50 protein-coding genes and 2 pseudogenes (2 of these 52 running past the window's edge) are annotated in these 57,671 nt (G+C 66.1%); 10 read left to right on the top strand and 42 right to left on the bottom strand.

Annotated features, from left to right (window positions below; genetic code table 11):
* Positions 1–1,113 carry the 5' portion of a molecular chaperone DnaJ gene (dnaJ, locus tag QF047_RS08980; RefSeq protein WP_307275807.1) on the bottom strand. 15 nt of this gene lie to the left of the window's left edge, so the window shows 1,113 of its 1,128 coding nt (coding positions 1–1,113); the start codon lies at positions 1,111–1,113; its stop codon lies beyond the left edge, outside the window.
* Positions 1,114–1,195: 82 nt separating this feature from the next.
* Positions 1,196–2,209, bottom strand: coding sequence for a heat-inducible transcriptional repressor HrcA (gene hrcA, locus QF047_RS08975; RefSeq protein WP_306633595.1), 1,014 nt, complete (start codon positions 2,207–2,209; stop codon positions 1,196–1,198).
* A 175-nt stretch (positions 2,210–2,384) separates the two neighbouring features.
* On the opposite strand from hrcA, the gene QF047_RS08970 reads away from it, so the two are divergent.
* Together QF047_RS08970 and QF047_RS08965 are read left to right on the top strand one after the other, a co-directional pair.
* A complete protein-coding gene (locus QF047_RS08970) occupies positions 2,385–3,239 on the top strand; it encodes a DUF3097 domain-containing protein (RefSeq protein WP_307275804.1) in 855 nt (284 codons plus the stop codon).
* 187 nt (positions 3,240–3,426) lie between these two features.
* On the top strand, positions 3,427–3,846 hold the full coding sequence (locus QF047_RS08965; protein WP_306633598.1) for a DUF4870 domain-containing protein: 420 nt from the start codon (positions 3,427–3,429) through the stop codon (positions 3,844–3,846).
* A gap of 175 nt (positions 3,847–4,021) precedes the next feature.
* On the opposite strand, the gene hemW is transcribed toward QF047_RS08965, so the two are convergent.
* Together hemW and lepA are read right to left on the bottom strand one after the other, a co-directional pair.
* Positions 4,022–5,251, bottom strand: coding sequence for a radical SAM family heme chaperone HemW (hemW, locus tag QF047_RS08960; protein WP_307275801.1), 1,230 nt, complete (start codon positions 5,249–5,251; stop codon positions 4,022–4,024).
* A 36-nt stretch (positions 5,252–5,287) separates the two neighbouring features.
* Complete coding sequence (gene lepA / locus QF047_RS08955; RefSeq protein ID WP_307275799.1) at positions 5,288–7,141, bottom strand: translation elongation factor 4; 1,854 nt, start codon at positions 7,139–7,141, stop codon at positions 5,288–5,290.
* Between the two features lie 172 nt (positions 7,142–7,313).
* Between lepA and QF047_RS08950 the strand changes: the two genes are divergently transcribed.
* Both QF047_RS08950 and rpsT read left to right on the top strand, forming a co-directional pair.
* A complete protein-coding gene (locus tag QF047_RS08950; protein ID WP_307275797.1) occupies positions 7,314–7,889 on the top strand; it encodes a type II toxin-antitoxin system PemK/MazF family toxin in 576 nt (191 codons plus the stop codon).
* 172 nt (positions 7,890–8,061) lie between these two features.
* Positions 8,062–8,322 carry a 30S ribosomal protein S20 gene (gene rpsT / locus QF047_RS08945; RefSeq protein WP_011692086.1) on the top strand — a complete coding sequence of 87 codons (261 nt, stop codon included), beginning with the start codon at positions 8,062–8,064 and terminating at the stop codon, positions 8,320–8,322.
* Between the two features lie 92 nt (positions 8,323–8,414).
* On the opposite strand, the gene QF047_RS08940 is transcribed toward rpsT, so the two are convergent.
* The 8 genes from QF047_RS08940 to leuS all read right to left on the bottom strand — a co-directional run bounded on the left by QF047_RS08940 (position 8,415) and on the right by leuS (position 18,528).
* Positions 8,415–9,176, bottom strand: a complete 762-nt coding sequence (locus QF047_RS08940; RefSeq protein ID WP_307275793.1) for a VOC family protein — start codon at positions 9,174–9,176, stop codon at positions 8,415–8,417.
* Between the two features lie 40 nt (positions 9,177–9,216).
* Complete coding sequence (holA, locus tag QF047_RS08935; protein WP_306633605.1) at positions 9,217–10,233, bottom strand: DNA polymerase III subunit delta; 1,017 nt, start codon at positions 10,231–10,233, stop codon at positions 9,217–9,219.
* A complete protein-coding gene (locus QF047_RS08930; RefSeq protein WP_307275789.1) occupies positions 10,167–12,260 on the bottom strand; it encodes a ComEC/Rec2 family competence protein in 2,094 nt (697 codons plus the stop codon). The genes holA and QF047_RS08930 overlap by 67 nt, the downstream gene beginning before the upstream one ends.
* Before the next feature lie 44 nt (positions 12,261–12,304).
* Entirely contained in the window at positions 12,305–13,219 is a 915-nt protein-coding gene (locus QF047_RS08925) for a ComEA family DNA-binding protein (protein ID WP_307275786.1), read from the bottom strand.
* 535 nt (positions 13,220–13,754) lie between these two features.
* A complete protein-coding gene (locus tag QF047_RS08920) occupies positions 13,755–14,441 on the bottom strand; it encodes a hypothetical protein (protein WP_307275784.1) in 687 nt (228 codons plus the stop codon).
* Entirely contained in the window at positions 14,438–14,716 is a 279-nt protein-coding gene (locus QF047_RS08915; protein ID WP_307275782.1) for a hypothetical protein, read from the bottom strand. The genes QF047_RS08920 and QF047_RS08915 overlap by 4 nt, the downstream gene beginning before the upstream one ends.
* 225 nt (positions 14,717–14,941) lie before the next feature.
* Positions 14,942–15,946: a DegV family protein gene (locus tag QF047_RS08910; protein WP_307275779.1), complete on the bottom strand. Its 1,005-nt coding sequence runs from the start codon at positions 15,944–15,946 to the stop codon at positions 14,942–14,944.
* A 53-nt stretch (positions 15,947–15,999) separates the two neighbouring features.
* Positions 16,000–18,528, bottom strand: coding sequence for a leucine--tRNA ligase (gene leuS, locus QF047_RS08905; RefSeq protein WP_306633722.1), 2,529 nt, complete (start codon positions 18,526–18,528; stop codon positions 16,000–16,002).
* 292 nt (positions 18,529–18,820) lie between these two features.
* Here leuS and QF047_RS08900 point away from each other — a divergent pair, with 292 nt between their 5' ends.
* Positions 18,821–21,121: a PEP/pyruvate-binding domain-containing protein gene (locus QF047_RS08900; RefSeq protein ID WP_307275775.1), complete on the top strand. Its 2,301-nt coding sequence runs from the start codon at positions 18,821–18,823 to the stop codon at positions 21,119–21,121.
* Positions 21,122–21,222: 101 nt separating this feature from the next.
* Here QF047_RS08900 and glpK read toward each other — a convergent pair whose 3' ends face one another.
* From glpK to QF047_RS08885, 3 genes are all read right to left on the bottom strand, one after another.
* The gene (gene glpK / locus QF047_RS08895; RefSeq protein ID WP_306633726.1) at positions 21,223–22,737 is read right to left on the bottom strand and encodes a glycerol kinase GlpK; all 1,515 of its coding nucleotides are present in this window, start codon (positions 22,735–22,737) and stop codon (positions 21,223–21,225) included.
* Between the two features lie 33 nt (positions 22,738–22,770).
* On the bottom strand, positions 22,771–23,541 hold the full coding sequence (locus QF047_RS08890; RefSeq protein ID WP_307275773.1) for an MIP/aquaporin family protein: 771 nt from the start codon (positions 23,539–23,541) through the stop codon (positions 22,771–22,773).
* Positions 23,542–23,631: 90 nt separating this feature from the next.
* Entirely contained in the window at positions 23,632–25,467 is a 1,836-nt protein-coding gene (locus QF047_RS08885; protein WP_307275770.1) for a glycerol-3-phosphate dehydrogenase/oxidase, read from the bottom strand.
* A 167-nt stretch (positions 25,468–25,634) separates the two neighbouring features.
* On the opposite strand from QF047_RS08885, the gene QF047_RS08880 reads away from it, so the two are divergent.
* Genes QF047_RS08880 through QF047_RS08865 form a run of 4 tightly spaced genes read left to right on the top strand, consistent with a single transcriptional unit; the run spans position 25,635 to position 29,457 of the window.
* A complete protein-coding gene (locus QF047_RS08880; RefSeq protein WP_373427067.1) occupies positions 25,635–26,567 on the top strand; it encodes a sugar-binding transcriptional regulator in 933 nt (310 codons plus the stop codon).
* Positions 26,568–26,577: 10 nt separating this feature from the next.
* Entirely contained in the window at positions 26,578–27,447 is an 870-nt protein-coding gene (locus QF047_RS08875) for an aldo/keto reductase (RefSeq protein ID WP_307275765.1), read from the top strand.
* Positions 27,448–27,454: 7 nt separating this feature from the next.
* On the top strand, positions 27,455–28,384 hold the full coding sequence (locus QF047_RS08870; protein ID WP_307275763.1) for an alpha/beta fold hydrolase: 930 nt from the start codon (positions 27,455–27,457) through the stop codon (positions 28,382–28,384).
* On the top strand, positions 28,381–29,457 hold the full coding sequence (locus tag QF047_RS08865; RefSeq protein ID WP_306633735.1) for a glycosyltransferase family 1 protein: 1,077 nt from the start codon (positions 28,381–28,383) through the stop codon (positions 29,455–29,457). The genes QF047_RS08870 and QF047_RS08865 overlap by 4 nt, the downstream gene beginning before the upstream one ends.
* A 29-nt stretch (positions 29,458–29,486) precedes the next feature.
* Here the strand turns inward: QF047_RS08865 and QF047_RS08860 are convergent, their stop codons facing one another.
* The 13 genes from QF047_RS08860 to pyrR all read right to left on the bottom strand — a co-directional run bounded on the left by QF047_RS08860 (position 29,487) and on the right by pyrR (position 44,639).
* Entirely contained in the window at positions 29,487–31,568 is a 2,082-nt protein-coding gene (locus tag QF047_RS08860) for a primosomal protein N' (RefSeq protein WP_373427757.1), read from the bottom strand.
* A 157-nt stretch (positions 31,569–31,725) separates the two neighbouring features.
* Positions 31,726–32,961 carry a methionine adenosyltransferase gene (gene metK / locus QF047_RS08855; RefSeq protein ID WP_306633737.1) on the bottom strand — a complete coding sequence of 412 codons (1,236 nt, stop codon included), beginning with the start codon at positions 32,959–32,961 and terminating at the stop codon, positions 31,726–31,728.
* Between the two features lie 87 nt (positions 32,962–33,048).
* Positions 33,049–34,290 carry a bifunctional phosphopantothenoylcysteine decarboxylase/phosphopantothenate--cysteine ligase CoaBC gene (gene coaBC, locus QF047_RS08850; protein WP_307275758.1) on the bottom strand — a complete coding sequence of 414 codons (1,242 nt, stop codon included), beginning with the start codon at positions 34,288–34,290 and terminating at the stop codon, positions 33,049–33,051.
* Between the two features lie 34 nt (positions 34,291–34,324).
* Positions 34,325–34,585: a DNA-directed RNA polymerase subunit omega gene (rpoZ, locus tag QF047_RS08845; protein WP_003800778.1), complete on the bottom strand. Its 261-nt coding sequence runs from the start codon at positions 34,583–34,585 to the stop codon at positions 34,325–34,327.
* Positions 34,586–34,600: 15 nt separating this feature from the next.
* Positions 34,601–35,197 carry a guanylate kinase gene (gene gmk, locus QF047_RS08840; protein WP_306633740.1) on the bottom strand — a complete coding sequence of 199 codons (597 nt, stop codon included), beginning with the start codon at positions 35,195–35,197 and terminating at the stop codon, positions 34,601–34,603.
* Positions 35,198–35,245: 48 nt separating this feature from the next.
* Positions 35,246–35,563 (bottom strand): integration host factor, actinobacterial type, encoded by a 318-nt coding sequence (mihF, locus tag QF047_RS08835; protein WP_306633741.1) that lies wholly within the window; start codon positions 35,561–35,563, stop codon positions 35,246–35,248.
* Between the two features lie 131 nt (positions 35,564–35,694).
* Positions 35,695–36,573 (bottom strand): orotidine-5'-phosphate decarboxylase, encoded by an 879-nt coding sequence (gene pyrF, locus QF047_RS08830; protein WP_307275752.1) that lies wholly within the window; start codon positions 36,571–36,573, stop codon positions 35,695–35,697.
* Complete coding sequence (gene carB / locus QF047_RS08825; RefSeq protein ID WP_306633744.1) at positions 36,566–39,880, bottom strand: carbamoyl-phosphate synthase large subunit; 3,315 nt, start codon at positions 39,878–39,880, stop codon at positions 36,566–36,568. The genes pyrF and carB overlap by 8 nt, the downstream gene beginning before the upstream one ends.
* On the bottom strand, positions 39,880–41,160 hold the full coding sequence (gene carA, locus QF047_RS08820; RefSeq protein WP_307275748.1) for a glutamine-hydrolyzing carbamoyl-phosphate synthase small subunit: 1,281 nt from the start codon (positions 41,158–41,160) through the stop codon (positions 39,880–39,882). The genes carB and carA overlap by 1 nt, the downstream gene beginning before the upstream one ends.
* Positions 41,161–41,165: 5 nt before the next feature.
* On the bottom strand, positions 41,166–41,687 hold the full coding sequence (locus QF047_RS08815) for a hypothetical protein (RefSeq protein ID WP_307275746.1): 522 nt from the start codon (positions 41,685–41,687) through the stop codon (positions 41,166–41,168).
* Positions 41,687–43,033, bottom strand: coding sequence for a dihydroorotase (locus tag QF047_RS08810; protein WP_307275744.1), 1,347 nt, complete (start codon positions 43,031–43,033; stop codon positions 41,687–41,689). The genes QF047_RS08815 and QF047_RS08810 overlap by 1 nt, the downstream gene beginning before the upstream one ends.
* A complete protein-coding gene (locus QF047_RS08805; RefSeq protein ID WP_307275742.1) occupies positions 43,033–44,055 on the bottom strand; it encodes an aspartate carbamoyltransferase catalytic subunit in 1,023 nt (340 codons plus the stop codon). Before QF047_RS08805 ends, QF047_RS08810 begins: the two co-directional genes overlap by 1 nt.
* The gene (gene pyrR / locus QF047_RS08800; protein ID WP_306633751.1) at positions 44,052–44,639 is read right to left on the bottom strand and encodes a bifunctional pyr operon transcriptional regulator/uracil phosphoribosyltransferase PyrR; all 588 of its coding nucleotides are present in this window, start codon (positions 44,637–44,639) and stop codon (positions 44,052–44,054) included. The genes QF047_RS08805 and pyrR overlap by 4 nt, the downstream gene beginning before the upstream one ends.
* A gap of 178 nt (positions 44,640–44,817) precedes the next feature.
* Between pyrR and QF047_RS08795 the strand changes: the two genes are divergently transcribed.
* Positions 44,818–46,098 (top strand): PrsW family intramembrane metalloprotease, encoded by a 1,281-nt coding sequence (locus QF047_RS08795; RefSeq protein WP_373427756.1) that lies wholly within the window; start codon positions 44,818–44,820, stop codon positions 46,096–46,098.
* A gap of 41 nt (positions 46,099–46,139) precedes the next feature.
* Here the strand turns inward: QF047_RS08795 and QF047_RS08790 are convergent, their stop codons facing one another.
* The 14 genes and pseudogenes from QF047_RS08790 to QF047_RS08725 all read right to left on the bottom strand — a co-directional run.
* A complete protein-coding gene (locus QF047_RS08790; RefSeq protein WP_307275737.1) occupies positions 46,140–46,961 on the bottom strand; it encodes a triose-phosphate isomerase family protein in 822 nt (273 codons plus the stop codon).
* A 9-nt stretch (positions 46,962–46,970) separates the two neighbouring features.
* A complete protein-coding gene (locus tag QF047_RS08785; protein WP_306633754.1) occupies positions 46,971–48,323 on the bottom strand; it encodes an MFS transporter in 1,353 nt (450 codons plus the stop codon).
* A 46-nt stretch (positions 48,324–48,369) separates the two neighbouring features.
* The gene (locus QF047_RS08780) at positions 48,370–48,534 is read right to left on the bottom strand and encodes a hypothetical protein (RefSeq protein WP_307275732.1); all 165 of its coding nucleotides are present in this window, start codon (positions 48,532–48,534) and stop codon (positions 48,370–48,372) included.
* A 12-nt stretch (positions 48,535–48,546) separates the two neighbouring features.
* A complete protein-coding gene (locus QF047_RS08775) occupies positions 48,547–49,314 on the bottom strand; it encodes an SDR family NAD(P)-dependent oxidoreductase (protein WP_307275730.1) in 768 nt (255 codons plus the stop codon).
* Between the two features lie 28 nt (positions 49,315–49,342).
* Positions 49,343–50,335, bottom strand: a complete 993-nt coding sequence (locus tag QF047_RS08770) for a 3-hydroxyacyl-CoA dehydrogenase family protein (RefSeq protein ID WP_307275727.1) — start codon at positions 50,333–50,335, stop codon at positions 49,343–49,345.
* A gap of 2 nt (positions 50,336–50,337) precedes the next feature.
* The gene (locus QF047_RS08765; protein WP_307275725.1) at positions 50,338–50,820 is read right to left on the bottom strand and encodes a ribose-5-phosphate isomerase; all 483 of its coding nucleotides are present in this window, start codon (positions 50,818–50,820) and stop codon (positions 50,338–50,340) included.
* Positions 50,817–52,574 carry a dihydroxyacetone kinase subunit DhaL gene (gene dhaL, locus QF047_RS08760; protein WP_307275717.1) on the bottom strand — a complete coding sequence of 586 codons (1,758 nt, stop codon included), beginning with the start codon at positions 52,572–52,574 and terminating at the stop codon, positions 50,817–50,819. The genes QF047_RS08765 and dhaL overlap by 4 nt, the downstream gene beginning before the upstream one ends.
* Before the next feature lie 59 nt (positions 52,575–52,633).
* Entirely contained in the window at positions 52,634–53,638 is a 1,005-nt protein-coding gene (locus QF047_RS08755) for a sugar phosphate isomerase/epimerase (protein ID WP_306639063.1), read from the bottom strand.
* Between the two features lie 149 nt (positions 53,639–53,787).
* Positions 53,788–54,517, bottom strand: a pseudogene (locus tag QF047_RS08750) (GntR family transcriptional regulator).
* Between the two features lie 137 nt (positions 54,518–54,654).
* Entirely contained in the window at positions 54,655–55,065 is a 411-nt protein-coding gene (gene nusB, locus QF047_RS08745; RefSeq protein ID WP_079596206.1) for a transcription antitermination factor NusB, read from the bottom strand.
* Complete coding sequence (efp, locus tag QF047_RS08740; RefSeq protein WP_142037103.1) at positions 55,065–55,628, bottom strand: elongation factor P; 564 nt, start codon at positions 55,626–55,628, stop codon at positions 55,065–55,067. Before efp ends, nusB begins: the two co-directional genes overlap by 1 nt.
* Before the next feature lie 172 nt (positions 55,629–55,800).
* Positions 55,801–56,320: pseudogene (locus tag QF047_RS08735) on the bottom strand (tetratricopeptide repeat protein).
* Positions 56,320–57,411 (bottom strand): 3-dehydroquinate synthase, encoded by a 1,092-nt coding sequence (aroB, locus tag QF047_RS08730; RefSeq protein WP_306633774.1) that lies wholly within the window; start codon positions 57,409–57,411, stop codon positions 56,320–56,322. The pseudogene QF047_RS08735 and the gene aroB overlap by 1 nt, the downstream one beginning before the upstream one ends.
* Positions 57,408–57,671: the 3' portion of a shikimate kinase gene (locus tag QF047_RS08725; RefSeq protein WP_307275712.1), read on the bottom strand. It continues 303 nt past the right edge of the window; only the last 264 of its 567 coding nucleotides appear in the window; its start codon lies beyond the right edge, outside the window; its stop codon occupies positions 57,408–57,410. The genes aroB and QF047_RS08725 overlap by 4 nt, the downstream gene beginning before the upstream one ends.

Raw genomic sequence — 57,671 nt, 5'->3', positions numbered from 1 at the left:
CCGGTCCCGGAGCTTGGCGAACATACCGCCGCTGGCGGCGAGCTTGCCCTCCGTGATCTGTTCGCCACGAAGCTTGGCGAGCTGGCGGAGGAGGTCCTCCTGCGCCCCGTCCAGCTTCGCCGGAGTCTCCACCTGCAGGTGGACCTTCAGGTCGCCACGGCCGTAACCGCGCAGGTGGGTCACACCCAGCCCCCGCAAGGTGATGATCTCGCCTGACTGGGTTCCTGCCTTCACGTCGATCTCCTGTGAACCGTCGAAGGTTTCCAGCGTGACATCGGTTCCCAGGGCAGCTGCCGTCATGGGGATGTTCAGGGTGGCGTGCAGGTCGTCGCCTTCCCTGACATAGGTGGCATCGTTGTTGACGCGGATTTCAACGTACAGGTCACCTGCGGGGCCGCCGGCAGGACCGGCTTCGCCCTGGCCTGTGAGCTGGATGCGCGTACCGGTCGCGACGCCGGCGGGAACCTTGATGGTCAGCGAACGCCGGCTGCGGATGCGGCCCTGCCCGTTGCACTCGTTGCAGGGGTCCTTGATGACGGTTCCGAAGCCTTCGCAGGTGCCGCACGGGGCGGCCGTCATGACCTGGCCCAGGATGGACCGGACCGCGCGCTGGACCTGCCCGCTGCCGCCGCAGATATCGCAGCGCTCCGGGTGTGTGCCAGGCCGGCAGCATGAGCCGTCGCAGGTGGGGCAGACCACTGCGGTATCCACTTCAAGCTTCTTGTTGACGCCGAACACGGCGTCGCGGAGCTCGATCCGGACGCTGATGAGTGCGTCCTGGCCGCGCCGGACACGCGATGCAGGGCCGGAGGAACCACCGGCCCCGAAGAACGTGTCGAAAATGTCCTGGAACGCGAAGCCCTGGCCGGCGTAAGCCCCGCCGCCGAAGCCGTTGTCCGTGCCGTTCTCGTTGCCGGTGGTGTCATACACCCGGCGCTTCTGGGGATCAGAGAGCACTTCGTAGGCGTGGGTCACGGCCTTGAACCGGTCCGCAACGTCCTCCCCGGGATTTACGTCCGGGTGGAGGGTGCGGGCCAGCTTGCGGTAGGCCTTCTTAATCTCTTCTCCGGTAGCGTCCGGTGAGACTCCAAGGACTTCGTAGTGGCTGCTCAAAGTTCGTATCTCTTCCTTGTTGTTCTGCCTGCAGTTGTGCTGCGGGCACTACTGTTCGTGCCTGGGCGCTGAACGGTGCGGGTCAGGGTCCCAAAATCCGTGACAGGTACCGGGCCACGGCCCTGACCGCTGCCATGGTGGTGGGATAGTCCATCCTGGTGGGGCCCAGCACGCCGATTTTCGCGACACTGTCGGGCCCATACCCCGTGGCGACTACCGAGGCCTCCGCCAGTCCGTCGTAGGGGTTCTCGCGGCCGATGCTGACGGCCACCCCCCGGTGGTCCTGTGCCATCTCGCTCAGGAGCCGCAGCATCACCACCTGTTCCTCCAGCGCCTCCAGGACAGGGCCGATGCTGAGCGGAAAATCCACGTTGGAACGGGCAAGGTTTGCCGTCCCTGCCATGACCATCCGGTCCTCCCGGCTGCTGTGGGCCAGGGCTTCCAATCCATGGGCCAGCGCCTGGGCCGCCTGCCGCTGTGCGGGAGCAACGCCGGACACCACTGCGGGCAGCGACTGCGCCAGCTGGCTCAGTGCCGTTCCGGCGAGGGAGCCCAGGAAACGGGCGCGCAGCGTGGCGATGGCGTCGTCGCCCAGGTCCTGCCCGACGTCGATGACCCGCTGCTCCACCTTGCCGCTGTTGGCGATCAGCACCACCAGCACCTTCCGTGGTGCAAGGAGGACAAATTCGATGTGCCGGACCACGGCGCGGTTGAGATGCGGATATTGGACGACTGCCACCTGGTTTGTCAGCTGGGACAGCAGCCGGACCGTGCGGTCCAGGACGTCGTCGAGATCGTCAGCGCCTTCCAGCAGGGACTGGATGGCCCGCCGTTCGGCCTGGGACAGCGGCTTCACCGCGGAAATCTGGTCCACGAAGAGCCGGTAGCCCTTGTCTGTGGGGATGCGGCCCGCGCTGGTGTGGGGAGCAGTGATCAGCCCTTCGTCCTCCAGTGCGGCCATGTCGTTGCGAATGGTGGCGCTGGAGACACCAAGATGGTGCCGTTCCACCAGGGCTTTGGACCCGACAGGCTCGCGGGAGTGGACGTAGTCCTCCACGATGGCCCGCAGTACTTCCAGCTTGCGCGGCTCGCTCACTCTCCACCTCCATCCAGGGTTCAGGGCAGCCGTTCCGCCCGCACCGTGGCTCGCAGGGGTTAGCACTCGGCATGCCTAAGTGCTAACAGTCTATTATGACTCGCCCCGTTGTTAGCATTGGTACCGCTCCGGGCGAAATTCCGGGCCAGCATCCAGCACGAAGCGGAGTTAATCCATGCAATACCAGAACTGGGGAGCCCAGGACCTGAGCGCGCCCGCACGGACGCAACTGCCTGAAGTGCCGGTAGAGCGAGGAATGGTGCTGGAGGAGGTCCAGTCCGGCTGGGTTGGCGCAGTGACCCGGGTGGAAAAATCGGGCGGCATGCATGTGGTGGCGTTGGAGGACCGCAGGGGCAAGTCCCGGTCCTTCCGGCTGGGCTTCGGTTTCCTCCTGGAAGGCCAGGCGATCCGGCTGATGCCGCCCGTTCCGAAGCAGGCCCAGGGCAGTGGTCCGGCCGCCGGCAGGACCGCCTCGGGTTCGGTCCGGGTGGCCGGGCAACGGGCACAGGTGGCCAAGGCGAGCCGCATCTGGGTGGAGGGAAAGCACGACGCCGAACTGGTGGAGAAGGTATGGGGTGACGACCTCCGGGTGGAGGGCATCGTCGTCGAACCCCTGCACGGCATTGATGACCTGGCGGCGGCCGTGGCCGTTTTCAGGCCCGGTCCGGGGCGGCGCCTCGGAGTCCTCGTGGACCATCTGGTGCCCGATTCGAAGGAGTCGCGCATTGCCGACGCCGTGATGGCCTCCCCGGGCGCGGCGGGAAATGTCCTGATAGTGGGCCACCCTTACGTTGACGTCTGGCAGGCGATCCGGCCGGCCGTCCTGGGCATCGCGAAGTGGCCCGATGTGCCCCGCGGGCAGGACTGGAAGACCGGCATCCTCAAGGCGTTCGGCTGGCCGCACGCCACCAAGGAAGATATCGGGCTGGGCTGGCAGAAACTGCTGGGCGCCGTGCGCACCTACGCGGACCTGGAGGCGTCGCTCCTGGGCAGGGTGGAGGAAGTGATCGACTTCCTCACCGTTCCCTGAGCTGACAAGGGTCCCAACCCGCGCCCGTCTGGCGGTTTCATGGGGCCTCGTTGCCGGGGACAGCGGAAAGGGCGGGCGCGGACGCCTGCACCAAGTATTCTTGGTACTGCGGTATCTGCCGATGGCAGGGCCGCAGCAGATACCGGCATTCTTAGTCAGCACCATTGCACTTTCGAAGGAACAGACTGTGGCAGAAAACGCACGTGATCACAGGGACAGCCAGGGCGGCCAGGGCCGTTCGGAGTACCATGGCGTCCCGGCGAATGCGCTGCCCCTGACGGCCAGCGAGGACAGGCAGTGGGCCACGCTCTCGCACTTCGGCGGGATCCTGGGCTGTGTTCCTGCGCTCCTGATCTTCCTGATCTTCCGCGACCGCGGCCCCTTCACCGCCCAGGAATCCAAGGAAGCGCTGAACTTCAGCCTGCCGCCCACCATCGCTGCCGTCGTGGCCAACATCCTGGTGTTTGTGCCTGTGGTGGGCAACATCTTTGCCGTGCTCGCCACGCTGATCTGGATTGCCCTGACCTGCTTCTCCGTGGCGGCCGGCATCCATGTGAACCGCGGGCAGCCGCACCGGTACCAGTACAACCTCCGCTGGATCAAGTAGTCCCCACCGGCGGCGGGGCTAGCCGACGCCGGGCTGCCGAGCCTCGCCGCGCACACCGCTCCGAGCAACCGGCCGCACGTCACGCTTGCCGCCGGCAACGAACTGTTCCTTGATACCGGGACGCCGGATCTGAAGCGACCCCGTCAGGGCCTGCTTCAAGGCCGGGGTTGGACGATCAGTCCGGAAGGACCCTGCGGACCACCGCATCGGCCAGCAACCTGCCTTTGAGGGTGAGGACAAGCCGCCCCCGGAACGCTGCCGCCGGCTCCACCAGGCCGTCCGCGATCAGGCCGGCCACCTCATGCCTGCCGTCTGCACCGAGCGTGGACACTGCCAGCCCGGAGTGCAGCCGTGCCTCAAGCATCACCCGCTCCACGTTCCGGGTTTCCGGGTCCAGCGTTTCCCGGCCTGCAGCAGGCGAGAGACCCTGGGCCAGGCGGCCGGCGTAGGCCGTGGGGTGCTTGACGTTCCACCAGCGGACGCCGCCTACGTGGGAGTGCGCACCGGGCCCGATCCCCCACCAGTCATCGCCGCGCCAGTAGGCGAGGTTATGGCGGCAGGCCTGCTCCGGCGTGCGGGCCCAGTTGCTGACCTCGTACCAGCCCAGGCCGGCTTCGGTGATCAACTGGTCGGCAAGCTCATACTTGTCGGCGTGGTCATCGTCATCAATGCCAGGGACTTCACCACGGCGGATCTGGGCCGCGAGTTTGGTACCGTCCTCCACAATCAGGGCGTAGGCACTGATGTGGTCGGGCTCGTAGGACAGGGCGGTTTCCAGGGAGTGGCGCCAGTCCGCGAGGGACTCCCCCGGTGTTCCGTAAATCAGGTCCAGGCTCACGGCCAGCCCGGCTTCCCGTGCCCAGCGGACTACTTGGGGAACGCGGCTTGGGGTGTGCGTACGGTCCAGGACTTTGAGGACATGCGGGACGGCGGACTGCATGCCGAAGGAGACGCGGGTAAATCCTGCGTCCTTCAGGACCGCGAGGGATTCCGGGGTGACGGAGTCCGGGTTCGCTTCCGTGGTGACCTCGGCGCCGTCGTCAATGCCCCACTGCTCGATGGCCGTCCGCAGGATCACGGCAAGGTCTTCCGCGGGAAGCAGCGTGGGCGTGCCCCCGCCGAAGAACACCGTGCTCATCTTGCGGGGAGGAAGGCCCGACGCCGAGAGGACCTTCGCTGCCATCGTCACCTCGGATGCAGCGGTGCCAGCGTAGGCGTCCTGGGACGCCCCGCCGCCCAATTCTGTAGCCGTATAGGTGTTGAAATCGCAGTAGCCGCAGCGCACCGCGCAGAACGGAATGTGAACATACAGGCCGAACGCCCGTTCCGCCGAACCCTCCACTGCCTGGGCGGGCAGCAGACCGTCCGACGGCGCCGGGTCGCCGAGGGGAAGAGTGCTAGGCATTGCTGGGGCCTCCGGTGTTGCCGGACGCAGTGATCACTACTTCTTGGCCTTGTCCTTGGATTCGTCGGTGGTGAGGGCGGCGATGAAAGCTTCCTGGGGGACCTCGACGCGGCCCACCATCTTCATGCGCTTCTTGCCTTCCTTCTGCTTCTCCAGCAGTTTGCGCTTACGGGAGATGTCACCGCCGTAGCACTTGGCCAGGACGTCCTTGCGGATGGCGCGGATGCTTTCGCGGGCGATGATCCTGGAGCCGATGGCGGCCTGGATGGGCACCTCGAACTGCTGCCGTGGAATAAGCTCGCGCAGCTTGGTTGTCATCATGACGCCGTAGGAGTAAGCCTTGTCGCGGTGGGTGATGGCGGAGAAGGCATCCACCTGCTCACCCTGGAGCATGATGTCCACCTTCACGAGGTCGGCAACCTGCTCGCCGTCGGCCTTCCAGTCCAGGGAACCATAGCCACGGGTCTTGGACTTGAGGATGTCGAAGAAGTCGAACACGATCTCGGCCAGGGGTAGGCGGTAGCGGATTTCCACCCGGTCCTCGGACAGGTAGTCCATGCCGCCCATCACACCGCGGCGGCTCTGGCAGAGTTCCATGATGGCGCCGACGAATTCGTTCGGGGCCAGGATGGTGGCGGACACCATGGGTTCGCGGACCTCGGAGATCTTGCCCGAGGGGTATTCGCTGGGGTTGGTCACATGGACCACCTTCTTGTCCTCCAGCGTGACCTCGTACTCCACGTTGGGGGCGGTGGAGATCAGGTCCAGGTTGTATTCACGTTCGAGCCGCTCGCGGGTGATTTCCAGGTGGAGCAGTCCGAGGAAGCCTACGCGGAAGCCGAAGCCCAGCGCAGCGGAAGTCTCAGGCTCATAGACCAGCGCGGCATCGTTGAGCATCAGCTTTTCCAGTGCATCGCGCAGCACCGGGTAGTCGGTCCCGTCCAGCGGATACAGGCCGGAGAAGACCATTGGCTTGGCATCGGCGTAGCCCGGGAGCGAATCCACGGCCGGCTTGGCGAGGTTGGTGACGGTATCGCCGACCTTGGAAAGGCGGACGTCCTTCACCCCGGTAATGAGGTAGCCCACTTCGCCAACACCCAGGCCCTTGGACGGCGTGGGCTCCGGGGAGCTCACCCCGATCTCGAGGAGTTCATGGGTTGCCCGGGTGGACATCATCTGGATGCGTTCCCGGGGATGCAGCATGCCATCCACCACGCGGACGTAGGTGACCACGCCGCGGTAGGTGTCATAGACAGAGTCGAAGATCATGGCACGGGCGGGGGCGTTCGCGTCGCCCACTGGGGCCGGCAGATCGCGGACGATTTTGTCCAGCAGGGCTTCAACGCCCATGCCGGTCTTGCCCGAGACCCGCAGTACGTCCTCCGGGTCCCCGCCGATGAGGCTCGCCAGTTCCGCCGCATATTTCTCCGGTTGGGCCGCCGGGAGGTCGATCTTGTTCAGGACCGGGATGATGGTGAGGTTGTTTTCCATCGCCAGGTACAGGTTGGCGAGGGTCTGGGCCTCGATACCCTGTGCTGCGTCGACCAGGAGGATTGCTCCTTCGCAGGCCGCGAGCGAGCGGGAGACCTCGTAGGTGAAATCCACGTGGCCGGGGGTGTCGATCATGTTCAGTGCGTAACTGGTGCCCTCGAGTTCCCAGGGCATGCGGACAGCCTGGGACTTGATGGTGATGCCGCGCTCACGTTCGATGTCCATGCGATCCAGGTACTGGGCCTTCATGTCGCGGGACTGAACGACGCCGGTGAACTGCAGCATGCGGTCGGCCAGAGTGGACTTGCCGTGGTCAATATGCGCGATAATGCAGAAGTTCCGAATGATGGCCGGATCTGTCGCGGCGGGCACCGGGGCGGTGCGGGCCATGGGAGACACGCAGGGTCCTTACTGTTGGCATTCACGCGGCTTCGCGAGGGCACAACGTAGGCCCTTGCGGTCGGCCGCACATCTTGGAACCTCCAGTGTCCCACGTCCGGGCCCCTGTCACCGCATTCGGCGGCGGCTTGGAGCCCGCCGCCGGAAAGCACGCCGGGGATAGGGTTGCGGAATGGCAATCAACCTTCACTCCCTGGGAAACGCCGTCAAAGCCGGCCTGCGCCTGCTACACGGGGCGGGCACCGGCAATGGGACTGCGGCGCAAACCGGGCGCCCTGGGCTGGGCCGTTCCATCCCCGGCGGCAGGGACCGAAACGGACGGGACCCGGCTGGCCAGTACCAGGGCCATCAGTACCCGGAAGATTACAGCGGACGCCTACGTCCCCGTTATGCGCCGCAGCCGGACGGCGAACCGGACCCGGGTGAGGTGGTGTGGGCATGGGTCCCCTACGAGGAGGACTTCACCCGCGGCAAGGACCGCCCGGTGCTCGTCGTGGGCCGCGACGGCGGCTACCTTCTGGGACTGATGCTCACCAGCAAAGACCGGGTGCCGGCGTCGGCGGTGTCCCGGGACTATTTGGACCTCGGCGCCGGGGCCTGGGACCGGCAGGGCCGGCCGAGTGAAGCCCGGCTGGACCGCATCCTGCAGTTGCGCCCGGACAGCATCCGCCGGGAAGGCGCCGTGCTGGACCGTGAGCGCTTTGAAAAGGTGGCGGCGGGACTGCGCCGGCGACACGGCTGGAGCTAGGTCCCCCCCAAATGGCCAGCCATGCGCCTGACCTGCTATTCTTTATAGCTGTGTGTCCGTGCAGGTCGACGGCCACTGATGGTTGGCCGCCATAGGTATCCCCACGCCGCTCAGTCAATGGCCAATCTGAAAGCCCTCTAGACCATTTCCGCATTAAAAAGAGAGTTCACACGTGGCGAATATCAAGTCCCAGAAGAAGCGCATCCTCACCAACGAGAAGGCACGCCTGCGCAACAACGCAGTCAAGTCCGAGCTGAAGACGGCCATCCGCGCCGTCAACACCGCCGTTGAGTCCACGGACAAGGATGCAGCTGCTGCTGCCCTGGTTGCTGCCAGCCGCAAGCTGGACAAGGCTGTTAGCAAGGGTGTCCTGCACAAGAACAACGCAGCGAACCGCAAGTCGGCGATCTCCAAGAAGGTCAACGCACTGTAAGGTTTCCAGTTCGCTTGAACTGATGGTTGTGGCCGGTACCGTTTGGTGCCGGCCACACATCTTTAACATCGTCCTCGCCCCAAGTGGCTGAGTCAGCCCGGGCTGAGGACGCAGAAATCATTGCCTTCCGGGTCGGCAAGACACACCCACGGCACATTGCCCTGGCCGAGGTCGACGTCGGTGGCACCCAGGCCCCGCAGCCGGTCCACCTCTGCTGAGTGATCATCACCGGGGTACGGCATCAGGTCCAGATGGACACGACCCCACTCGGTCTCCAATGGCGGGGTGCTGTGGAACTCAAGACACGGCCCCACCCCCTTGGCGGACCGGAGCCTCGCAGAGTCGTCGTTCACCTCATGCAGGGTCCAGTCCGTCGCCCCGCCCCAGAACCGGGCCATCGCCCGCGGATCCCTGCAGCTGACCACCACCGCCGCGATGGGTCCGGTGTCCCGATAGATTGACCGGGGCCCCAGCACGCGGAACAGGTTGCCCTCCGGATCCGCCAGAACCGTCCACGCCACATGGCCAACACTGTCCCTGCGTGTATCACCCTTGCCTAGGTCGGCGGGCGTCGCACCGAGCTGCAGGAGGTGCGCCACCAGTTCGGCATGATGGGCCCGGGAGGTGGTGTTCAGATCGAGGTGCGCGCGGTACCGCACTGTCTCGGGGTCCGGGACGGTGACCACATCGACGCAGACAGCCGCGGGGTCCGGCCAGGCAAAGTCCAGGGGTTCCACATTGGTCACACCGGGCCCTTCGCTGGATACGCCCCAGCCCAGCGCATCCGCCCAAAACCGGCCAAGCGCCGAGTCATCGCCAGCTTTGAAATTCACTTGAACAAGTCGCAGCGCCATACCGCCGACCCTATACCGAAGTGCTGTCCCGGTTGCCGAGCTACCTTCCTTGCACGGACATCGCGATGATTCTCACCGCTTGTTCCACCGCATAAACGGGGTCCCGGGCCAGTCCTTTGACCTGGGCGTCAGCCTCGGCGGTTGCCTGGATGGAGCGCACGAGGCCTTCCGGCGTCCACCGCCGGACATCGCGCTGTGCCTGTTCAACCAGCCACGGCTGCATCCCGAGCTCTGCCGCGATCTGTGCCGACGAGCCGGAAGCGCCAGCCACCCGCGCCACGGTCCGAAGCTTGGCCGCCAGCGCGGCAACCAGCGGAACGGGATCTGCTCCCGTCGCCAGTGCGTGGCGAAGGGTGGAGAGCGCCAGCGGGCCGTTTCCTGCCATGGCGGCATCGGCCACCTTGAAGGCTGTGGCTTCGATCCGGCCGCCGTAGTAGCGGTCGACGATGTCGGTGGTAACCGTCGTTCCGGCGTCGGCGATGAGCTGGCTGCAGGCCGCGGCCAGTTCGGAAAGATTCGCCCCGACGGCATTGACCAGCGCCTGCACGGCGTCCGGTTCGATCCGCCGCCCGCCGGCCTTGAATTCGGACGCCACAAAAGCCACTTTGTCCGCGTCCTTTTTCAGGGGCTGGCAGTCCACGACGGGCCAGCCACCCTTTTTAACTGCGTCGAGCAGTTTCTTGCCCCGGGCTCCCCCGCCGTGGCGCAGTACCAGGACAGCATCCGGCTCCGGGTGGCCAAGGTAGGCTAACGCGTCAGCCAGGAAAGCGTCGTTCATCGCTTCCACGGCCTCGACCTCGATGAGCTTGCTTTCGCCAAAGAGGGAGGGGCTGACCTGCATCAGCAAAGTCCCGGCTTCGTAGGAAGAGGCATTGATGCGGCTGACTTCGACGTCAGGGGACGCCGCCCGCACCTGGGCGCGGACACGGTCCATGGCCCTGATGCCCAGGTACTCTTCAGGCCCGCCCACCAGGACGACGCCGGCGGGGGTTACGTCCCGCCAGGTGGGGCCATTCGACGCCGGCGAACGGGTTGCACGCTTCTGCGCAGCGGCCATCGGGGCTTCCTTCCGGAAATTTTGGTGGAGTATCCCAGCCTGCCATGTCCCGCGGCCCGGTCCAAGCCGGCACTGCGCCTTTGCGGCAATCCCCGTCCGCGCCCGGGCCTTGGCTCCCCATGAAGTTGCCGCGGCGCCTGGGCCGCGTATCTTTCCAGTAGTCCGATCAAGGCAATGGTCTGCAGGTGGGCAGCCATGACCAAGCGGAGAAGCCGGTATGGGCGGGCTGCTGCCCAGACAGCTCCGAACGTCAGCACGGACAGGAACAGCATGCTCAGCAGTCCCGGGACGCCTTCCGGCCACGGCAGGGCCGCGCCAGGAAGCTGAGCCGCAAATCGAGCCGTCGCTGCAACTGCTGCGCTGAAGGTACCCGCCACCGCGATCAGGACGGTTCCTGCCCACGGGATGAGCACCACCAGGGGAACGGCAGCGGTTCCCAGCAGCGTCACTGGCGCCACAAGGGGCGATGCCATGACGTTGGCCAGCAGCGAGTAGGTGGAAAACTGCGGTTGAAGCACCACCGTCACGGGTCCGCAGAGCAGTTGCGCGGACAAGGGAACTGCAATGGCCGCCGCTGCCCAGCGCGGTATCGCTGACGGCGTCCAGTCAATGATTCGCCGGCCAAGGACGATAATCCCCAGCGTGGCCAGAACGGACAGGAGGAAACCGAAACTCGACCCCAGCCCCGGGTCAATGAGCAGCAGGCCGATCACGGCAAGGCAGAGGAAGCTCAGTCCCCGTCCGGTCCGCCCACTGGCCAGCGACGCCACCGCTACGGCTCCCATCAGGGCTGCCCGGAGCACGCTCGCGTCCGGACCCACCAGCAGGACAAACAGTCCAAGGCCGGCCAGGGCGAGTGCTGCCGCAGGCACCCGGGGCAGGTGGAACCGCCGGCAGGCGAGCAGGAGTGCGCCGAGCACCAGGCTGCAGTTGGCCCCGCTGACGGCGGTCAAGTGGGTCATGCCCACGCTTCTCATTGCGGTCTCCAGGCCCTCGTCTAACACGCTGGTGTCCCCGGTGACCATCCCGGGAAGAAGTCCCCGCGGATCGGGGGCGAGGAACGCCGCAGCGGCCACAAACCGTTCCCGCAGTTCCTTGGCTGACTCCTGAAGGACCGGAGAATCCGTGGGCCTTCCTGGTCCCGACGATGCAGTCAGCATCCCGGCTTCCTCCCTTCCGGGATCTGCGGGCCGGAGTTTCCCGGTGGCACGTACCAGCTGTCCCGGCACGACGGCTCCCCAGGCGCCGCCGCCCGTCACCAGCAGTTGGGCCCTGGTGCGTAGCAGGACTCCTCCTGTGCTGACGTCCCGGGTCCAGACAGCCACCGACCAGCGCGGAGGTGTACCCGCCTGGTTCGGCGGATTCAAGGCTCGGGGCGCTCCTGCCACCTCCACCACGGCCACCACCGACTTGCCTGACGAGATGGCAGCCGCCAGCGGGCCTTCGTTGCGCTGGGTGGACGCGACCGCCGAGTGCGCTGCCGCGGTGGCTGCCAGCAGGAGCGCGACCGCAGTGGTGGTCAGGAAGCTCCGCCGAGCAGGTTTCCGCCGCGTACCCGCTACTGGCAGCCTGCCGGCTTTCCACGTCCGGTGCAGCAGCACGGCCGCCAGCATCAGCAAAACGCAGCAGAGGCCCGCCAGCGCCAGGGGATGCAGCCAGAGGCCGGCGAGGGAAGCAGCCCAGACGCAGGCCGCGGGCAGGGCAAGCCGGACGTCAGTGCGCCGGCGGGGAGCTTCGTCTGCGTCCGTATCCGCTTCCTGGGCCGCCTTTGTTTTGCCGGGGCTGAAGCGGGCGGACTGCGTGGCCCAGTATCTCCGCAGGGCTTCACTGGGGCTGCGGCCGTCAGGCGGCTTGAGGGTCCGCCGCCTCGCCGCAGTGCACTCCTGCGTCCCCGCCGAGTCCGCGGCTCCCGGATGCGCCCCTGCTCCTGGGCCCGTCCGTTCCGCGGGAGCAGCATGGCCCTGGACGGCGGATTCTATATACCGGCTCCACGGACTCGTCCCTGTCCCGGCTGTCCGTTTACCCATGCCAGCGCCGGCCGGCGGCGGTCCTCATCGCATTTTCCTTCGCCTCATATGGTCACCAGCGGGAGCAGGGCTTCGAGCATTTTTGGGCCGACGCCGTCAATGGCGTCCAGTTCCTCGACCGCCTTGAACGGGCCATGTTCCTTGCGCCAGTCCACGATGCGCTGTGCCAGTACGGGGCCTACCTTCGGCAAGCCATCCAGTTCCTCCACGCCGGCCGTGTTCAGGTTGACCTTCGATCCAGGGGATCCCGCACTCCCGTCGGGAGAAGCACCGGCCTCCGGCCCTCCCGGTTCAACGGCATCGTCCGGCACCGGCTCGCCCTGCCGCGGGACAAAGATCTTTTGCCCGTCCTCCACCAAGGCGGCCAGGTTGAGGCGGTCAGGGTCGGCGCCGGGACTTCCTCCTCCCGCGGCTGCAATTGCATCGTGCACCCGGTTCCCTGCCGGTAACTGCACCACCCCCGGCCGCAGCACTGCACCGGCAACGTGGACCACGACCGTGCCGGCCGAGGTGCCTTCCTGCGTTGCCGACGGTGTTCCGGACTCCGGACCGGCACGGCTCCCGCCTCCGTTCTCCTCACCCGACCCGCCGTCCTCGCTAGCCACGGCAGTGGTTTCGGGGTTGACGCCGTTAAGGGGAAGGATCTGAGGCCGCCCGGACGCCGCCTGCCACCAGAACCAGGCACCGGCAGCGACCGTGAGGATGCCCACGATCACGGCGAGCCGAAAACCCAGGCGCCAGCGGATGGCCGGGCCGACGTCGTGGGATTTGGCGGCATCCTCCCCACTGCGGCCGGTGACATCGCCGCCGTCGGGGCCGTGTGCACCCTGGTATTCGAAGGCAGACTCCCCGTCCTCCCCAAGGAGGAGCCCCCGGGGACTGCTCCCGAGGGTGGCCTGCAGCCGGTTCCTGGCGTGGCGCGCCTGCTGACCTGCTGCTCCAGCATCCCGGCGTGACATACAGCCCACGCTAGGGACAGGCGGCACCGCGTAACAGGGCAGGAACGGGCTATGTGGAAAGGGCGCCGCTACTCGCACCCTCGATCACTCCTTCCTGGGGAATATCGAACTCATGTTCTCCACGGAATTATGCAGCAGGCGCGGGGCAAGAATCACGACGCCGAAAATCGCCGCGGCCCCGCCGCGTGGCTGAGACCGCTGCGGGATATCAGCTGGCCATTGCCGCCGGGCAGGGAGCCGGCATCGGTGCTGGACACCAAGTAGAACTCCCTGTATCGCCGCAGCCGGCTCCCGGGAACTGGAAGACATGATCGCTTCCTATAAAGCCGAGAACCGGTCGCCAACCTCCAGCCGTTCGCCCCAGGAAAAGGCGCTGGCGGTGTGGTTGCACCGGCGCCGTCAGGCACCAGCAGAGGGATCCCTCTCCCCCGCCTATGCTGATGCCGTCACCGAAACCGCTGCATCCCCCCCAGGTCACGGTCACCAGCGCAGGCAGCGGTGATCCGTGCAGCATGCAGTGCGTGACCATGATCGGCTACGTCCAGCTCAGCTCCATCGGCGACCGGGAGGTCATCGGTAACGCCAGCTGATAGAGCTGGGACGAGGCCGGATGAGAAGAAAGCGACCGGGCGTGGAGAAGGTAGACCCGTTCAAACGACCACGTGGTGGTCCCGCAGGTAAGCCGCAGCTCCCCAGCGGCAGTATCCAGTTGGCAGTTCTGGTCTTTCACTCGAGGCCAACCCGAAAACTCGGGTGCGCTGCGGACCCGTTTGTAGTGGAGCCCGTCGTGCTCGGTGTAAATGTCGACGCTGTCGCCGTCGAAACCATCCTGGGTGATGAGCACGGAGCGGCCGTTCGCTGCTGTGACCTTCACGGTGTCCCCTATGCCGAATGCGCCCAGAAACGCGAAAAGGAACATTAGGCCGAAGTACGGCACCGCGGCTGCGGCCGCCACCGCAGTTGTCCAGCCGATGATGCGCCGTGGCACTTTCCGCGGGACGCGGCCTATCAGCGCCGGCAGCAGGAGAAACAGGCCGGTGGCACCAGCCAGGAGCGCGGCAATCAAGAACAAGGAGGCGAGGGAGTTAGCGGGTATGCCGATGTAGAGCAGCAGGTCCTCCCGTGCAGCCGCCCGATACGCCGCACTGATGGCGTGGTCTGTCCAGGAGGCCAGGGCAGCAACAGACAGAAGGACGCCGCCCCAGATTTCCCGGCGTTTCACGCTGCCCTCTTCGCTCTGACATCCCTCGCAACCATCGAGCCCATCGTAAGAATGACTTCCAGGAGCACCATTCCAAGCCAGGTCAGGGCGGTAATTAGGGCGAGTATGAAACCCGCCATGCTGCCGGACAAAAGCATCACCGCGGCCACGACAGGAAGCCCACCGAAGAGGACCCAACGGGTGTACCGGGTAGCAGGGCTGCCGGCGATGGCCAAGCCCGCGTGACTAAGCCACAGAACCAGGGCGATCGCGGGTGTAAGCAGGAAAACGCTCATTACTTACCCCGCGTGCTGTCGCTCATCCAGTGCAGTGGCTGCCCTGCGTCCCCCAACGTCATTAGTTCAGCCTACCGTCGCAAGGAGCAAAGCTGCCCGCCGCGTCTCGCGGCTGGTCCTATCCCTGACCTGCTGCTCCAGCATCCCGGCGTGGCATACAACCACGCTAGGGACAGGCGGCACCCCGGTAACAGGGCAGGAACGGGCTATGTGGAAAGGGCGCAGCTATCCGGCGTCGCCGGCGTCGCTATTCCCACCCATGCCGTCGCCCACAATAACGGCAAGGACGCCCAGCCCAGCATGCGCCGCGAGTACGGCGGGAAGGGAGCTGATCTGGGCAGGAGGACAGTGCGGCAACGCGGCTGCCAGCCGTCCGGCGAGGCTCTCCGCCTCCACCGGGTTTCCGAAATGGTGGACGGCGAGCCGCACTCCGTCCGGACGGGCCGAAGCGTCAGCGGCCACGATTTCCTCCAGCCGGGCTACGGCCCGGGCAGCAGAGCGGACCTTTTCCAGCGGTACGATTTTGCCGCCGTCGACCGCGAGGATGGGTTTGATGGCGAGCATGGTGCCCCACAGCGAGGCTGCGGCCCCGATCCGTCCGCCCCGGCGGAGCTGCTCGAGGCTGGGGACGTAGAAATAGACTTTGGTACTGGCTGCCTGGCCCGCCGCGGCAGCGGCAACTGCCCCTGCCCCGGCGCCTTCGGACGCGGCGCGCACACTTTCCTGCACCGCCATCCCAAGGGCCATGCCCACAGTTGCGGAGTCGACCACTTCCACGTGAATGCCCACCCGGGCTGCCGCCAGGCGCGCCGCGTCCGCCGTCCCGGACAGGCCGCCCGAAATATGCACGGAGACAACGGACTCAAAGCCCCGGCGCTGTGCGGCGAGATAGGCCTGCTCAAATTGCCCGGGCGAGGGCCGGGAGGTCTTCACGGAAGTCCCGCTGGCCAAGGCCAGCGCGATCGTCTCCGAGATGTCGTCCTCGCCCTCGCCGTAGATCTCATCGCCCACCATCACCGGCATGGGGATCACGGTCAGGCGCCCGTCACCGCTGAGTCCCGCCGTCCAGTCAGCCGGCAAGGCAGCTGCGGAATCGGTGACCACGGCAGTACGTACGACGACGTCGGGCCGGGCTGCGGCACTGTCCCGCCTGGCAGCGTCCTGCTTGGCGCGCACAGCGGCCAGGCGGCTGCGGATCCAGGGCCAGGCGGCGGGGTCGCGGTTTGGCAAGGGGCCTCCTGGGGTCAAGCAGGCCGCCGGAGGTATCCGGCGGCCTGGTCCGGCTAGGCCGGGACGATGTTGACCAGTTTAGGGGCGCGGACGATGACCGTGCGGATGCCTCGGCCGTCGAGGGCGCGTTGGACGTTGTCCGAGGCCAGCGCGAGTTCCCGCAGCTGGTCCTCGGAGACGTCCGGGGAGACCTCAAGCCTGTCCCGCACCTTGCCCTGGACCTGCACAACGGCAGTGACGGTGTCCTGCACCAGGAGGGAAGCGTCGTGGGCCGGCCACCCTGCGTTGGCCACCGACGCCGGGTGTCCCAGGACGTTCCACATGTCCTCAGCGGTGTAGGGGGCGAAGAGGCTCAGGATTACGGCAACAGCCTCCGCTGCCTCCCGTACTGCCGGGTCGGCACCCCCTGCACCGGAATCGATGGCCTTGCGGGTGGCGTTGACCAGCTCCATCAGCTTGGCCACCACCACGTTGAACTTGTTGGCATCCAGCAGTTCGGCCGCGTCGGCGATGGTCCGGTGCGTGACAGACCGCAACGCGCGGTCACCGGTAGCGACGTCCACGCCGGGTCCGCTGGCTACATCCTGGGCGAGGCGCCAGGCACGGGCCAGGAACTTCGCCGAGCCGGACGGCGAAACGTCGGCCCAGTCAACGTCGTCCTCGGGCGGGGACGCGAAGATCATGGTGAGCCGGACAGCGTCCACCCCGTACTTGTCCAGCTGCTCGCCGAGGTCCACGCCGTTGCCCAGCGACTTGCTCATGGCCTTGCCGCCATTGAGCACCTGCCCCTGGTTGAGGAGGGCACTGAAGGGCTCGTCGGCATCGATCATGCCGAGGTCGTGGATGACCTTGGTGAAGAACCTGGCGTACAGCAGGTGCAGGATGGCGTGCTCGACGCCGCCGACGTACTGGCCCACAGGCATCCAGTCGTTAATCTTGGCCGGGTCAAAGGGGCCCTCCGTGTAGTCCGGGGAAACGAACCGCAGGAAGTACCAGGACGAGTCAACGAACGTGTCCATGGTGTCGGTGTCCCGCTTGGCCGGGCCGTGGCAGTTGGGGCACTCGACGTTGACCCACGCCTCGGCAGCAGCCAGGGGCGAGGTGCCCTTGGGCGACAGGTCCTCGCCGCGCAGGTCTGAAGGCAGCGTGACGGGCAGCTGCTCGTCCGGTACGGGAACCTCACCGCAGGACGGGCAGTGGATGATCGGGATGGGGGTGCCCCAGAAGCGCTGGCGGCTGAGCAGCCAGTCACGCAGGCGGAAGTTCACGAACTTCTCGCCGGTGCCCTGGCGTTCCAGGATGGCAATCGCCGCCGGGATGGCCTCGGCTTTGGGCAGCCCGTCAAGGTCACCGGAGTTGATCAGGGTTCCCTCCCCTGCTGTCGCGGTGCCGGACACCGCAGGGTCCTCTTCGCCGGTATCCAGGACGGCGCGCACGGGCAGGTCGAACTTGCGGGCGAAGTCCAGGTCGCGCTGGTCGTGGGCGGGTACGGCCATGATGGCGCCGGTTCCGTAGTCAGCCAGGACGTAATCGGCTGCCCAGACCGGCAGTTTCTCCCCGTTCAGCGGGTTGATAGCGTACCGGCCGGTGAAGACGCCCGTCTTTTCCCGTTCGGTGGACTGCCGTTCGATCTCCGTGAGCGCCTTGACCTGTTCGCGGTATTCCTCCAGGGCAGCGGCGTGCTCCTCTGTGACGAGCTCGACGGCGAGTGGCGCGTCCGCGGCCACCACAAAGAACGTTGCGCCGTACAGGGTGTCCGGGCGGGTGGTGAAGACCGTCACCTCTTTGGCGGGTTTGCCGCCGTCGGCCTCGATCACGAAGTTGACGTGCGCTCCCTCAGAGCGTCCGATCCAGTTCTTCTGCATCGCCAGGACGCGCTCGGGCCAGTGGCCCCGCAGTTCGTCCATGTCATCGAGCAGGCGGTCCGCGTAGTCGGTGATCTTGAAGTACCACTGGTTGAGGGACTTCTTGGTGACGGTGGTACCGCAGCGCTCGCAGGCACCGTTGACTACCTGCTCGTTGGCCAGCACTGTCTGGTCCTTGGGGCACCAGTTGACCGGTGAGTTCTTCCGGTATGCCAGGCCGCGCTCGTAGAAGCGCTTGAACAGCCACTGGGTCCAGCGGTAGTACCCGGGGTCCGAGGTGTGCAGCCGGCGGGACCAGTCAGCCGAGATGGCGTAGCGCTTGAAGGACGCCGCCTGGGTGTCGATGTTGGCGTAGGTCCACTCGCTGGGGTGGGCGTTGCGCTTGATGGCGGCGTTCTCGGCAGGCAGGCCGAAGGAGTCCCAGCCGATCGGGTGCAGGACATCGAAGCCCTGCTGGCGGAGGTAGCGGGCCACCACGTCGCCCATGGCGAACGCTTCCGCGTGGCCCATGTGCAGGTCGCCGGACGGGTACGGGAACATGTCCAGCACGTAGCGCCGCTCCCGGGACCCGTCGTCGGCAGGTGTGAAAACCTTGAGGTCCTCCCACACCTGCGGCCACTTGGCCTCCATGGCGGCAAAGCTGTACGTGCCCTCCTCGGGCACGTCCGCCTGCACTGTTGCTGCTGTTCCGGTCTCTGTCTCCGGCTGAACGCCCACTGCTGCCCTCTTCTGTTCTGTTACGGCATCTGTGCTGCCATAACGGCCTGATCCTCCTGCTGCCGGCCCGGGAAATACGCCCGGACACACAAAAGCCCCTCGCCAGGGAGGGGCTGCCGCACGGTGATCCGTTGTTCCGGACGCCGGGCGGCTAACTAAGCAGAAGGATCGCACGCATAAAACCACTTTAGCGCACACTGCGGCCCGGCTGACCTTCGGGCCTGTACCCGCCCACGCGGACTTAACTAGACTTGGGCCAGGCCGCCCGGCCCCGGATCCGGCAGGTGACTCCATGAGTGACGATACGGGTACTGACGCAGGTCATGACCTGCCTTTCCCTCCGCTCGGCGGGCCCCCCGCACTGGACCGGGAAGTAACAGGCGGCAAGGCGTCGGCACTGTCAGCGCTGCTCGCGGCAGGCTTCCCCGTGCCGCCAGGATTCGTCATCACCCGCGCAGCGATGCTGGACGGTCGCGGGCGGGACGACTGGGCGATGCGCCTGCAGGCTGCCGCCCGTGCCGCCGGCCCCGGCCCGTACGCGGTGCGCTCCTCGGCGGCCGCCGAAGATCTTCCGGGTGCTTCCTATGCCGGGATGTATGACAGCTACCTGGGCGTCGACGCCGATGGACTTGCTTCGGCAGTGACCCGCTGCTTCGAATCCGCGGAATCCGACCGGGTCCTGGCCTACCAGGAGTCCCACGAAAATAATGACGCCGGGAAGATGCCGGGCACCGGCGGAATGGCAGTCCTGGTTCAGCAGATGGTGGATGCTGCAGCAGCCGGCGTGGCGTTCACAGCCAACCCCCTGACCGGGGCCCGCGACGAGACCGTGGTCTCCGCCGTCGTCGGGCTTGGGGAGAACCTCGTGGGAGGGTCGGAAAGCGGCGAGGAGTGGCTTGCGCGCGGCGGACTGGTCAGCCGGCGGCGCGGTGCCAAAGCGGTCCTGACGAAGGAAAGCGCGACGACGGTGGCCGCCGCCGCACGGGACGTCGCCACGCATTTTGGTACGCCGCAGGATGTTGAATGGGCACTGGACGCCTCCGGCCATGTCCATATCCTCCAGGCCCGCCCCATGACGGCAGTTCCGGAACCGGTCATGTGGGAGCCGCCGGGGAAAGGCGTCTGGCTCCGGAACTTCCGGTTGGGCGAATGGTTGCCCGAACCTGTGACACCGCTGTTCATGGACTGGATTGTGCCGCTTATCGATACCGGGTACCACCAGGCGGTCACTCGTTCCGCCGGCATCAGCATCCCTATGGGACATGCGGCGGTCAACGGCTGGTACTACCTTGCCCCGCCTGGCCCGATGGCACTCCCCCATCTTCTGTTCGGCGGCAGCCTGCGCCCGCTGCCCTATATCTTCAACTCCGTGCTCCGCCCCATGGTGGATCCGGCCGGAGCCGACCGTGCAGTGCTTCGCAGCCTGGAGCACGAATGGCGGAATGTGTGCCTCACTCGCTACCGGGAGCTGGCAGGGGCACAGGGCATCGACGTCGGAACGGCCGACCTGCCCCAGCTCACCTACGTGGTTGAGCAGGTAGCCCGGGCAGCAGGCGAATACCTCTGGTACTTCTCCGCGGCAGGTGGTGCCGCCTGGAAGATGGAGGCGGTGCTGGCCAGGTTCTGGCGCAGGCACCTGGCCGCTGCCCTGGCCGAGGGGCAGCGGGACGCGCCGGAAACCGAGGGCTACCAGGTGCTCCTCGGTGGACTCCTGCCGACGCTCCCGGCACAGGTACCGCACGCCGTCTTCAGTTTGGACTGGTACCACCCAACGGCGGGCGAAGAACAGCAGGGGCAAGGTAAGGGAGTTGGAGTGGGGCGCGGGGAGGGTGCGCCGGCTGCCCCAGCAAGGGCAATGGAACGGCGCCACGCAGCGGAGGCCGCCTGCCGGAAAGTGCTGCGGGGCACCCGCCACCTGCGCCGTTTCGACACGCTCCTGGCCGTCGCACAGCACTACGCAAGGCTGCGGGAGGACCAGGCGCGCGACTTCACCCTGGGCTGGCCGCTACTGCGCCGGTGCGCCGCGCGAATGGGAATGCTCCTGCAGCAGTCAGGCGTCATCGCAAGCCCGGATGACGTCCACTTCCTGACCCGGGCCGATCTTCGCACCGGCGCGCCAGCCCAGCATGCTGTTGTGGGTCAGCGCCGCCAGGAATGGCTGCGGCAGCGGAAGCTCGACGCGCCGCTTACGCTCGGCACACTTCCCATCCTGGGAAACGCCTTTGACCGCCTGGCGGATGCCGCACGCAGTACACGCACCGCGCCCCCGGGATCCCTTCGTGGCCACCCGGCCAGTCCTGGCCGTGCCCGTGGACATGTGCGGATAGTGGATGGTCCAGCGGATTTTTCGGACTTCCAGCCGGGCGAAGTGCTCGTGGCCAAGGCAACGGCACCGGCGTGGACCCCGCTGTTCGCGTCCGCGGCGGCCGTGGTCACGGACACGGGCAACCTCGCCGCCCACGCCTCCCTCGTAGCCCGCGAGTACGGCATCCCCGCGGTGGTGGGGACCGGCAACGCCACCCGGCTCCTCCACACAGGGCAACTGGTCACAGTAGACGGCAACGCAGGAACAATAGAACTCCACGAGGACTGACGCTGATTAAGCCGAAAGAGGGGCCGATGACTCCCCGCCATGGTGTGGTGGGCACCGCGGAGCGGGCGGGCGGGAGTCATCGGCCCCTCTCCTGACAGGACCTACCGAACGTCCTCGTCGACCCAATCCATGGACTTGGTGACGGCCTTCTTCCAGAGCCGCATCTGGCGGTCCTGTTCGGCCTGGTCCATCTGGGGTTCCCAGCGCTTGTCCTCGGACCAGTTGGCCGAGCACTCGCCCAGGTCCTTCCAGAAGCCGACGGCGAGGCCGGCCGCGTACGCGGCACCGAGGGCGGTGGTTTCAACCACTTTCGGCCTGATCACCGGCACTCCAAGGATGTCCGCCTGGAACTGCATGAGGGCGTCGTTAGCTACCATGCCGCCGTCGACCTTCAACTCCGAAAGCGGAACGCCGGAGTCGGCGTTGACTGCGTCCAGCACCTCGCGGGTCTGGAAAGCGGTGGCTTCCAGGGCTGCCCGGGCAATGTGGTTCTTGTTGACGAAGCGCGTGAGGCCCACGATTGCGCCACGGGCATCCGAACGCCAGTACGGCGCGAAGAGTCCCGAGAAGGCGGGGACGATGTACACCCCGCCGTTGTCCTTCACGGACGCGGCGAGCGTTTCAACTTCGGGGGCGCTGTTGATCATGCCGAGGTTGTCGCGCAGCCACTGGATCAGCGAGCCGGTGACTGCGATGGAGCCTTCCAGGGCGTAGTGCGGCGCGGCGTCGCCGAGCTTGTAGCCCACCGTGGTCAGCAGCCCGTTCTTCGAGTGGACGATTTCCTCACCGGTGTTGAAGATCAGGAAGCAGCCGGTCCCGTAGGTGTTCTTCGCTTCGCCTGTCTCGAAGGCGGCCTGGCCGAAGGTGGCTGCCTGCTGGTCCCCGAGGATGCCCGCGACCGGCACCTCGCGGAGAAGCTGGGAGGTGTGGACCGTGCCGTAAACCTCGGACGAGGACCTGATCTCCGGCATCATGCTCCGCGGAACGCCGAAGATGCCCAGGATTTCGTCGTCCCACTGGAGCGTTTCCAGATCCATAAACAGAGTGCGCGAGGCATTGGTCACATCGGTGACGTGGACGCCCCCGTCCACGCCGCCGGTGAGGTTCCAGAGGACCCAGGCGTCGGTGTTGCCGAACACGAGGTTCCCGGCTTCGGCTTTGGCACGCGCGCCGTCAACATTGTCCAAAACCCACTTGATCTTGGTACCCGAAAAGTAGGTGGCAAGCGGCAGGCCGACCTTCTCCTTGAACCGGTCCGCGCCGCCGTCCCTGGCCAGTTCATTCACAATGTCCTGCGTGCGGGTGTCCTGCCAGACAATGGCGTTGTAGACGGCCTCGCCGGTGGTTTTGTCCCACACCACGGCCGTTTCCCGCTGGTTGGTGATTCCGACGGCGGCAATATCGTGCCGCGTCAGGTTCGCCTTGGAGAGGGCGGAGGCGATGACCTCGCGGGTGTTGTTCCAGATTTCGGCAGGGTTGTGCTCCACCCAGCCGGCCTTCGGGAAGATCTGTTCATGCTCCATCTGCCCTGAGGAGACGATGGCGCCGCTGTGGTTGAAGATGATGGCGCGGGTGCTGGTGGTGCCCTGGTCAATGGCGATTACGTACTGGTTCATGATGACGTCCTTGTCTGTAACGGTACTTTTGGATCAGTGGCTGGGGTAGGTGGTCAGGCAGCTGCTGAGGCGATGATGGGAACCAGCCGTGGCTATGAGCCCGCCCAGGGCGCCGCCCACGAGCGGGCCAACAACCGGAATCCATGAGTAGCCCCAGTCGCTGGAGCCCTTGCCCTTGATGGGAAGCAGGGCGTGGGCGATGCGCGGGCCGAGGTCGCGGGCAGGGTTGATGGCGTAGCCGGTGGGGCCGCCCAGGGAAACGCCGATGCCGACGACGAGGAGGGCCACGGCGAGCGGCCCGAGGCCGGATGGGGTTCCGCCGAAGGTCAGGATGACGAACACCAGGACAAAGGTGCCAATGATCTCTGTGACCAGGTTCCAGGAGCTGGTACGGATCGCCGGGCCGGTGGAGAAAACTGCCAGCTTGCTGGCGGCTTCCTCTTCGGCGTCGAAATGCTGCTTGTAGGCGAGCCAGCAGACGACGGCACCGAGGAACGCACCCAGCATTTCCCCACCGAGATAGGTCAGCGTGGACGCGAAATCAACGGGAACGTCCGGGGCATATTCCTTATTTCCCTTCGCCAGGAAACCAAGCGTCACGGCCGGGTTCAGGTGTGATCCCGACTTCGCGGCCACATAGACACCCGCGAAGACAGCAACACCCCATCCCCAGGTGACCATCAGGAACCCGCCGCTGTTGCCTTTTGTGCCCCGCAGGGCGACGTTGGCCACGACACCGCAACCCAGCAGGGTGAGCATCGCCGTTCCGAAGACTTCGGAAAGGAAAACAATTCCAAGAGACATCTTTGACTCTCCTTATTTTCTGTTGTCAGTCCTTCGCGGGTTGAAGGACCGTTTGCCGGGGCGGGTTGGCGCCCCGGCCGCCAGCCGGGCCTAAGCGACCAGGCTGTTGATCTCTACGCGGTGGAGCCGCTGCAGGACGTCCTGCGCATGCCGGATCTCGGCGGCACGCGCGGCGGCGTCCCAGCCCAGTGGAACGGCGAGCACCTCTGCCACCTCATTAAGCAGTTCGCCGGTGACGAGGCCCCGGAAGGCCAGGGACGTCCTGCGGATGAAAACATCTACAAGGTGTCCCACCTGCTCATGGGCTGCCATGAATTCCAGTTCACGGACACTCAGTTCCCGGGTGGAGCGCAACTGGTAGTCAGGTGCGGCGTCCAGGTAGGCCATCACGGCCTCCGCCCGCGTACCGTAGCGGGTCAGCAACCCGGCAGTCCGGTCAGCGTCCCGGCCCGGGGCCATGTGCTGCTTGATCCACTTCTGCACACCGGCCTCGTCGGAGGGAAAGCCTGCGCCGCCGCCGATGGCGAGCTGCGCCGTCGAGACCTTGCGCTGCATGCCAAGTTCGGCGAGGACATCGTCGGTCAGGTGCTCGGCCAGGGCGCGGAAGGTGGTCCATTTGCCGCCCACCAGGCTGAGTACGACGGCGCCCGGCCGGGGCTGCGCGCTGGCTGCGGCTTCCCGGCGCTCAATCCGGTAGTCCCGGGAAACGAAGCCGGGCTGCGTTGCGTCATGCCGGGGCAGCGGCCGCACGCCGGCGAAGGTGTACACGATCTGCTCCCGCGTGACGGCGATACCGGGGAACACGTGGCCGATCAGTTCGAAGAAGTACTCGATCTCCTCATCGGTGCAGACGGCGTCCTGGCTCATGTCGGCGTCCACGTCGGTGGTTCCGACCAGGACACGGTCCCCCATGGGGTAGATGAGGACGATCCGGCCGTCCGTGTGTTCGAAGAAGATCTCGCGTCCGCGGCAGGCGTCGAGCAGCCCGGGGTGGTCCAGCACTATGTGGGAACCCTTGGTGCCGCCCATGAAGGAGGAGGCTGTTCCTATCGCCTCATTGGTCAGGTCCACCCAGGCGCCGGTGGTGTTGACGATGACGTCCGCGGTGAAGTCGAATTCCTCGCCGGTCAGCTCATCACGCAGCCGCACCGTGCTGCCCTTGCCGGTGCCGCGGTTGGGTTCGCCGGTCATGGACTTCAGTGACAAGTAGTTACTGGCCCGGGCTGTATTGCCCTGGGCGTTGCTTTCAGCGTGTGCTCCGGCGCTGGCCGGGCGCCCTGCTCTTTCGCCGTCCTGCAGAACGTCGAGGGTGAGCCGCTCCGGGTTGTGGACGGAGGCGTCGAAGTATGTGGCCGCGTATTTTATGTCAGGGCGCAGGCCGGGCAGTTCAGCCAGGGCGCGTTTGCGGCCCCTGAACTGGTGCCGAGGCACGTTGCCGCCGTCGCGCGAGAAGGAGTCGTAGAGGCTGAGGCCGACCTTGATGAGGAAGGCTCCGCGTTCCTTGGGCTTGCCCTGCTGTTTGTGGGTAAGGAACCGCAGCGGAGCCGCGAGGATACCGGAGAAGGTGCTGAAGATTGGGATGGTGGTCTGCAGCGGCTTGACGTAGTGCGGGGCGATCCGGAGCAGCCGGTTGCGCTCCACCACTGATTCCCGGACCAGCCTGAATTCGCCGTTCTCGAGGTACCTGATGCCGCCGTGGATCATGTGCGAGGACGCTCCGCTGGCTCCCTGGCAGTAGTCCCCGCGCTCAACGAGTGCCACGTCCACCCCCTGCAGGGCCAGGTCCCGGAAGGTTCCGACGCCGTTAATGCCGCCACCCACCACCAGCACCTTTGCGTGGGGCCGCCGCCTCAGGTTGTGTACAGATGCGCGTTCGCCGCCAGGTTTCGGCGCGGTGGGGCGGGCGGGTGAATCCTTGGGTCCCAAAACAACTCCCTTGGGGCTTTCGTGTGGCGCGGCCACCTTGGGGTGCGCCGCCGTTCTGATCTAATGTTTGGAGTAATGGAAAATGGAGTCAAGCACAATGCACAAACGTGCAGAATGGAGTTCCCGTGGATCCTTCCCGGCATGCTGACGCCCTGCGGGCTGCACAAATGTATTACCTGCAGGACCTCACCATGGACGCCATTGCCCGCGAACTCCGGACCTCGCGGTCAACGGTTTCACGGCTGTTGTCCTCGGCCCGGGACTCGGGCCTGGTCCAGGTCCAGATCCGCAACCCCCTGGACACCGCCCCGGAGCTGGAAGGCCTGATCCGCCGCCGCTTCGGAGTTGACGTCCACGTTGTCCCGGTGGTGGAAACACTCAATGAGGCCGAAACCCTGGACCGGGTGGCCATGCAGGCCGCACGTACTATCGGGCCCCTGGTGGATTCCAATGCGATTATCGGCGTGGCCTGGGGCTCCACGCTCAGCGCCGTCAGCCGGCAGCTGACCAGGAAAATTACGCACGACAGCGTGATAGTGCAGCTGAACGGCGCCGGCAACATGCACACGACGGGCATCACCTATGCGAGCGACATCATGCGCCGCTTCGGCAGCGCCTACGGAGCGCGGGTGGAACAGTTCCCGGTTCCCGCCTTCTTCGACCACGCGGCCACCAAGACCGCGATGTGGAATGAACGCAGCGTGCAGCGGATCCTCGCACTCCAGGCCAAAATGAGCATCGCGATCTTTGGCGTCGGCTCCGTGGACGCGGATTACCCGAGCCATGTGTACGCCGGCGGCTACCTGGACGAGAACGACCTCAAAATCCTGGCGAATTCCGATGTGGTGGGTGACGTGGCCACCGTTTTCTTCCGCAGCGACGGTTCATCGGACGGCATCGTCCTCAACGAGCGGTCCACGGGTCCGGCCCTCTCAGAACTCCGGCAGGTCCGGCGCAGGATCTGTGTGGTTTCGGGAGTCTCCAAAATCAACGGCCTCAAAGGCGCCCTTGCGGCCGGCCTGGCGACAGACCTGATCCTCGACGAGGCCACCGCGCGCCGCTTGGTGGGCCTGGAGGGCATGGCGACTTCGAATAGGTAGAGTCAAGGTTATGAGGACCTCACCCCGGCTCAGCCTGAACAACGGCGTGCTGATCGACCAGCTGGGCTTTGGCCTGTACAAAGTGCCGCCGTCGGACGCGGCAGGACTCGTGGCCATGGCCCTCGGCGCCGGCTACAGGCATTTTGACACCGCCGCCATGTACGGCAATGAGTCCGGTGTTGCCCGCGGCATCAGCTCCCAGCTCGGCGCTCCGGCAGGCAGCGGCGGCTCCGGGGAACTGTTCCCGGCACCCGCCAGGGAAGATCTTTTCGTCACCACCAAGGTGTGGAATGACCACCACGGCTACGACGCCACCCTTCGGGCATTCGACGACTCGATGGTCCACCTTGGCTTGGATTACGTGGACATGTACCTCATCCACTGGCCCTGCCCCCGGCGCGGACTGTTTCCGGAAACCTACCGGGCCCTCGAGACGCTCTACCGGGAGGGTAAGGTCCGGGCCATCGGTGTCAGCAACTTCCAGCCTTCCCACCTTGACCGGCTGATGCAGACAGCAGAAGTAACACCCGCCGTAAACCAGATCGAGCTGCACCCCTGGCTTCAGCAGCATGAGCTCCGGAAGGTCCATGATGACCTGGGCATCCGGACCGAAGCCTGGAGTCCCCTGGGGCGCGGACACGTGCTTGCCGATCCCGTCGTCGGGGCCTGCGCCGCCGAACTTGGCCGGACGCCTGCCCAGGTGGTCCTCCGCTGGCACATGCAACTGGGAAACATCGCCATCCCCAAAGCCAGTTCGGAGGCGCGGATCCGCGAGAACCTGGACATCTTCCGCTTTGAGCTTTCGGCCCGGGATATGGACGCGCTGGCCGGCCTCGACCGGGGCGAGCGTACCGGCTCCCACCCGGACAACGTCAACTAGGACCAGCATGAAAACAACACACCCGGGGCAGCCGCCCGCGCCCGCCTTCTTCAGCCCGGACCTGGCAGGACGCACGCGTGCTTCTTCCGTGCAGCTCACCGGCGGGAAAGTGGCCTTCTGGACGTATGAACCCGTCCGGGAAACACCGGAAACACGGACCATCCTGGTGATCCACGGGTTCCGCGGCGACCATCACGGACTGGTGCGCGTGGCCGACCAGCTTCCCGAAATGCGCATCATCATGCCGGACCTGCCGGGTTTCGGCAGCTCAGAGGCCTTCGGGGACGGCGGCCACACGGTGCCCGGTTATGGGGCGTTCATCAGCGAGTTCATGAATGCCCTGGGTTTGGGACCGGACACGGTTCTGCTGGGGCACTCCTTCGGATCCATCGTGGCCGCGCACTTCGTGGCAGCCCATCCGGCCGCCGTACATCCCCTGATCCTCATCAATCCCATTGCCGCACCGGCCCTGGAGGGCCCCAAAGGCATCATGACCAGGCTGGCGGTGCTGTACTACAAACTTGCCGCCCGGCTTCCCCGTCCGCTGGGGCAGGGACTCCTCCGAAGTCCGTTGATCGTCCGCGTGATGAGCGAGACCATGGCCAAAACGACCGACCGGGAACTCCGGCGCTTTATCCACGGCCAACACCACGCGTACTTCAGCGCATTCGCCAGCAGGGACAGCCTCCTCGAATCGTTCACTGCCTCCGTCAGCAGCCACGTGGCCGAGGTGGCCGGCCGGTTGCCCCTTCCGGTGCTGCTGGTTGCCGGCGAAAAGGACGAGATCGCCACCCTCCCCGACCAGCACCGGCTTCTCGGGCTGCTGCCCGACGGCGAACTCAAGGTCATCCCGGGCGTTGGCCATCTCATCCACTACGAGACTCCGGAACCCGCCGCCCGCTACATCCGCAGCTTCCTGAAGGACCATCCCGCGTGAAGATAGTCATTGATGCACGTTTCACCAGGACCGACCACCATGACGGCATCAGCCGCTATGGCGCGAGCCTGATCGAGGCCACCGCTAAGATCGCAGATGTTTCCATGCTGGTCTCTGACCTCCGGCAGCTCGCCCTGCTGCCCGATGTTCCCTACACGCTGATCAACAGTCCCCTCTCCCCCCTGGAACTGTTTGTAGCGCGCAAGGTGAACCCGCTGGGCGCTGACGTGGTGGTCTGCCCGATGCAGACAATGGGCACCTGGGGCCGTAAGTACGGGCTGGTCCTGACGTTGCATGACCTGATCTACTACGAGCACCCTGCGCCGCCAGGATTCCTGCCCGCCCCTGTCCGGCTGCTGTGGCGGCTGTACCACAAGGCTTTCTGGCCGCAGCGGCTCCTCCTCAACCGGGCGGACGCGGTGGCAACCGTCAGCCGGACAACCGAGGCGCTGATCGCCAAGTACCGGCTGACGCGCCGGCCCGTAAGGGTTATCGGCAACGCTCCCCAGCCGGCGGCGGATCCGCGGGTCCCGGAGGCCGGTGCGGAGCCTTCGCTCGTCTATATGGGGTCTTTTATGCCCTACAAGAACGTGGAAACCATGGTGGAGGGGATGGCTTCGCTTCCCGGCTACACGCTTCACCTCCTCAGCCGGATCACGCCGCAGCGCCGCGCCGAGCTGGAAAAGCTCGTCCCGTCCGGAGCCCATGTGGTGTTCCACAACGGCGTGACGGACGAGGAGTACGGAACCTTCCTGAAAACGGCGACGGCGCTGGTGAGCCTCTCCCGGGCGGAGGGTTACGGCCTGCCGCTCGTTGAGGCCATGGCGGTGGGCACACCGGTCATTGCCAGTGACATCCCCATTTTCCGGGAAGTGGGCGGTGACGGCGCCAGCTACGTTGATCCGGCCTCGCCGGAACAGTTCGCCAACGCCGTGATGAAGCTGCAGGACCCGGAACGGTGGCAGGAAGCCTCGCGATGCTCCCTTGCCCGTGCCCGTCAGTTCACGTGGGACGAATCGGCCCGCCAACTGGTGGACGCGGCACACGACATCATCGCCCAGCGCCGAAAGTAACGGCGCCGGGACAGGAAAGGCCGGCGCAGCTAGAGGACGTCCACGCCGTCAAGGCGGAGCTGGACAGGCTCTGCGCTCCGCTTTGCGGCCGTAGCGGCCCGCGTTGCACGCAGGACCCGGGTTACCGCCGCCGCCTGGGTGTACGGGAAAAACAGGAGGGTCCGGACGTCCTCTCCCACCCGTCGCGATGAGGGCGGTCCGTTGAGGACCACCGGCGCCGGCCCGGCACTGCGCAGGCTGATCCCGGCTGGTTCCAGTTGGGCTGCCACTGCGGACGTAAAGTGTTCGACGGCGGCCCGGGGGCCGGTGACCGAGGCAATCCGCACCGCGGGCGGCAGTTGCAGCTCCACCCGCAGGGCCAGCTCCCGCCGCGCGTAGCCCGCAGGGTCCCACCGCAGCAGGGCACCCACGGCGGACGTGTCCGTTGCGGTGATGACGACGAGCCCGCCGTCGGAGGCCGGCCGCACCAGGGCGGCGGCGTTGAACCAGCGGCGCACCGTGTCCTCGCCGGCCCGCAGATTTTCCCGCCGCAGCAAGGAATCGCCGTCGAGCAGTAGCGCCGCCGCATAGCCGCTCTCGGCCACGGGTTCTGCGCCCACGGTAGCTACTACCAAAGACTTGCCCGGGCCTACAGTGGCTTTGACCTGATCACCCGAGGAAGTGATCACCGTTTTTCCCGGGAACCCGCGTCCCAGTTCCTCGGCGGTCCGCATCACTCCGGTAGCACCCTTGCGGAGCTTCCGGCCCCCGCAACGGGAGCACTCCCAATCGAGTGCCGGTGTGGAGCACCACCGGCACTGCGGAATCGCGGAATTGCCGCTGGCCAGCGCCAGCGGCCCTTGGCAGGTTCCGCAGCGGGCGGGTTCGCGGCAGGTTTCGCAGACCAGTGAGGGCACGTACCCTGCCCGTGCCACCTGGACCAGGACAGGGCCGCGTTCGAGTCCTTCCTTGGCGGCGCGCCAAGCGGCGCCGGGCAGGCGGGCAATCCTTGCGAGCGGGTCCCTTTCCTGTTCGAAACTGTCAGCCGTGTTCACAACGCGCGGGACGGTGCGGCGGACAACGTTCCGATCGGCCTCAACGGGAAGGGCCCAGCCGGTCTCCACCAGCCGCTGGACTTCGGTACTGCGGGTGTGGCCGGCCAGGAGGCATGCGGCCCCTGCCTGCTCGGCACGCAGGAGCAGGACCTCGCGGGCGTGCGCATAGGGCGCGCGCTGCTCGATGTGGAGGTCGTCGCCGTCGTCCCAACAGACCACGAGCCCCAGGTCCTTGACCGGGGCGTAGGCTGCCGACCTCGTGCCAATCGCCACACGTGCTGTGCCGGCAAGGAGGCGCAGGAAGTTCTGGTAGCGCGGAGTGGGTCCGTCCTCCGCCGTCAGGCGGGCTACAGCCTGCTCCGGGAGCAGGCTGGTGACTGCGTCCTCGAGCCGGTCCAGGTCGCGGTTGTCCGGCACCACTACCAGGGCACCCCGGCCGGAAGCGAAGGCAGCGGCCACGGCCTGGGCCACCAGTTGGGGCCAACCTGCGGCGCCAGACGCACGGAGCGGATTGAGTACCGCCCGCGGTGCACGGCCGTCTGCCAGGTGGCGGAGGAATGCCGGGCCGTTGCGGTAGTCGGTCCAGGCGGCCGGCCCGGTGACCTCCGCCCCAGGGTTCATCGGCTGGGGAGCCGCTGCCCCCGCCGCCGGTTCCCGGACACCAGGGAAGGTCTTCTCCAGACGGGCCACCCGGGGCGGGACTGCGACACGGAGGACATCGCTCACCGTTCCGGCGTAGCGGGCAGCGACGGCGGTGGCGAGATCGCGGATCTCCGGCGTCAGGACAGGAACCGGGGAGATAACCTTGGCCAGCGGCAGGAGCGTGTGGCCGGCGTCGGACCCGGCCACCCGCTCCATAATGAAGCCGCTGAGGTCCTGGCCGTTGAACTTGACCTTGACCCTGACCCCGGGCTGGGCATCCCCGGCGAGGCTGGCCGGGACGCCGTAGTCGAAGGGCCGGTCCAGGTGGGGCAGGGAGGACTCCACGAGCACACGGGCCACCGGGAGGTGGTCTGCGAACTGCGGGCCGGACTGTTGTTTCCGGTCCGGGAAACCCTGCAGCAAGGATGGCTGCACGGCTGATGGCAGATCCAGTAGCGGTTGTGCCGAATCGTCAGCAACCACAGCGGCTACCTCCGTTCAACATTGCCTGGGTGGACACAGTCAGTAGACCATCAGGCACTGACATTCCTGCCGGCGGGCGTTGTCCCGCCGGCACAGCACACCGGTTGCCCTAGGCGTTGAAGAACGCCTTCAGGTCGTCAACGCGGTCCAGGCGCTCCCAGGTGAAATCCGGATCGTCGCGGCCGAAGTGTCCGTGTGCGGCAGTCTTTGCGTAAATCGGCCGCTTCAGGTCCAGGGCGTCGATGATGGCCCGGGGCCGAAGGTCGAAGATCTCCGCGATGGCGGCGCTGATGCGTGCCGGGTCCACCGTTTCGGTACCGAAGGTTTCAACGTAGGTTCCCACCGGGCGGGCCTGGCCGATGGCGTAGGCGATTTGGATCTCCGCACGTTTGGCCAGTCCCGCGGCCACCACGTTTTTGGCGACCCAGCGCATGGCGTATGCAGCGGAGCGGTCCACCTTCGACGGGTCCTTGCCGGAGAAGGCACCCCCGCCGTGGCGGGCCATACCGCCGTAGGTGTCAACAATGATCTTCCGGCCGGTGAGGCCGGCATCGCCCACGGGCCCGCCGATCACGAATTCGCCGGCCGGGTTCAGAATGTTCGCAGCACGGGAGATGTCCAGGTTGGCACCGGCCAGGACGGGCTCGATCACGATCGAGGCAAGGTCTGCACGGAGCTGCTCCAGGCTTGCGCCCTCAGCATGCTGGCTGGAGATAACGACGGTTTCGACAGAGACGGGCCGGTCCTTGTCATAGCCCACGGTCACCTGGGTTTTGCCGTCCGGGCGGAGGTAGGCCAGCTGGCCTGACTTGCGGACTTCCGTGAGCCGCTCCGAGAGCCGGTGTGCCAGCCAGATGGGCGTGGGCATGTAGGACGGGGTCTCGTCACTGGCGTAGCCGAACATCAGGCCCTGGTCGCCGGCGCCCTGGAGGTCGTAATCATCCTCCTGGCGTCCCTCGCGCGCTTCAAGGGAGTTGAAGACTCCACCGGCGATGTCGTTGGACTGCTGGCCGATGGACACGGAAACACCGCAGCGGGCGCCGTCGAACCCGTTGGCCGAGGAGTCGTAGCCGATGCCCAGGATGGTCTCGCGGACAATCTGCGGGATTTCGACGTAGGCGTCGGTGGTGACCTCACCGGCCACGTGGACCAGGCCTGTTGTGGCCATGGTCTCCACGGCAACGCGGGATTCCGGGTCCTTGTCCAGCAGGGCGTCAAGAATGGCGTCACTGATCTGGTCGCAGATCTTGTCCGGATGGCCCTCGGTGACCGACTCGGAGGTGAAGAGCCGGAGCGCGGAGGGCGTGGCCGCGTGGGACGGGGGAAGGTGCAGCGGTAAAGTCACTCAACTACCTTACTTGTTGGAATCCGTACACCCCGCAGGGGACGTCAGGAGATGTCCTCGTGCTAAGCGGACGTGGCCGCCGAACACTCAGGCGCGGGGCGAAACGTGGTTCAGTTCGAAGCCGATCCGGCTGATGATGGCGGCGGAAACTTCTGTCTTGGTTCCGGCCGCCTCCTGTGGTTCGGAGCCGGAACGGGACAGGATGACCACGGAGTTGGTGTCCTGGCCGAAAACTTTGTCGGTGCCTACGTGGTTGACCACCAGCAGGTCGCAGCCTTTGCGCTGGAGCTTCGCTTCGGCGTATGCCCGGACATCGCCCTGGCTGTCCCCGGTTTCAGCGGCGAATCCAACGATCAGTTGCTGCCCCTCCCCTGCTCCTGCGATGTTCCGGCGCTCCACCAGCTCCTGCAGGATGTCAGGGTTGCGGACCAGCGTGATCACGGGATCGGCAGTGTCGTCGCGCTTCTTGATTTTGGTGTTTGAGACCTCTGCGGGACGGAAGTCGGCCACTGCGGCGGACATAATGACGACGTCGGAATCGGCAGCGGCGGCCATTGCGGCCTCGCGCAGTTGCAGGGCAGTCTCCACCTGCACCACTTCCACCCCGGCCGGCGGGGGAACTTCCATGTGGGCCGCGAGCAGCCGCACTGTTGCCCCGGCATTGCGTGCCGCGACGGCCAGTGCGACGCCCTGTTTGCCGGAGGACCTGTTGCCGAGGAACCGGACCGGATCGAGGGGTTCGCGGGTTCCGCCGGCGCTGATGGTCACGGTCTTCCCCGCCAGCGGCAGCTGGTAGTCAGACTGCCCCTGGACCAGGGCCATGGCGGCGTCGAAGATCACTTCGGGCTCGGGCAGCCTGCCCGGTCCGGAGTCGGCCCCCGTCAGCCGGCCGGTAGCTGGCTCAAGGACCGCTGCGCCGCGGCCGCGCAAGGTTTCCACGTTGGCGCGGGTGGCAGCGTGCTGCCACATCTCGGTGTGCATGGCCGGGGCGAACAGCACCGGGCCATGGGCCATCAGCAGGGTGTTGGTGAGGAGGTCCCCGGCCTGGCCGGTGGCTGCTTTGGCCAGGAGGTCGGCAGTGGCCGGGGCGATGACCACGAGGTCCGCTTCGTGGCCCAGGCGGACGTGGTTGACCTGGTGGACGTCGTCGAAAACGCTGTTGCTGACCGGGTTTCCGGACAACGCTTCCCAGGTGGCGGTTCCCACGAAGCGGGTGGCCGCCTCCGTGGGGATCACTGTGACGTGATGGCCGGCTTCAGTAAAAAGCCGGAGGAGCGATGCCACCTTGTAGGCGGCAATCCCTCCCCCGACTCCGAGGACTATGCGCACGTGAACTCCGTCAACAGCACGTCAGGCGGCGGAATTACTCCGCGGCTTCGATCGGCGTGGAAACCAGCTTGCCTTCGTTGATCTCGCGCAGGGCGATCGAAAGCGACTTCTCGTTCAGCTTGGTGTCAACCAGGGGGCCGACGTACTCGAAGAGGCCCTCGTGCAGCTGGGCGTAGTAGGCGTTGATCTGACGAGCACGCTTGGCACCGAAGATCACCAGGCCGTACTTGGAATCGGCTGCTTCGAGCAGCGAGTCGATCGGCGGGTTGATGATGCCTTCAAGGTTCGTGGACACGAATTCTCCAAATTACTAGCGGGCTGACGCTTCCCGCGCTCCGTGCGGATGCGGGGTCAGCCCCATGAGTGAAACAAGCTCGTCCGCCGCCCGGCGAACGTCGTCATTGATGACGGTATGGTCGAACTCCGGTTCAGCAGCAAGCTCCAGTTTAGCGGTTTCCAGCCGGCGCTGCTGTTCCTCGGGAGTTTCAGTGCCGCGGCCCACCAGCCGGCGGACCATTTCGTCCCAGCTGGGCGGTGCGAGGAAGACGAACTGTGCGTCCGGAACGGCCGCCTTGACCTGGCGGGCTCCCTGCAGGTCGATCTCCAGCAGCACTGAGCGTCCTTCGGCGATAGCCTGGTTCACGGTGCTTTTCAGGGTGCCGTACGTGTTCTCGCCGTGGACCACTGCCCACTCCAGGAGCTCGCCTCCGGCAACCAGGCGTTCGAACTCCTCCTTGGACTTAAAGAAGTAGTGCACGCCGTCGATTTCACCTGGCCGGGGCGCCCGGGTGGTGGCAGATACCGACAACCAGACCTCCGGGTAATTGTCCCGGATGAAGGTGGACACGGTGCCTTTGCCAACAGCCGTCGGACCTGCGAGGACTGTCAGTCCAGGTTTTTTGCTCACGTATTCCTTTATGCCGGAGTTCGGGGTGAGCTGGCCCGCGGGCCAGCCCTAGTTCTCGTCTATAAAATCTACCAGCGCCCGGCGCTGGTGGACGCCGAGGCCCCGGAGCCTGCGGGAAGCCGCAATACCGAGCTGCTTCATGATGCCGGCGGCCCGGACTTTACCGATGCCGGGCAAAGCCTCCAGCAACTCCGATACCTTCATCCGCGCCATGGCTTCATCTTCCATGGCCGAATTGATGATCTGGGACGCGGACCTCTCGCCGTTTTTCAGGCTTTCCTTGGCCGCCGCCCGGGTTGCCCTGGCCGCTGCCGCCTTGTTTAAGGCATCAGTGCGCTCGGACGCGGATAAGGGTCGCAGCACCATGGGTGACACCCCCGATTTCGGCGGATACGTCCAAGGGCGGCCGCCCTTGGACGTATCCTGAAACTACCCTTTGGTGCTGCTCGAATCAATGCATCCGGGGGAAACAGCCGGCTGTTGGCAGGCAGCAACCCTTATTCGCCGCGCAATCCGTCGAGGGTCCGCCGGGCGGCGTCCCGCAGTGCCCCGCGCTCGGGACCGGCCGCGAGGATGTCCCGGCTGGAGGTACCCAGCACCTGCGCATAGGCGTTGCCGAAGGTGGCGCGCAGATGGGCCGGGGTGGCCCCCTGCGCACCCAGGCCCGGTGCCAGGATGGGGCCGCGCACGGCGGCGAGATCCATGTCCAGGTCCACAAGGGCGGAGCCCACGGTGGCACCGACCACCAGTCCCACAGAGCCCATGTCCCCCGGGTATCGGAGGTTTTCACCGCCGGCAGCCAGCGCGATGCGGCGTGCCACGGAATCAGCTCCCCCCACGTGCTGGACTGACGGCCCTTCGGGGTTGGACGTCAGTGCGAGGACAAAAACACCGCGCCCGGTTTCGGCTGCCAGATCCAGCGCGGGGCGCAGCGATTCGAAGCCCAGGTAGGGGCTGAGGGTCACCGAGTCGGCGGCAAGCGGGGAACCGTCCCGGAGCCAGGCGTCAGCGTAGGCAGCCATGGTGGAGCCGATGTCGCCGCGCTTCGCGTCGGCAATAGTCAGCACGGACTCATCCCGGGCTACGGCCAGGACCTCTTCCAGCACGGCCATTCCGGCGGAGCCGTGGCGCTCGTACAGCGCCACCTGCGGCTTGATTGCGGCAGCGAGCGGGGCCACCGCGTCGAGGACGGTGAGCGAAAAAGCACGGAGGCCTTCGACGTCGTCCTTCAGCCCCCAGGCGGACAGCAGGGACGGGTGCGGGTCAATGCCGACGCACAGCGGGCCGCGGGCAGCCATGGCGGCACCGAGCCGGGAGCCGAAGGACTCCCGGCCGGCGCCTGGTACCAGTTGGGTGCCGGGTACCTGCTCAGGCATGCTGCAGGGCCGCTTTCTGGGACTCGGCCAAGGCGGCAGCGTGCTCCTGCAGGCTCGTGACGGACCATTCGTAGGTACGCATGGCTTCGATGGCCTGGACCGCCGCGTTGAACTCGGCGACCGTGGTGATGCAGGGAATGCCGATGGATGTGGCGGCGGCACGCAGCTCGTAGCCGTCACTGCGGGCCTCGCCGCCCGAAGGCGTGTTGAAGACCATATCGATTTCGCCCGCGATGACAAGATCCGCGATGGTGCCTTCGCCTTCGGCGCTGCTGCCCTCGGCCACCTTGCGGACCGGGGTGGCCTGGATGCCGTTGCGGCGCAGGACGTCGGCGGTGCCGCCGGTGGACACGATCTCGAAGCCGAGGTCAGAGAGCCGCTTGACGCCCATGATCACTGAACGCTTGTCGCGGTTGGCCACGGAGACAAAGATCTTGCCTTCGGTGGGCAGCGCGTTGTTGGCCGCTGCCTGGCTCTTGGCGAACGCGGTATCGAAGTGCTTGTCGATGCCCATGACCTCGCCGGTGGAGCGCATTTCCGGTCCGAGCAGGGAGTCCACCACTTTGCCTTCCAGGGTGCGGAAGCGGCTGAACGGCAGGACTGCCTCCTTGACGGACACGGGAGCGTCCAGGGGCAGCGTGGAACCGTCGCCCACCTCGGGCAGCATCTTGTAGGCGCTGCGGAGCTGGTTGATGGTGACGCCGGTGCCGATCAGGGCAGCGGCCTTCGCCATCTGTACGCCGGTGGCCTTGGAAACGAACGGCACGGTCCGGGACGCCCGCGGGTTGGCTTCGAGGACGTACAGCACGTCGGAAGCCAGGGCGAACTGGATGTTGATCAGGCCGCGGACCCCCACGCCTTCGGCGATGGCGCGGGTCGCGGTGCGCACCCGCTCCAGGACGTTGGTGCCCAGGGTGATGGGCGGCAGGACGCAGGCGGAGTCGCCGGAGTGGATGCCGGCTTCCTCGATGTGCTCCATGATGCCGCCCAGGTACATGTCAGTGCCGTCGAAGAGGGCGTCGACGTCGATTTCGACGGCGTCCTCCAGGAAGCGGTCGATCAGCACCGGGTGGTCCGGGGTGATTTCCGTGGCGTTGGCGATGTAGCGGGACAGGTTGGGCTCGTCGTAGACGATCTCCATGCCGCGGCCGCCCAGCACGTAGGACGGGCGGACCAGGACCGGGTAGCCGATCTCGTCGGCGATCTTCTTGGCGTCCTCGAAGGAAACAGCGGTGCCGTTCTTCGGGGAAACCAGGCCGGCCTTGTCCAGAACGCGGGAGAACAATCCGCGGTGCTCGGCCAGGTCGATGGCTTCCGGGGACGTGCCCAGGATGGGCACGCCGGCGTCGGCGAGCTGCTGGGCGAGCTTGAGCGGGGTCTGGCCGCCGAGCTGGACGAAGACGCCCATGACACCGCCGGTGCGTTCCTCGGCCGCGATGACCTCCAGCACGTCCTCGAGCGTCAGCGGCTCGAAGTACAGGCGGGTGGAGACGTCGTAATCCGTGGACACAGTCTCCGGGTTGCAGTTGACCATCACCGTCTCGTAGCCGGCCTTGCGCAGCGCCATTGAGGCGTGGACGCAGGAGTAGTCGAACTCGATGCCCTGGCCGATGCGGTTGGGACCGGAGCCGAGGATCAGGATGGAGGGCTTGGAGTGCAGCGCTACCTCGTCCTCCTCGTCGTAGGCCGAGTAGTGGTACGGGGTGTACGCGGCGAACTCCGCAGCGCAGGTGTCCACGGTCTTGTAGACGGGGCGGATCCCCAGTGCCTGCCGGACTCCGCGGACCACGGCCTCGGAGTTGTGGGTGAGGCTGCCGATCTGCTCGTCGGAGAAACCGTGACGTTTGGCGCGCTTGAGCATGTCAGCCGTGAGCGCCCCTGCCTGGCGGATCTCGCGGGAGATCTCGTTGAGCAGCTGGAGCTGGTCCAGGAACCACGGGTCGATCTTGGTGGCCTCGAAGAGGTCCTCCACGCTGGCGCCGCCCAGGAGGGCGCGCTGGACCTGGTGCAGCCGTTCCGTCGTCGGGCGCTTTGCCTTTTCGATGAGCTCAGCGACTTCCCATTCGGGAACGCTGCTGAAGTCCAGCTGCGAGCCCTTCTGCTCCAGCGACCGGAGCGCTTTCTGCAGGGCTTCAGTGAAGTTGCGGCCCATGGCCATGGCCTCGCCCACCGACTTCATGGTGGTGGTGAGGGTGTTGTCCGCTGCCGGGAACTTCTCGAACGCGAAGCGCGGGACCTTGACCACCACATAGTCGAGGGTGGGTTCGAAGGACGCGGGGGTCTTCTGGGTGATGTCGTTGGGGATCTCGTCCAGGGTGTAGCCCAGGGAGAGCTTGGTGGCGATCTTGGCGATGGCGAAGCCTGTGGCCTTGGACGCCAGTGCCGAGGAGCGGGAGACACGCGGGTTCATCTCGATGACCACCACGCGGCCGGTGGCGGGGTCGATGGCGAACTGGATGTTGCAGCCGCCGGTGTCCACGCCCACCTCACGGATGACGGCGATGGAGATATCGCGCAGCCGCTGGTATTCGCGGTCGGTGAGGGTGAGGGCGGGGGCAACCGTGATGGAGTCGCCGGTGTGGACGCCTACGGGGTCGAAGTTCTCGATGGAGCAGACGACAACCACGTTGTCGTTCTTGTCGCGCATCATCTCGAGCTCGTACTCCTTCCAGCCGAGGATGCTCTCTTCGAGCAGCACCTCACTGGTGGGGCTGTACTGCAGGCCCTGGCCCACGATGCGGCGGAGGTCGTCCTCGTTGTAGGCAAGGCCCGAGCCGAGGCCGCCCATGGTGAAGGACGGGCGGACCACCATGGGGTAGCCGAGGTCGTCGGCGGCTTTGAGGGCCTCGTCCATGCTGTGGATGATGTGGCTGCGGGCGGATTCAGCGCCGCAGCGTTCCACCACGCCCTTGAACTTCTCGCGGTCCTCGCCAAGTTCGATGGCTGCGATGTTGGCGCCGATGAGCTCCACGTTGTACTTCTCGAGTACGCCGTTCTTGTCCAGGGCGATGGCGGTATTCAGGGCCGTCTGGCCGCCCAGGGTGGGCAGGACGGCGTCGGGGCGTTCCTTGGCGATGATCTTCTCCACCACCTCGGGGGTGATGGGCTCGACGTAGGTGGCGTCGGCGAACTCCGGGTCGGTCATGATGGTGGCCGGGTTGGAGTTGACGAGGATGACCCGCAGGCCTTCCTCCTTGAGGACGCGCAGCGCCTGCGTGCCGGAGTAGTCGAATTCGGCGGCCTGGCCGATGACGATCGGGCCGGAACCAATGACGAGGACGCTCTTGAGATCTGTACGTTTCGGCATTACTTCTTGTCCTCAGTCTTGTTGTCGTTTTTGTGTTCAGCGCCGGCGGGGTGTGCAGAGTCCACCGGGTCCTTGGACAGGTTGGCGGTCCTGCCGTCCCGGGTGCCTTCCATCAGGTCGATAAAGCGGTCGAACAGGTAGGCCGCATCGTGCGGGCCCGCCGCTGCCTCGGGGTGGTACTGCACGGAGAAGGCGGGGATATCCAGGCAGGCGAGGCCTTCCACGACGTCGTCGTTGAGGCTGACGTGGCTGACCTCAACGCGCCCGTAGCGTTCTTCGGGAGCCTGGGTGGCGCCGTCGAGCGGTGCATCCACGGCGAAGCCGTGGTTCTGGGAGGTGATCTCCACCTTGCCGGTGCGGCGGTCCATGACGGGCTGGTTGATGCCGCGGTGGCCGTACCGCAGCTTGTAGGTGCCAAAGCCGAGCGCGCGGCCCAGGATCTGGTTGCCGAAGCAGATGCCGAAGTACGGGAGCTTCTCGTCCAGAACGGAGCGGAGGAGCTTGACCTGGGCGTCGGCGGTGGCGGGGTCGCCGGGGCCGTTGGACATAAAGAAGCCGTCCGGGTTGACGGCTTTGACGTCTTCGAGGGTGGCGGTGGCGGGGAGTACGTGGACGCGGACGCCGCGCTCGGCGAACCGGACGGGGGTCATGGCCTTGATGCCGAGGTCGACGGCGGCGATGCTGAACCGCGGTTCGCCGTCCCAGCCGTGGTCCTTCGGATCGACCACGTACGCCTCGTCCACGCTGACTTCCTCAGCGAGCCGGGCGCCTTCCATGGGCGCGCTGGCCAGTACGGCGTCGAGCAGTTCCTTGTCTGAGGCCTGGGCGGCTTCACCGGAGAAGATGCCGGCACGCATGGTTTTGTGCTCGCGCAGGTGGCGGGTGATGGCGCGGGTGTCAACACCCTGGATACCCACGATGCCCTGTGCCACGAGTTCCTCGTCCAGCGAACGCTCGGAGCGCCAGTTGGAGGGGCGGCGGGCGGCGTCGCGGACGATGTAGCCGGCCACCCAGATCCGGCGGGACTCGGCGTCGTCATTGTTTACGCCGGTGTTGCCGATGTGCGGTGCGGTCTGCACCACCAGCTGGCGGGCGTAGGAGGGGTCCGTGATGGTTTCCTGGTAGCCGGTCATGCCGGTGGCGAAGACTGCCTCTCCCAGGGCGGTTCCGGTGGCGCCGTAGCTGCTGCCGCGGAAGATGCGGCCGTCTTCAAGGACGAGCGCAGCGGGAGCTGATACAGGAGCGGAAACTGGGGCGGATACTGCGGTGTTTGTTGTCACTGTGCTTACTTTCCACTATTGGCATCAGCCGCGGGGGCCGAAGAAATCAATTCCTGAAGTGCTGCGAAGAGCACGTTCCTGTCCTCTGCGCGGCGGGTCCGGAAGCCGGTGTCCAGCTCGCGGCTGCCGTGCACCCACGCCAGGACCAGGAGGCCGTCCTTCTCGACGAACTTGCCGGCCATGCCACTGTCCAGCCGCACCCCCGTGAGGGATGCCGCAGGAATGTACAGCGCCTGCGCCCCGGCCCGGTCAAAGAGGACGCCGTGCTGGTAGACCTCCAGCGTGGCGTTGGTCCGGATGCCCAGCCCGTGCACGGCGATCCGGTCCAGCCAGTCGCCGCCGGTGGTGGACGCAACGTACTGCCCCTCGGCGCTGTTGAGCGGCTCCCCCGGTGCCTCGGGCACCTGCGGCAGCTGTTCGACGTCGGCCTGGCGTCGAAGGCGGTTCCGCCAGCCCAGCCCGATGAGGGCAAAAACTACGGCGATCAGGCCGACCGTGATGATCAGCGAGAGCAGCTGGGTGTCCATCAGGCGGCGCCTACGGACGCCGCGTGCGGGTAGGGGGTGTTGAGCGCGCCGTCCAACACGGTGGGGTGTCCCTTGAAGAAGGTGGCAACCACCTTGCCGGGCAGTTCCATGCCCTTGAACGGGGAGTTGCGCCCCATGGTGGCCATCTTGGCGGGCTCCACAGTCCAGCGTGCGGCGGGGTCCACCAGGATGATGTTGGCGGGCTCCCCTGCTTCCAGCGGCCGGCCCTGGTCCTCGAGGCGGCCGATCTTTGCGGCTGCCGTAGAGGTGACCCGGGCGAAGTCGGCCCAGCTGATCAGGCCGGTCTCGATCATGGTGTGCTGCACCACGGACAGTGCGGTTTCCAGCCCGGTCATGCCCATGGCGGCCTGCGCCCACTCGCATTCCTTGTGCTCGCTGGGGTGAGGTGCGTGGTCGGTGCCGACGACGTCGATGGTTCCGTCTGCGAGGCCGGCGCGCAGGGCCTGGACATCGGCGTCGGTACGCAGGGGCGGGTTGACCTTGTACACGGGGTCGTAGCTGCGGACCAGGTCATCGGTCAGCAGCAGGTGGTGCGGGGTGACCTCAGCCGTGACGTTGATGCCGCGCTGCTTCGCCCAGCGGATGATCTCCACCGAGCCGGCGGTTGAAACATGGCAGACGTGGAGCCGTGAGCCAACGTGCTGGGCGAGCAGCACGTCGCGGGCGATGATGCTTTCCTCCGCCACAGCCGGCCAGCCGGTGAGCCCGAGGACGGCTGACACTTCGCCCTCGTTCATCTGGGCGCCGGCGGTAAGACGCGGCTCCTGCGCGTGCTGGGCCACGACGCCGTCGAAGGCCTTGACGTACTCCAGCGCACGGCGCATGAGGACGGGATCATGGACGCAGATGCCGTCGTCGGAGAACATCCGAACCCTGGCGCGGGAATCGGCCATGGCGCCGAGTTCTGCGAGCTGCTCGCCGGCCAACCCGACGGTGACGGCGCCTACGGGGCGCACGTCCACCCAGCCGGCCGCCTGGCCGAGGCTGAACACCTGCTCCACCACGCCGGCGGTGTCCGCCACGGGGGTGCTGTTGGCCATGGCATGGACGGCAGTGTACCCGCCGAGGGCGGCGGCCCGGGTTCCGGTCTCAACGGTTTCGGCGTCCTCGCGGCCGGGCTCGCGGAGGTGCGTGTGGACGTCCACCATGCCGGGCAGCGCCACCAGGCCGGCGGCGTCGATGACAGTGGCGCCAGTGGCCCTACCTTCGGCGGTCAGGTCGGTGCCGGTTTCGGCGATGACGCCGTCGCGGACCAGCAGGTCCGCCGGCTCGCCGCCCAGGAGTGAGGCGCCGCGGATCAGATAGGTTCCGGTGTTGCCTGCCATCAGTTGCTCTCCTTGGTGGAATGGGTGCCGGCGTACGCCAGGGCGGGGGCGGCTGGTTCGCGGGTGTCCCCGGAGAGCAGCAGGTAAAGGGCGGCCATCCGCACGGACACGCCGTTGCGGACCTGGGCCAGGACGGTGGAACGGGGGGAATCGGCGGCGGCCGCGGAGATTTCCAGGCCCCGGTTCATGGGTCCCGGGTGCATGATGATGGTGTCCTTCATGCCCAGGGTGTCCAGGGAACGCAGCCTGTTGTCGTCGAAGCCCCACCGGCGGGAGTACTCCCGGGTGCTGGGGAAGAAGGAGGCGTTCATGCGTTCGCCCTGCACGCGGAGCATCATTACCGCGTCAACACCCTGCTCGAGGGTTTCGTCCATGTTGTAGCTGACGGTGCACGGCCACTTTTCAACGCCGATGGGCAGCAGGGTGGGCGGCGCCACCAGGGTGACTTCGGCACCGAGGGTGCGCAGGAGCCAGACGTTGGAGCGGGCCACGCGGGAGTGCAGCACGTCCCCGGCGATGGCCACCCGCATTCCCTTGAGGTCTGCGCCCTCGGACCCGGTGCCGGCCAGGCGGGCCCAGTGGCGGCGCATGGTGAACGCATCAAGCAGCGCCTGCGTGGGGTGTTCGTGGGTGCCGTCACCGGCGTTGATGACGGCGGCGTCGATCCAGTCCGTCGCAGCCAGCCGGTGCGGTGCCCCGGAGGCCCAGTGCCGGATCACGACGGCGTCCGCTCCCATCGCGGACAGCGTCTGGGCTGTGTCCTTGAGGGACTCCCCTTTGGAGACCGAGGAGCCCTTGGCGGCGAAGTTGATGACATCCGCGGACAGCCGCTTGGCAGCGGCTTCGAAGGAGATGCGGGTGCGGGTGGAGTCCTCGAAGAAGAGGTTCACCACGGTGCGGCCGCGCAGTGCGGGGAGTTTCTTTACCTCACGGTCGCCAACGGCGGCCATTTCCTCCGCAGTGTCGAGAATGCGGATGGCGTTGGCCAGGCTGAGGTCTTCGGTGGACAGTAGATGCTTCACGAGCGGCCCTCGATCACTACTTCGTTGACGGGGGTGCCGCCCGGGGCGGTGTCCGTTTCCTCAAGCCGGACGCGGACTTTTTCGGTTGAGGAGGTTGGGAGGTTCTTGCCCACATGGTCTGCCCTGATGGGAAGCTCGCGGTGGCCGCGGTCAATGAGCACGGCGAGGCGTACGATGCGGGGCCGGCCCAGGTCAACGAGGGCGTCCAGGGCGGCGCGGATGGTGCGGCCCGAGTACAGGACGTCGTCGATGAGGACCACCACTTTGTTGTCGATGCCGGTACGCGGCAGCTTGGTGGGGTACGGCGGGCGCGTGCCCTGGTGCGACAGGTCGTCACGGAACATCGTGACATCGAGCTGGCCGACGATGGCCGCGGCGTCCACGGTGGGATCGGCGGCGGCGATCTTTTCGGCGAGCCGGGCTGCCAGCGGATATCCGCGGCGTGGAATGCCGAGCAGGACGAGATCCCGGGAACCCTTATTGGCTTCGAGGATCTCATGGGCGATACGAGTGAGGGCCCGGTCGATGTCCGCCTGGCTGAGGACCACCCTGGCTGGAACCGGTGCGCTGGTGACAGAAGTCAACGCTCGTCTCCCCTTTCCCCGCCTCACAGGACGGAATTAAAAAAGGATCATGTGCGTCTCAAAATTACCACACGGGCAAGCTGGCGCCCCTGCTGGAAAGACGCGGTGATGGTCACACTTCCCACGCCCCCTGGCAGGATCCTTGGAGGTGTGGCGGGAGCCACCTAGGCTTTCGGATATGTCGATGCATCCCCGCTACCCTGCGTCCGGACCGCCTGAAGATCCCTTCCGGGGCGGCGGGACCCCGCTCCCTCGCGAAGCCAACCCCACCTGGATGGGCCAGGTGCAGCCTGGCAACTACCGCTCGGCCCCCGGGCACCAGGGTCATCCAGTGGATGCCTTCGTGCCGCCCGGGGTTCAAGGCAGCGCTGTCAGGGCCGGCCGGGTCCGGAGCGGGAGCCTTGTTGCGCTGACCATCGGCGGCAGTGCCCTGGCCTTCCTTAGCCTCTTCCTGGTGGTGCCGTTCCTGTTGTCGAACATAGGCGCGGCGGGGTTCCTGATAGGTTTCCTTGCTTCGCTGATCCCCTTGTCGGTAGTCCTCCTGACTGTCCACGTCATCGATAAATGGGAACCCGAGCCAAAGCGCCTCCTGTTCTTCGCCTTCACGTGGGGCGCGGCCGTGTCCATCGCAGTTACCCTGCTGATCCAGCCGTTTTTTGTCCTGGGCTTCCAGTTTTCCGATGAAGCGGACCTGCAGACCTTCATGGCCACGGTCCAGGCGCCGATCGTGGAGGAGTTCGCCAAATCCCTGGGGCTGCTGCTCCTGTTGTTGCTGGCCAGGCGGCACTTTGACGGGCCCGTTGACGGGGTGGTTTTCGCCTTCACCATTGCCGGCGGCTTCGCCTTCACCGAGAACATCCTGTACTTCGGCAGGGCCATCGCCGAATCGGCAGACCCGGCCGGCGATTTCGCCCAGGTGTTTTTCCTCCGCGGCGTGATGTCGCCCTTCGCCCATGCGATCTTCACGGGCACCACCGGGCTGGTCATGGGGTTCGCCGCCCGCCGCGGAGGTACCGGCGTCGCGGTGGCAGCCTTGGTCCTGGGGCTGCTGCCGGCCATGTTCCTGCACAACAGGTGGAACAGCATGGGCCAGGGCTTCCTGGTGGACTACATCCTGGTCCAGGTTCCCATCTTCTTCCTGGCCGTGGCCGGCATCATCCTGCTGCGGGTGGCGGAGAAGCGCCTGACCCGCCAACGCCTGCTCGAATACTCCGCGGCCGGCTGGTTCACCCCTGCCGAGGTGGAGCTCCTCGCCACCTTCGGCGGCCGCCGCACTGCACTCCGCTGGGCGGGCAGCTACGGCAGGAAGCGGCAGATGAAGGAATTCACGAAAGCCGCCACTCAGCTGGCCAACACGCGGCAGCGCATCCTCAGCGGCCGTGACGTGCAGCTGCACCAGGCTGAGGAGCGCCAGCAGCTGCAGCGCATCCTGGCCTTGCGGGCCGCCGTCGCGCGTTAAACTCCCAGCCCCGCAGCGGCCGGCTACCGGCGGACGGCACTCTACGTTGACAGCAATAGTGCCTCATCCAGCACTTTTCCGAAGTTTGCGGCATCGTGGGCAAACCTGCCCAGGAAGAGCCCCGAAACACCGGCCAGCGTGGGCAGGAGTCCTGGTTTTGCCGAGCCGCCATAAATGACCGGCAGGCTTTGCAGCGTTACTCCCGCCTCCGCTTCATTGGCGCCGAGCAGCACGCGGAGCGAACGCACTACCGCGGACACGTAGTCGGCGCTGGCCGGTTCTGCTGCCCCAATGGCCCAGACGGGCTCGTAGGCGATGATGAGCCGGGATGCCGCCTTCCAGTCACCGCCTACCGCGTCCTTGATTTGCTGGTGGACGAAACCGGCTGCCGCTGCTGCGCCGGCTTCTGTCATGTCACCGCAGGTTTCCTCACCGACGCACAGCAGTGGAGTCATCCCTGCGGCATCTGCTGCCAGGACCTTGCGTGCGATCACCGTGCTGTCTTCGCCGAAATGCCGGCGCCGTTCGGCGTGCCCGATTTCTACGAGGCTTACTCCGAGCTCTGCCAGGAGGGAAGGCGATACCTCCCCTGTCCAGGCACCGTCAGCCCAACCGCAGTTTTGGGCGCCCAGCAACACCGGCGAGCCGGAAAGGAGCTGTGCCGCAGCGGGCAGGACGGGGAACGAGGGGATGACAAACGGGACAACCCGCCCGGCCGCGAGGGCCGGACGGGTGTCCACTTCGTGCCGCAGCCGCTCCAGCCAGTCCAGGCTGTCCCGGTAACCGAGGTACATCTTGGTGCTGACCCCGACGTACACGGTGTTGGTCAGGGCCGGTACCCTTCCGGGACTGCCTTCAGGCACAGGAGGCGCTCATTTGGTGTCGAGCAGGTCGTCCGCCTTGTTGCGGAACCGCTTGGTGGCGTACATCATGATGGCGGCCAGGAATGGCAGCACGCCCAGGGCAAAGACGCCTGCGGAGCCGGTGGAGTCAGCCGCGATCCCGTTGACGCTGGTGCGCAGGATGGGCGCAACAAAGCCGCCGAGGTTTCCGAGCGAGTTGATCAGGCCGATGCCTGCAGCTGCGGCCGTGCCCGTGAGGAACGCCGTGGGGTAGGACCACGCGATGGGGCCGATGGAGAGGAAGCTGCACACGGCCAGGGTGATGAACATGATGCCGAGCGCCGGGAGGTGGTTGGTGCCGGCCCAGGCCGAACCGAAGATGCAGAGGCCCGTGGAGATGAAGAGCCCGGTGCCCCAGACCCGGCGGCGGACCAGGGTGTTGGCGGCCTTGCCGATGAAGTAGCAAGCAAAGATGCCGAAGAACCACGGGATGGCTGCCATCAGGCCGACGGCGAGGCCCACCTTTTGGCCGGTCAGCTGCGCCACCTGCTGCGGCAGGTAGAACGTGACACCGTAAACGGCGATCTGCAGGCAGAAGTAGATGATGGTGAAGTACCAGACCTTGCCGTTCCTCATGGCCGCAAGGACGCCGCGGGGGCCGGTCTCTTCCTTCACCGTGTCCTCCAGCGCCATGACTTCCAGGAGCGCGCCCTTTTCGTCCTTGTTCAGGAACTTGGCGTCCTGCGGGCTGTTGATCAGGAAGAAGTATGCGGCGATGCCGGCCACCACTGCGAGCATGCCCTCGACGAAAAACATGACCTGCCAGCCCTGGACTCCGGGCACCTGGTCGCCGATGTTGATCAGCCAGCCGGACAGCGGTGCGCCCATCATTTGGGAGAAGGGCTGGGCCAGGTAGAAAATGGCGAACATCTTCACACGGACCTTGTTGGGGAACCACGCCGCCAGGAACATGATGACGCCCGGGAACAGCCCGGCCTCGGTGACGCCCAGCAGGAACCGCAGGATGATGAACGATGTCTCGCCCTGGACAAACGCGAAGCAGGCGGACACGATGCCCCAGGTGATGGCGATGCGGGCGAGCCACACCTTCGCCCCGAACTTGGTCAGGAGCAGGTTGCTCGGAATTTCGAACAGGGCGTAGCCGATGAAGAAGATTCCGGCGCCGAGGGCGAAGGCTCCGGCGCTAATACCTTTGTCGACCCCAAGGGCCGCTTCGGAGAAGCCTACGTTGGTGCGGTCCAGGAAGGCGACCACATAAAGGATCACCAGCATGGGCATAAGCCGGCGGGAAGCCTTGGAAATCGCCGATTTCAGGACCGGCGAGTCCAGGAGCTCCTTGGTGGATGTTGCGGATAGGGACATCAAAAACTCCTCTTTGAGTACATCAGATGCATGGGGTGCTGGGTTTCTAGAGCGAAAGCGCGATCATCATGGCCCCCGCAATGCAGGCAACGATGCCTACGGCGAGGTAGATCCGGCGTGCCCGGCTCCAGGACCCGGTGGTTTGGGCTGGTATTGCTGACGGGGGCCGCGCGGGTGAGAGCCGCGCCGGCCGGTTGCTGTTCTGTGCCAAGGCTGGCCTTCCTTAATGCATGTACAGTCCGCCGTCCACATTCAGCGTCTGGCCGGAGATGTATCCGGCGTCCTCGCTGATGAGGAAGGCGATGGCTGCTGCGATGTCCCGCGTGGACCCGACCCGGTTGACCACGAGGTCCTTCGTCAGTTCGTCCTTGCGTTCCTGGCTGAGGGTGCCGCCCATGATGTCCGTGTCGATCGGGCCGGGGGAAATAGCGTTGACGGTGATGTCGTACTCCCCCAGTTCCCTGGCCGTGGAGCGGGTCAGGCCGATGACGCCGGCCTTCGCCACGGAGTAAGGCGTTTTGGAGTACGTGCCGCCGCCGCGCTGGGCTGAGACGGAGGAGATGTTGACGATCCGCCCGATCCGGTTCTTCACCATGGACTCGGCCACCCGGCGGGTGGCGTAGTGGACGCCGTTGAGGTTGATGTTCAGAACGCGGTCCCATTCGGCCGCGTCCAGTTCCAGGTAGGGAACGGGGGAACTGACACCGGCAACGTTGGCCAGGGCCACGATCTGGGGCAGCGCAGCTTCCAACTCGTCGATGGCGGCCCGTACCTCCGCCTCGCTGGCGACGTTTGCACCAACGCCGTGGGCCTGGACGCCGTACTCGGCGGCGATCTCCTTGGCCGCGAGCTGACAGTCAGCGTCATCGAGGTCGATGATGCCGATGTTCCAGCCCTGGGCGGCCAGGTAGTTGGCGGTAGCGCGGCCGATGCCGCGCTCGGAAACTGCACCGGTAACAATGGCGGTGCGCTGTGCGGGAAAACTGCTCATGGTTGCTCCTGGGGAAAGATGGAAGGTGCTAGCTGATGGGCGCGGGGCCGAGGTCTTCAATGAGCTTTTGCATGGCGACATAGGCCTTGTTGCGGTAGGCGATCAGCTCGGGTGTGCGCTCTGCCGGGACGTTGAGGAAACCCGCTCCGGTCTTGGTGCCGAGTTTTCCGGCCTCCACCAGGTCGGTGAGGATCTTCGGCGTTGCGAAGCGCTCGGGGAAGTCGGTCTGCAGGGACTTGTAGCAGAAGTTGTACACGTCCAGCCCGGCCATGTCCGCAATCGCGAACGGTCCGAAGAAGGGCAACCGGAAGCCGAAGGTGGTGCGGACCAGGGTGTCCACGTCATCCGCCGTCGCGATGCCCTGCTCCACCAGCTGCGCGGCTTCGTGGAACAGCGCGTACTGCAGGCGGTTGAGCACGAAGCCGGTGACGTCCTTGACTACAGCTGTCTGCTTGCCCGCGGCATGGACCAGGTCGCGTACGATGCCGACAGTAGCTGCCGAGGTCCCGGCGTGCGGGATGATTTCCACGCCGGGGATGAACGGTGACGGGTTGGAGAAGTGCACGCCCAGGAACCGTTCCGGGTTTGTCACCGGCTCGGACAGTTCGGCGATGGAGATGGTGGAGGTGTTGGAGCCGATGATGGCGTCCGGCCTGGCGGCGGCGCTGATGCGGGCCAGGGTCTGGTGCTTGATGGTGATGACTTCGGGGACGGCTTCCTCGATGAAATCCGCGTCCGCCACGGCCTCCTCGATGTCCTTGGCGGCCCACAGGTTCTGCTTCAGGATTTCGGTGGAACCCTCCGGGAAAAGGCCGTCGGCAACAAACTGGTCCGATTCCGCGAGGAGTCGTTCATAGTTGCTTTGTGCCACCTCGGCCGACACGTCTGCGAGTGCCACTCGTGCCCCGCCGAGGGCCAGGACCTGGGCGATCCCGCCGCCCATGTAGCCGGACCCGACGACGGCGATCCTGCGGCCGCTGTTTGCATCCGCTGCGGCGGGGGTGCTTGTTGTTTCGCTCATGTTCAGACTGCCTTTGTGTAATCGGGTTCGTAGGAGCAGATGGCGTCCACCTTGGCGGCGGAGGCTGAGGTTTCGTCGAAACGGTAGTCAAGCCATTCGCCCACCAGTTTCTTGGCCAGTTCAAGGCCGATGACGCGCTGGCCCATGGTGAGGACCTGGGCGTTGTTGCTCAGGACGGAGCGCTCAACGGAGTATCCGTCGTGGGCGGTGACAGCACGGATGCCGGGCACCTTGTTGGCGGCGATGGCGACGCCCAGACCGGTGCCGCAGATCAGCAGGGCACGGTCCGCCTCGCCGTCGGCCACTTTCCGGGCAGCATCGACGGCGACATGCGGGTACGCGGTCGTGTCGTTCGCACCGACGCCGACGTCCAGGACGGACGCCACGCGCCCATCTGCCTCCAGCAGCGCCTTCAACGCATCTTTGTATTCAACACCGGCTTCGTCGTTGCCGACGACGATGCGCCAGCCTTCGTTTGTGGTCATGCTGGGACTCCGTTTCCGGCCGCAGCGGCCAGGTCTGAATCGGGGGTCAGTTGTAAATCGATGTAGTGCGAGATCCGGGCGGCGATCAGTCCGAAGGAGACAGCACCGGGATCGGGGTGGCCGAGGCTCTTTTCCGCCAGCGGGCGCGCCCTGCCCTTCAGGGGCCGCAGCCCGGCCGTCCGGGATGCCGCGGACTCAGCTGCCGCGGCGGCTGCCGCCAAGGCCCTGTCGACGGGAGCTCCGCCCTTGAGCTCTGCCAGGAATGCGTCCCGGAACGGAAGCAGTGCGTCCACCATCGTTTTGTCCCCGGCGTCGGCCTTGCCGAGTTCGGTGATTGCGCCGGCGAAGGCCTTCACCGCGGCGGCCGCGTCGGAGGCGTTGTAGCTTTCCTTATTGCCGAGTGCATGGCCGGTTGCGATGACGGCGGAGCCCCAGAGTGCGCCGGAGGTACCACCAGCGCGTTCACTCCAGGCCTCCCCGGCAACGGCCAGGATCCGGGCCAACGATGAACCGGAGGCAGCTTCGGCCGCTGCGGCCGCGGCCTCCACACCGCGCCGCATTCCGATGCCGTGGTCACCATCCCCTGCGATTGCGTCCAGCTTGCCGAGTTCCTCTTCATGCTCGACGACGACGTCCCGCACCTGGGCGAGGACCGCCACGGCTTGCCGGCCGAGCTCCGCCGCTGCGGGGGCGGGCTGTTCGACATTGGCCGTTTCGGCGTCGTCGATCTCCGCCTTGGCGCGGGGTGCCCGCGGCGTCATGCTCCCCTTGCGGAAAGCCGGCGTGTCGGCGGGAGCGGCCCAGTACTGTTCGAGTTCCCCGTCCAGCCAGAGCAGGGTGAGGGACAGCCCGGACATGTCCAGGCTGGTGACCAGCTCGCCGCACTCCGGTTCAACCACAGTCAGGCCGGCGGCGGTGAGGAGCTTTTCGATCTTTCCGAAGAGCAGGAACAGCTCGTCGTATTTCACTGTCCCCAAGCCGTTGACGATTGCCACTACGCGGTCGCCGGCGTCTTCCGGTTTGTCGTTGAGGAGCTTCGAGACCAAGAGTTCGGCGAGCTCTGAGGCGGTGGGCATGGGGTGCTCGGAGATTCCGGGCTCGCCGTGGATGCCCAGGCCCAGCGACATCTGGCCGGACGGGACGTGGAACAGCGGATCGGTGGCGCCGGGAAGCGTGCAGCCGTCAAACGCCACGCCGAGTGAACGCGTGCGGTGGTTGGTCTTGATGGCCAGCCGCTCGACGTCGTCAAGGTTCAGGCCTGCTTCCGCGGCAGCACCGGCGACCTTGAAAACCGTCAGGTCCCCGGCGATGCCGCGCCGTTTCTCGAGCTGGTCGATGGGTGCGCTGGCAATGTCATCGGTCACGGTGACCGTGCGGGTTTCGATGCCCTCGGCGTTGAGCCGGAGCTGGGCCTGGCCGAAGTGCAGGACATCGCCGGCGTAGTTGCCGTAGCTGAGCAGCACCCCGCCACCGGCGTTCGCCGCCTTGGCCACGCGGTAGACCTGTCCGGCCGCGGGCGAGGCGAACATGTTGCCGCAGGCCGCAGCGGTGGCAAGGCCGGGGCCCACCAGGCCGGCGAAGGCGGGGTAATGTCCGGAACCGCCGCCTACCACCAGGGCCACCTGGCCGGCCGGAACTTCGGTGGAGCGGACCACTCCGCCGTCCACCCGGGCTACATATCCCCGGTTGGCTGCCACAAAGCCGTCGAGTGCTTCATCCGCAAAGTTGGCGGGGTTGTCAAAAATCTGGGTCATGGTTCCTCATTGAATCCTTGGTGGTGGAGCGGTATCCGGGTTCCAGCGCCCGGCTGCAGTCAGACGGTGCTGAGTTCAGGGGTGGACGGCTGCTGCCGCCCCTGGGCCACCTGGCTCCGGCCAAGTGCGTAGCCGTCCGTCTTCGGGAGCACATGGCGGCGCAGGTATTCCTGGTTGCTGGCGGTCACGCTGAGGCCGTCCCCGCCGTAGTGCTCGGTGCAGAGGATGCCCTGGAAGCCAACGGAGAGGGCAAGCTTGAAGGCCTCACGGTAGTTGATGAGGCCGTTTTCCATCGGAGCCGGCATCGTGACGTACACGTCGCGGGCCACGTCCTCGTCCCGGATGTAGTTCTTCATATGCCAGTAGTTGGAGTAGGGCAGGGTCTTCGCCACCATCTCGCGCCAGTCCTCGATGGGCCGGTGGAGCCGGATCAGGTTGCCGAGATCGGGGTTGAGTCCAACGTTGGCCAGCCCGATGTCCTGGACCAGCCGCACAGATGCATCCGCGGTGCCAAGGTAGGTGTCTTCGTACATTTCGAGCGAGAGGAGGATGCCTACCTCTGCGGCGTGCCGGCCAAGCTCGCGGAGGCGGGAGACTGCATTGTTCCACGCTTCCTTGTCCCCCACCGGATCCTTGTGACCTTCGACCGTCCAGAACCACAGCTGCTTTTGCTGCTCGGGCGTGATCGCCTGGTGGAGTCCGAATGACACAACCTCGCAGCCCAGTTCCGCAGCAGCATCGATGGTGCGGTGGCTGTAGGCAAGATTGGCTTCCCAGTTGCCTTCCTCGATGACGCTGCGGCGGATTGCAGAGATGACCGGTGTGCCGATGCCCACCTCTTCGGCTGTCTGCTTGAACTCGGCAAGGCGATCCTTGCCGAGGTCGCCCGGACGGACCCAACTGTCAGTGAGGTCCGCGTTCGCGAACCCCGCTTCTTTGACCTCAGTCAGCACTTCGGCCCATACGGAAGGTTCTGCCTCATTGACGTGCACCCCGGCGGCGTCGGTAGAGGGGAACTGCAGCAACGCTGCTGTGATCGGCCAGTTGTCTGCTGTATAGCTCAAGTGTCTGCTCATTTCGTGGATCGTCTTTCCTATAGGATTTACTATCGAGGAAATGTTGTCAAGATCACGTTGTTAGAGGAGGGTGCCGGAGAGGAGCGCCAGCCGTGCGGGGCGGTTTTTCGATTTCCGGGTTCAGGCTTGAGGCCGGTTCAACTTTCCGGGGCGGCGGCGATCGCCCTCGACCGCACTTGTTGAATGTGCGCCGCCATGGCTGCTTCTGCTTCACCGGGATCACCGGCGGAGATAGCCTTCAGGACGGCTTCATGCTCGGCTATGGCGCATTCCGCGTCAGTGATGCCTACTCCCCCGAAAAGCCGGAACCGCTGGACCTGGCCGCCGAGAGCCGAATACGCGGCTTCCATGAACTGGTTTCCGGTCTGCCGCGCAATGAGCTGGTGAAACCGCTCGTCGGCCTCCAGATAGTCTTTGAAGTCGGCGAAGGCCGGTCCCCGCGGAGCGGACTTCAAGTCCCGAACGGCCTTTTTCAGCTCCGCCAGGCCTCCTTTGTCCATGCGTTCGCAGGCAAGCCGGGCGTTGACCGGCTCGATGGCCAGCCTTGCCTCCATCAGTTCGGCAAAGTCCTCACGGGTGAAGACCGGGGCCACCCGGTAGCCTTTGAGCGCCACCCGGCGGACCATTCCGGTGTGCTCCAGCCGGGCAAGCGCTTCGCGGACCGGCGTCGGTGAAAACGTCGAGGTCCCTGGCAGTTCCGTCGATGCTGACTACCGACCCCGGCGCCAGACGGCCATCCATGAGGGACGCCAGGAGCTCGGTGTAAACGTGATCAGCCAGCACCTGGCGGTTTACAGCGCGGCCGGAACGGCGGGAAGCCACCTGGTCCGGTGGAGTGGCATCAGTGCTGCCGGAGGCTTTCTGCATGGTTAAATCCTATAGGGTTGCCCGGATCTGCAGTTGACCGGCGATGACATAAACGCCGCTGACGCAAACGGCGATGGCACAAAAAAGCCCCGGCCGGGCTGACCCGGCCAGGGCTCCTTGATGTCGCTGTCCTGGGACTATGCCAGCAGGGAAGGCTTCAGCTGCTGCAGCCGGCCGAGCAGGCCGTTAATGAACTGCGGCGACTCGTCGGTGGAGAGCGTCTTGGCCAGCGCCACCGCTTCACTCACCGCCACGCCGTCCGGGACGTCGTCGTTGTACAGGAGCTCCCAGGTACCTATCCGCAGGATGATGCGGTCCACCGACGGCATCCGCTCAAGACTCCAGCCCTGCGAGTAGGTTTCGAGGAATTCGTCGATCGCAGCCTGCTGGGACAGCACGCCTTCAACGATTTCCAGGGTGTAGGGGTTGATGATCTGGTCTGTCTTCTCCCGGCGCGCACGAAGCACATCGAAAGCCGAAACCGAGCGCTGCTCGGCTTCGAAAAGGACATCCAGGGCCCTGTTTCGGGCTTTACCGCGGGCGCTCACTACTCGCTGACCCGGCCAAGGTAGCTGCCGTCGCGGGTGTCTACCTTGACTTTGGTGTTGTTCTCGATGAACAGCGGGACCTGGATCTCGTAGCCGGTTTCCAGGGTTGCGGGCTTGGTGCCGGCGGAGGAGCGGTCGCCCTGCAGGCCGGGCTCGGTGTAGGTGATTTCGAGGACAACGCTCGGCGGCAGCTCGATGTAGAGCGGGTTGCCCTCGTGGATGGCGATGTTGACCATCTGGTTCTCAAGCATGAAATTGGTGGCGTCGCCAACGGTCGCACCGGAGACCGTGATCTGGTCGTAGTCGGAGGTGTCCATGAACACGAAGTCCGCGCCGTCCTGGTAGAGGTACTGGTAGTCGCGGCGGTCCACGGTGGCGGTCTCGATCTTGAGCCCGGCGTTGAACGTCTTGTCCACGACCTTGCCGGACATCACGTTGCGCATTTTGGTCCGCACGAAGGCGCCACCCTTGCCCGGCTTGACGTGCTGGAATTCGATAATGTTCCAGAGCTGGCCCTCAAGCTTCAGGACCGTTCCGTTCTTGATGTCGTTAGTGGTTGCCACTGGTTTCCTCTGGTTTCTTTGTCTGGGTCACGTTGTCAGACGTTGTATGCCGGGCGGGCACGCCAATCGGCTCGCCAGCGCGTGTTTGTCAAAAATCGGGTCTCGAAAAAATTCAAGTACCATTCTACCGGTAAATCGGGGGTGCCCCGGGTATGGTGTCCGCCGGAGGGCGTCAGCAGGCCAGGTCCAGCACGTCCCGGGGCGCGCTGGAGGGCCACGGTGGAGGAGTAAATCAGGGCGGCATCAGCAGATTCGGCCACCCGCAAATCCAGGGCACGGGCAAAGGACTCAACGGCGGCCGAGGTCTGGCCGGCCGTGTACTGGGTCTTGCCCAGGAACTGCAGGACCAGTGCCTCACGGGGTGTCCCCTGTACTTCGACGAGCAGCTGCCGGAACAGCTCCACGGCCCGGTCCAGGCGGTTGGAAACCCGGAGCACTTCGGCTTCGAACGCCCGCAGTTTGAACGATTCGGGATCCTTGAAGCGCGCTTCGGCCAGCAGTTCGGCAGCTTCAGCGGCGTGCCCTTCGACCAGCAGGACAAAGATGTGGTCTGCCGGGTCGCTGGAGACCGCCAGCGCTTCCCGGCACGCGTCCTCGTTCACGATTTCCGGCAGCAGTGATTCGGGGTTAATGCGGATACCCGGGAACCCGGCCTCGGGCCAGTCCGTGGTGCCTTCCATGTCGCCCTGCATCAGGAAGCAATTTCCTGGTAGGCGGCGAACAGCAGCGACGTGTCCGGGACATCCAGGATCCCCGGCTTGGCCACGCCGTCAAGGACAACGAAACGCAGCAGGTCGCCGCGGGACTTCTTGTCCCGCCGCATGCCGTCGAGCAGGCCCTGCCAACGGTCCTTCCGGTAGGTGACCGGAAGCCCCAGCCCGTCCAGGATGCTGCGGTGCCGGTCGGCGTCGGCATCGTTGAGCCGCCCCACGCTGCGGGCAAGCTCGGCGGCGAACATCATGCCCACGGAGACAGCGGCCCCGTGGCGCCAGGAGTACCGCTCCACCAGTTCGATGGCGTGGCCCAGCGTGTGGCCGTAGTTCAGGATCTCGCGGAGGCCCGACTCTTTGAGGTCCTCCGAGACAACCTTCGCCTTCACGGCAATGGCCCGCTCGATGAGCTCGCGGAGGGCATCCGACTGCGGGTCCGCCACGGCTTCGGGGTCCTTCTCAACAAGGTCGAGGATGGCGGGGTCGGCGATGAATCCGCACTTGATGACTTCCGCCATTCCCGAGATGATCTCATTCCGGGGCAGGGTGTTCAGCGTATCCAGGTCTGCCAGGACGGCGGCCGGCGGGTGGAAGGCCCCCACCAGGTTCTTGCCTTCGGCAGTGTTGATGCCGGTTTTCCCGCCCACGGAGGCGTCCACCATGCCAAGCAGGCTGGTAGGCATGTGGATGACTTTGACGCCGCGGAGCCAGGTGGCGGCAACGAAGCCGGCAAGGTCGGTGACGGCTCCTCCCCCGACGGCGACAATCGCGTCGGAGCGGGTGAAATCGTTCTGCCCCAGGACCTGCCAGCAGAAGGCGGCCACCTGGATGTGCTTGCCTTCTTCGGCGTCGGGAATCTCCGCCGTCAGCGAGGTGAATCCGGCCGCGGCAAGCTCGTCACGGACGGTGTCGCCGGTGAGCCGGAGGGCGCGGGGATGGATGACCAGGACCCGCCGGACCCGCTCACCGAGCAGGCCGGGAAGGTCTCCGAGCAGTCCCCGCCCCACCACCACGTCGTAGTTGTTGGCGGCGGATTCGCCGGTGACCTTGATGACTGTTGATTCGGCGCTCACTTTTCAACTTCCTGTTTGGCAGCTGCGTAGTCCCGCAGTGCTGCTTCCAGTCGGCGTCCCAGCTCGGAAACCGAGCCGTGGCGCACGTCCAGGGTAATATCAGCCAGCCGCTCGTAAACCGGCTTGCGGGTGGCGAACATGGCTTTCCAGCGGCCCATCGCGTCCCCTGCGAGCAGCGGCCGCACCGAGTTCCGGGCGATGCGGCCGGCAACGGTGTCAGCGTCGCACTCGAGGTACACCACGGTGCAGCGGCCAATCAG

The organism is Arthrobacter sp. W4I7, from assembly GCF_030816215.1.
Taxonomy (GTDB): domain Bacteria; phylum Actinomycetota; class Actinomycetes; order Actinomycetales; family Micrococcaceae; genus Arthrobacter; species Arthrobacter siccitolerans_A.
The sequence above is the reverse complement of the archived record's forward strand: the minus strand, read 5'-3'. Positions and strand labels throughout refer to the sequence as shown.

Coding starts and splice junctions, on each gene's coding strand:
- QF047_RS08970 (WP_307275804.1), top strand. CDS start 2,385: ATGCAATACCAGAACTGGGGAGCCCAGGACCTGAGCGCGCCCGCACGG.
- hemW (WP_307275801.1), bottom strand. CDS start 5,251: ATGCCTAGCACTCTTCCCCTCGGCGACCCGGCGCCGTCGGACGGTCTG.
- QF047_RS08950 (WP_307275797.1), top strand. CDS start 7,314: ATGGCAATCAACCTTCACTCCCTGGGAAACGCCGTCAAAGCCGGCCTG.
- QF047_RS08940 (WP_307275793.1), bottom strand. CDS start 9,176: ATGGCGCTGCGACTTGTTCAAGTGAATTTCAAAGCTGGCGATGACTCG.
- holA (WP_306633605.1), bottom strand. CDS start 10,233: ATGGCCGCTGCGCAGAAGCGTGCAACCCGTTCGCCGGCGTCGAATGGC.
- QF047_RS08930 (WP_307275789.1), bottom strand. CDS start 12,260: ATGGGTAAACGGACAGCCGGGACAGGGACGAGTCCGTGGAGCCGGTAT.
- QF047_RS08925 (WP_307275786.1), bottom strand. CDS start 13,219: ATGTCACGCCGGGATGCTGGAGCAGCAGGTCAGCAGGCGCGCCACGCC.
- QF047_RS08915 (WP_307275782.1), bottom strand. CDS start 14,716: ATGAGCGTTTTCCTGCTTACACCCGCGATCGCCCTGGTTCTGTGGCTT.
- QF047_RS08900 (WP_307275775.1), top strand. CDS start 18,821: ATGAGTGACGATACGGGTACTGACGCAGGTCATGACCTGCCTTTCCCT.
- glpK (WP_306633726.1), bottom strand. CDS start 22,737: ATGAACCAGTACGTAATCGCCATTGACCAGGGCACCACCAGCACCCGC.
- QF047_RS08890 (WP_307275773.1), bottom strand. CDS start 23,541: ATGTCTCTTGGAATTGTTTTCCTTTCCGAAGTCTTCGGAACGGCGATG.
- QF047_RS08880 (WP_373427067.1), top strand. CDS start 25,635: ATGTATTACCTGCAGGACCTCACCATGGACGCCATTGCCCGCGAACTC.
- QF047_RS08875 (WP_307275765.1), top strand. CDS start 26,578: ATGAGGACCTCACCCCGGCTCAGCCTGAACAACGGCGTGCTGATCGAC.
- QF047_RS08870 (WP_307275763.1), top strand. CDS start 27,455: ATGAAAACAACACACCCGGGGCAGCCGCCCGCGCCCGCCTTCTTCAGC.
- mihF (WP_306633741.1), bottom strand. CDS start 35,563: ATGGTGCTGCGACCCTTATCCGCGTCCGAGCGCACTGATGCCTTAAAC.
- pyrF (WP_307275752.1), bottom strand. CDS start 36,573: ATGCCTGAGCAGGTACCCGGCACCCAACTGGTACCAGGCGCCGGCCGG.
- carB (WP_306633744.1), bottom strand. CDS start 39,880: ATGCCGAAACGTACAGATCTCAAGAGCGTCCTCGTCATTGGTTCCGGC.
- QF047_RS08815 (WP_307275746.1), bottom strand. CDS start 41,687: ATGGACACCCAGCTGCTCTCGCTGATCATCACGGTCGGCCTGATCGCC.
- QF047_RS08810 (WP_307275744.1), bottom strand. CDS start 43,033: ATGGCAGGCAACACCGGAACCTATCTGATCCGCGGCGCCTCACTCCTG.
- QF047_RS08795 (WP_373427756.1), top strand. CDS start 44,818: ATGTCGATGCATCCCCGCTACCCTGCGTCCGGACCGCCTGAAGATCCC.
- QF047_RS08785 (WP_306633754.1), bottom strand. CDS start 48,323: ATGTCCCTATCCGCAACATCCACCAAGGAGCTCCTGGACTCGCCGGTC.
- QF047_RS08775 (WP_307275730.1), bottom strand. CDS start 49,314: ATGAGCAGTTTTCCCGCACAGCGCACCGCCATTGTTACCGGTGCAGTT.
- QF047_RS08770 (WP_307275727.1), bottom strand. CDS start 50,335: ATGAGCGAAACAACAAGCACCCCCGCCGCAGCGGATGCAAACAGCGGC.
- QF047_RS08765 (WP_307275725.1), bottom strand. CDS start 50,820: ATGACCACAAACGAAGGCTGGCGCATCGTCGTCGGCAACGACGAAGCC.
- dhaL (WP_307275717.1), bottom strand. CDS start 52,574: ATGACCCAGATTTTTGACAACCCCGCCAACTTTGCGGATGAAGCACTC.